Origin of the sequence: Lysinibacillus fusiformis (assembly GCF_003049525.1) — a bacterium.
GTDB classification, from domain to species: domain Bacteria; phylum Bacillota; class Bacilli; order Bacillales_A; family Planococcaceae; genus Lysinibacillus; species Lysinibacillus fusiformis.
Genome location: NZ_PYWL01000012.1, coordinates 1 through 56690, shown reverse-complemented (window position 1 = coordinate 56690; position 56690 = coordinate 1). Strand labels below are relative to the sequence as shown.

The 56690-nt window shown below is 38.0% G+C and carries 62 protein-coding genes, 16 tRNA genes and 2 rRNA genes (1 of these 80 running past the window's edge); 16 read left to right on the top strand and 64 right to left on the bottom strand.

Annotated features, from left to right (window positions below; genetic code table 11):
- Both C9J29_RS19905 and C9J29_RS19900 read right to left on the bottom strand, forming a co-directional pair.
- Positions 1-64 carry the 5' portion of a GntP family permease gene (locus tag C9J29_RS19905; protein ID WP_107922676.1) on the bottom strand. The gene continues 1283 nt to the left of window position 1, outside the view, so the window shows 64 of its 1347 coding nt (coding positions 1-64); its start codon is at positions 62-64; the stop codon falls past the left edge of the window.
- Positions 65-1204 (bottom strand): glycerate kinase, encoded by a 1140-nt coding sequence (locus C9J29_RS19900; protein WP_089987037.1) that lies wholly within the window; start codon positions 1202-1204, stop codon positions 65-67. It lies immediately after the preceding gene.
- Between the two features lie 164 nt (positions 1205-1368).
- On the opposite strand from C9J29_RS19900, the gene C9J29_RS19895 reads away from it, so the two are divergent.
- Positions 1369-2448: a CdaR family transcriptional regulator gene (locus C9J29_RS19895; protein WP_107922675.1), complete on the top strand. Its 1080-nt coding sequence runs from the start codon at positions 1369-1371 to the stop codon at positions 2446-2448.
- 39 nt (positions 2449-2487) lie between these two features.
- Here C9J29_RS19895 and C9J29_RS19890 read toward each other — a convergent pair whose 3' ends face one another.
- Positions 2488-3993 (bottom strand): coproporphyrinogen III oxidase, encoded by a 1506-nt coding sequence (locus C9J29_RS19890; protein WP_008173379.1) that lies wholly within the window; start codon positions 3991-3993, stop codon positions 2488-2490.
- A gap of 176 nt (positions 3994-4169) precedes the next feature.
- Between C9J29_RS19890 and C9J29_RS19885 the strand changes: the two genes are divergently transcribed.
- Complete coding sequence (locus tag C9J29_RS19885; protein WP_090003259.1) at positions 4170-4538, top strand: hypothetical protein; 369 nt, start codon at positions 4170-4172, stop codon at positions 4536-4538.
- A 46-nt stretch (positions 4539-4584) separates the two neighbouring features.
- Here the strand turns inward: C9J29_RS19885 and C9J29_RS19880 are convergent, their stop codons facing one another.
- The 4 genes from C9J29_RS19880 to C9J29_RS19865 all read right to left on the bottom strand — a co-directional run bounded on the left by C9J29_RS19880 (position 4585) and on the right by C9J29_RS19865 (position 7912).
- On the bottom strand, positions 4585-5493 hold the full coding sequence (locus tag C9J29_RS19880; RefSeq protein WP_089987039.1) for a copper amine oxidase N-terminal domain-containing protein: 909 nt from the start codon (positions 5491-5493) through the stop codon (positions 4585-4587).
- Positions 5494-5612: 119 nt separating this feature from the next.
- A complete protein-coding gene (locus C9J29_RS19875) occupies positions 5613-6275 on the bottom strand; it encodes a ribonuclease H family protein (RefSeq protein WP_090003258.1) in 663 nt (220 codons plus the stop codon).
- A 130-nt stretch (positions 6276-6405) separates the two neighbouring features.
- The gene (locus C9J29_RS19870) at positions 6406-6753 is read right to left on the bottom strand and encodes a YlbF family regulator (RefSeq protein ID WP_008173388.1); all 348 of its coding nucleotides are present in this window, start codon (positions 6751-6753) and stop codon (positions 6406-6408) included.
- 16 nt (positions 6754-6769) lie between these two features.
- Positions 6770-7912, bottom strand: a complete 1143-nt coding sequence (locus tag C9J29_RS19865) for a DUF445 domain-containing protein (RefSeq protein ID WP_107922674.1) — start codon at positions 7910-7912, stop codon at positions 6770-6772.
- Between the two features lie 189 nt (positions 7913-8101).
- Here C9J29_RS19865 and C9J29_RS19860 point away from each other — a divergent pair, with 189 nt between their 5' ends.
- The 4 genes from C9J29_RS19860 (at position 8102) to C9J29_RS19845 (ending at position 11713) form a co-directional block, all read left to right on the top strand.
- The gene (locus tag C9J29_RS19860; protein WP_107922673.1) at positions 8102-8305 is read left to right on the top strand and encodes a YheE family protein; all 204 of its coding nucleotides are present in this window, start codon (positions 8102-8104) and stop codon (positions 8303-8305) included.
- A 171-nt stretch (positions 8306-8476) separates the two neighbouring features.
- Positions 8477-8893: a hypothetical protein gene (locus C9J29_RS19855; protein WP_107922672.1), complete on the top strand. Its 417-nt coding sequence runs from the start codon at positions 8477-8479 to the stop codon at positions 8891-8893.
- A 458-nt stretch (positions 8894-9351) separates the two neighbouring features.
- Positions 9352-10671 carry a hemolysin family protein gene (locus C9J29_RS19850; protein ID WP_170844181.1) on the top strand — a complete coding sequence of 440 codons (1320 nt, stop codon included), beginning with the start codon at positions 9352-9354 and terminating at the stop codon, positions 10669-10671.
- A 133-nt stretch (positions 10672-10804) separates the two neighbouring features.
- Positions 10805-11713, top strand: coding sequence for a cation diffusion facilitator family transporter (locus C9J29_RS19845; RefSeq protein ID WP_096364792.1), 909 nt, complete (start codon positions 10805-10807; stop codon positions 11711-11713).
- A gap of 18 nt (positions 11714-11731) precedes the next feature.
- On the opposite strand, the gene C9J29_RS19840 is transcribed toward C9J29_RS19845, so the two are convergent.
- A complete protein-coding gene (locus C9J29_RS19840; RefSeq protein ID WP_237068884.1) occupies positions 11732-12472 on the bottom strand; it encodes a zinc ribbon domain-containing protein in 741 nt (246 codons plus the stop codon).
- A gap of 63 nt (positions 12473-12535) precedes the next feature.
- Positions 12536-13465, bottom strand: a complete 930-nt coding sequence (locus tag C9J29_RS19835; protein ID WP_107922671.1) for a helix-turn-helix transcriptional regulator — start codon at positions 13463-13465, stop codon at positions 12536-12538.
- Between the two features lie 571 nt (positions 13466-14036).
- Here C9J29_RS19835 and C9J29_RS19830 point away from each other — a divergent pair.
- A complete protein-coding gene (locus tag C9J29_RS19830) occupies positions 14037-15158 on the top strand; it encodes a response regulator (RefSeq protein WP_090003252.1) in 1122 nt (373 codons plus the stop codon).
- 53 nt (positions 15159-15211) lie between these two features.
- Here the strand turns inward: C9J29_RS19830 and C9J29_RS19825 are convergent, their stop codons facing one another.
- Together C9J29_RS19825 and C9J29_RS19820 are read right to left on the bottom strand one after the other, a co-directional pair.
- Positions 15212-15859 (bottom strand): response regulator, encoded by a 648-nt coding sequence (locus C9J29_RS19825; protein ID WP_008173403.1) that lies wholly within the window; start codon positions 15857-15859, stop codon positions 15212-15214.
- Positions 15860-15870: 11 nt separating this feature from the next.
- Positions 15871-16986, bottom strand: coding sequence for a GAF domain-containing sensor histidine kinase (locus tag C9J29_RS19820; protein ID WP_008173404.1), 1116 nt, complete (start codon positions 16984-16986; stop codon positions 15871-15873).
- Between the two features lie 183 nt (positions 16987-17169).
- On the opposite strand from C9J29_RS19820, the gene C9J29_RS19815 reads away from it, so the two are divergent.
- Positions 17170-17595 carry a disulfide formation protein C gene (locus C9J29_RS19815; RefSeq protein ID WP_008173406.1) on the top strand — a complete coding sequence of 142 codons (426 nt, stop codon included), beginning with the start codon at positions 17170-17172 and terminating at the stop codon, positions 17593-17595.
- A gap of 54 nt (positions 17596-17649) precedes the next feature.
- Positions 17650-18489: an RluA family pseudouridine synthase gene (locus C9J29_RS19810; RefSeq protein WP_036120414.1), complete on the top strand. Its 840-nt coding sequence runs from the start codon at positions 17650-17652 to the stop codon at positions 18487-18489.
- Positions 18490-18537: 48 nt separating this feature from the next.
- On the opposite strand, the gene C9J29_RS19805 is transcribed toward C9J29_RS19810, so the two are convergent.
- Entirely contained in the window at positions 18538-19368 is an 831-nt protein-coding gene (locus tag C9J29_RS19805; RefSeq protein WP_008173410.1) for an aldo/keto reductase, read from the bottom strand.
- An 84-nt stretch (positions 19369-19452) separates the two neighbouring features.
- Positions 19453-19623, bottom strand: coding sequence for a hypothetical protein (locus C9J29_RS24410; RefSeq protein WP_008173412.1), 171 nt, complete (start codon positions 19621-19623; stop codon positions 19453-19455).
- Positions 19624-20017: 394 nt separating this feature from the next.
- Here C9J29_RS24410 and C9J29_RS19800 point away from each other — a divergent pair, with 394 nt between their 5' ends.
- Positions 20018-20863, top strand: a complete 846-nt coding sequence (locus C9J29_RS19800; protein ID WP_090003249.1) for a VOC family protein — start codon at positions 20018-20020, stop codon at positions 20861-20863.
- Positions 20864-20899: 36 nt separating this feature from the next.
- Here C9J29_RS19800 and trmL read toward each other — a convergent pair whose 3' ends face one another.
- Both trmL and queG read right to left on the bottom strand, forming a co-directional pair.
- Positions 20900-21373 (bottom strand): tRNA (uridine(34)/cytosine(34)/5-carboxymethylaminomethyluridine(34)-2'-O)-methyltransferase TrmL, encoded by a 474-nt coding sequence (gene trmL / locus C9J29_RS19795; protein ID WP_008173417.1) that lies wholly within the window; start codon positions 21371-21373, stop codon positions 20900-20902.
- A 66-nt stretch (positions 21374-21439) separates the two neighbouring features.
- Positions 21440-22576 carry a tRNA epoxyqueuosine(34) reductase QueG gene (gene queG, locus C9J29_RS19790; protein ID WP_089987047.1) on the bottom strand — a complete coding sequence of 379 codons (1137 nt, stop codon included), beginning with the start codon at positions 22574-22576 and terminating at the stop codon, positions 21440-21442.
- 59 nt (positions 22577-22635) lie between these two features.
- Here queG and C9J29_RS19785 point away from each other — a divergent pair, with 59 nt between their 5' ends.
- From C9J29_RS19785 to C9J29_RS19775, 3 genes are all read left to right on the top strand, one after another.
- Complete coding sequence (locus tag C9J29_RS19785) at positions 22636-23325, top strand: B3/B4 domain-containing protein (protein ID WP_089987048.1); 690 nt, start codon at positions 22636-22638, stop codon at positions 23323-23325.
- A 15-nt stretch (positions 23326-23340) separates the two neighbouring features.
- The gene (locus C9J29_RS19780) at positions 23341-23850 is read left to right on the top strand and encodes a hypothetical protein (protein ID WP_008173424.1); all 510 of its coding nucleotides are present in this window, start codon (positions 23341-23343) and stop codon (positions 23848-23850) included.
- Positions 23851-24147: 297 nt separating this feature from the next.
- A complete protein-coding gene (locus C9J29_RS19775) occupies positions 24148-25734 on the top strand; it encodes a catalase (RefSeq protein ID WP_090003247.1) in 1587 nt (528 codons plus the stop codon).
- Positions 25735-25779: 45 nt separating this feature from the next.
- Here C9J29_RS19775 and C9J29_RS19770 read toward each other — a convergent pair whose 3' ends face one another.
- From C9J29_RS19770 to nagB, 3 genes are all read right to left on the bottom strand, one after another.
- On the bottom strand, positions 25780-26181 hold the full coding sequence (locus C9J29_RS19770) for a cytidine deaminase (protein ID WP_036127356.1): 402 nt from the start codon (positions 26179-26181) through the stop codon (positions 25780-25782).
- An 18-nt stretch (positions 26182-26199) separates the two neighbouring features.
- On the bottom strand, positions 26200-27108 hold the full coding sequence (locus tag C9J29_RS19765; RefSeq protein WP_008173429.1) for a S66 peptidase family protein: 909 nt from the start codon (positions 27106-27108) through the stop codon (positions 26200-26202).
- A 281-nt stretch (positions 27109-27389) separates the two neighbouring features.
- Positions 27390-28103, bottom strand: coding sequence for a glucosamine-6-phosphate deaminase (gene nagB, locus C9J29_RS19760; RefSeq protein ID WP_008173430.1), 714 nt, complete (start codon positions 28101-28103; stop codon positions 27390-27392).
- Positions 28104-28289: 186 nt separating this feature from the next.
- Here nagB and C9J29_RS19755 point away from each other — a divergent pair, with 186 nt between their 5' ends.
- Positions 28290-29036 carry an arylamine N-acetyltransferase family protein gene (locus tag C9J29_RS19755; protein WP_089987051.1) on the top strand — a complete coding sequence of 249 codons (747 nt, stop codon included), beginning with the start codon at positions 28290-28292 and terminating at the stop codon, positions 29034-29036.
- Between the two features lie 40 nt (positions 29037-29076).
- On the opposite strand, the gene C9J29_RS19750 is transcribed toward C9J29_RS19755, so the two are convergent.
- The 6 genes from C9J29_RS19750 to C9J29_RS19720 all read right to left on the bottom strand — a co-directional run bounded on the left by C9J29_RS19750 (position 29077) and on the right by C9J29_RS19720 (position 36433).
- On the bottom strand, positions 29077-30162 hold the full coding sequence (locus C9J29_RS19750; RefSeq protein ID WP_107922670.1) for an S-layer homology domain-containing protein: 1086 nt from the start codon (positions 30160-30162) through the stop codon (positions 29077-29079).
- A gap of 578 nt (positions 30163-30740) precedes the next feature.
- Complete coding sequence (locus C9J29_RS19740; RefSeq protein WP_089987053.1) at positions 30741-31415, bottom strand: ABC transporter ATP-binding protein; 675 nt, start codon at positions 31413-31415, stop codon at positions 30741-30743.
- A 2-nt stretch (positions 31416-31417) separates the two neighbouring features.
- Positions 31418-32449 (bottom strand): ABC transporter permease, encoded by a 1032-nt coding sequence (locus C9J29_RS19735; RefSeq protein ID WP_107922669.1) that lies wholly within the window; start codon positions 32447-32449, stop codon positions 31418-31420.
- 146 nt (positions 32450-32595) lie between these two features.
- A complete protein-coding gene (locus C9J29_RS19730; RefSeq protein ID WP_237068883.1) occupies positions 32596-33402 on the bottom strand; it encodes a phosphotransferase family protein in 807 nt (268 codons plus the stop codon).
- A gap of 113 nt (positions 33403-33515) precedes the next feature.
- Positions 33516-33908, bottom strand: coding sequence for a hypothetical protein (locus tag C9J29_RS19725; RefSeq protein ID WP_008173440.1), 393 nt, complete (start codon positions 33906-33908; stop codon positions 33516-33518).
- Between the two features lie 1304 nt (positions 33909-35212).
- Positions 35213-36433 carry a helix-turn-helix domain-containing protein gene (locus C9J29_RS19720; protein WP_237068882.1) on the bottom strand — a complete coding sequence of 407 codons (1221 nt, stop codon included), beginning with the start codon at positions 36431-36433 and terminating at the stop codon, positions 35213-35215.
- A 135-nt stretch (positions 36434-36568) separates the two neighbouring features.
- Between C9J29_RS19720 and C9J29_RS19715 the strand changes: the two genes are divergently transcribed.
- Positions 36569-37864 carry a S8 family peptidase gene (locus tag C9J29_RS19715; RefSeq protein ID WP_089987056.1) on the top strand — a complete coding sequence of 432 codons (1296 nt, stop codon included), beginning with the start codon at positions 36569-36571 and terminating at the stop codon, positions 37862-37864.
- A 401-nt stretch (positions 37865-38265) separates the two neighbouring features.
- Here the strand turns inward: C9J29_RS19715 and C9J29_RS19710 are convergent, their stop codons facing one another.
- The 21 genes from C9J29_RS19710 to C9J29_RS19625 form a co-directional block, all read right to left on the bottom strand.
- Positions 38266-38559 carry a hypothetical protein gene (locus C9J29_RS19710; protein WP_089987057.1) on the bottom strand — a complete coding sequence of 98 codons (294 nt, stop codon included), beginning with the start codon at positions 38557-38559 and terminating at the stop codon, positions 38266-38268.
- Positions 38560-38595: 36 nt separating this feature from the next.
- Entirely contained in the window at positions 38596-38730 is a 135-nt protein-coding gene (locus C9J29_RS25000; RefSeq protein ID WP_255319032.1) for a hypothetical protein, read from the bottom strand.
- A gap of 267 nt (positions 38731-38997) precedes the next feature.
- Positions 38998-39324: a hypothetical protein gene (locus tag C9J29_RS19705; RefSeq protein WP_107922667.1), complete on the bottom strand. Its 327-nt coding sequence runs from the start codon at positions 39322-39324 to the stop codon at positions 38998-39000.
- A 263-nt stretch (positions 39325-39587) separates the two neighbouring features.
- Entirely contained in the window at positions 39588-40163 is a 576-nt protein-coding gene (locus tag C9J29_RS19700; protein WP_107922666.1) for a recombinase family protein, read from the bottom strand.
- A gap of 296 nt (positions 40164-40459) precedes the next feature.
- Positions 40460-40870, bottom strand: coding sequence for a phBC6A51 family helix-turn-helix protein (locus tag C9J29_RS19695; RefSeq protein WP_107922665.1), 411 nt, complete (start codon positions 40868-40870; stop codon positions 40460-40462).
- A complete protein-coding gene (locus C9J29_RS19690; protein WP_107922664.1) occupies positions 40855-41328 on the bottom strand; it encodes a hypothetical protein in 474 nt (157 codons plus the stop codon). The genes C9J29_RS19695 and C9J29_RS19690 overlap by 16 nt, the downstream gene beginning before the upstream one ends.
- Positions 41298-41837 carry a hypothetical protein gene (locus tag C9J29_RS19685; protein WP_107922663.1) on the bottom strand — a complete coding sequence of 180 codons (540 nt, stop codon included), beginning with the start codon at positions 41835-41837 and terminating at the stop codon, positions 41298-41300. The genes C9J29_RS19690 and C9J29_RS19685 overlap by 31 nt, the downstream gene beginning before the upstream one ends.
- Positions 41838-41907: 70 nt before the next feature.
- Positions 41908-42201, bottom strand: coding sequence for a DUF2577 family protein (locus tag C9J29_RS19680; protein ID WP_128472303.1), 294 nt, complete (start codon positions 42199-42201; stop codon positions 41908-41910).
- Positions 42202-42238: 37 nt separating this feature from the next.
- Positions 42239-44338 (bottom strand): phage tail protein, encoded by a 2100-nt coding sequence (locus tag C9J29_RS19675; RefSeq protein ID WP_107922661.1) that lies wholly within the window; start codon positions 44336-44338, stop codon positions 42239-42241.
- Positions 44329-44652, bottom strand: a complete 324-nt coding sequence (locus C9J29_RS19670) for a hypothetical protein (RefSeq protein ID WP_107922660.1) — start codon at positions 44650-44652, stop codon at positions 44329-44331. Before C9J29_RS19670 ends, C9J29_RS19675 begins: the two co-directional genes overlap by 10 nt.
- Before the next feature lie 259 nt (positions 44653-44911).
- Positions 44912-46012, bottom strand: coding sequence for an SU10 major capsid protein (locus tag C9J29_RS19665; RefSeq protein ID WP_237068881.1), 1101 nt, complete (start codon positions 46010-46012; stop codon positions 44912-44914).
- Positions 46013-46014: 2 nt separating this feature from the next.
- Positions 46015-46557, bottom strand: a complete 543-nt coding sequence (locus tag C9J29_RS19660) for a hypothetical protein (RefSeq protein WP_107922659.1) — start codon at positions 46555-46557, stop codon at positions 46015-46017.
- 3 nt (positions 46558-46560) lie between these two features.
- Positions 46561-46725, bottom strand: a complete 165-nt coding sequence (locus tag C9J29_RS24405; RefSeq protein ID WP_164908741.1) for a hypothetical protein — start codon at positions 46723-46725, stop codon at positions 46561-46563.
- 122 nt (positions 46726-46847) lie between these two features.
- Positions 46848-47102, bottom strand: a complete 255-nt coding sequence (locus C9J29_RS19655; protein WP_107922658.1) for a hypothetical protein — start codon at positions 47100-47102, stop codon at positions 46848-46850.
- Positions 47103-47145: 43 nt separating this feature from the next.
- Complete coding sequence (locus tag C9J29_RS19650; RefSeq protein ID WP_164908742.1) at positions 47146-47382, bottom strand: helix-turn-helix domain-containing protein; 237 nt, start codon at positions 47380-47382, stop codon at positions 47146-47148.
- Between the two features lie 79 nt (positions 47383-47461).
- Positions 47462-48418, bottom strand: a complete 957-nt coding sequence (locus tag C9J29_RS19645) for a hypothetical protein (protein ID WP_128472304.1) — start codon at positions 48416-48418, stop codon at positions 47462-47464.
- A complete protein-coding gene (locus tag C9J29_RS19640; protein ID WP_107922655.1) occupies positions 48397-49611 on the bottom strand; it encodes a DEAD/DEAH box helicase family protein in 1215 nt (404 codons plus the stop codon). The genes C9J29_RS19645 and C9J29_RS19640 overlap by 22 nt, the downstream gene beginning before the upstream one ends.
- A 317-nt stretch (positions 49612-49928) precedes the next feature.
- Positions 49929-50108 (bottom strand): hypothetical protein, encoded by a 180-nt coding sequence (locus tag C9J29_RS24135; RefSeq protein WP_128472305.1) that lies wholly within the window; start codon positions 50106-50108, stop codon positions 49929-49931.
- Positions 50074-51030, bottom strand: coding sequence for a DUF3102 domain-containing protein (locus C9J29_RS19635; RefSeq protein WP_107922654.1), 957 nt, complete (start codon positions 51028-51030; stop codon positions 50074-50076). Before C9J29_RS19635 ends, C9J29_RS24135 begins: the two co-directional genes overlap by 35 nt.
- A gap of 841 nt (positions 51031-51871) precedes the next feature.
- Positions 51872-52081, bottom strand: coding sequence for a hypothetical protein (locus C9J29_RS19630; protein WP_107922653.1), 210 nt, complete (start codon positions 52079-52081; stop codon positions 51872-51874).
- Complete coding sequence (locus C9J29_RS19625; protein ID WP_107922652.1) at positions 52078-52551, bottom strand: hypothetical protein; 474 nt, start codon at positions 52549-52551, stop codon at positions 52078-52080. Before C9J29_RS19625 ends, C9J29_RS19630 begins: the two co-directional genes overlap by 4 nt.
- Before the next feature lie 113 nt (positions 52552-52664).
- Between C9J29_RS19625 and C9J29_RS19620 the strand changes: the two genes are divergently transcribed.
- Positions 52665-52907: a helix-turn-helix domain-containing protein gene (locus C9J29_RS19620; RefSeq protein WP_107922651.1), complete on the top strand. Its 243-nt coding sequence runs from the start codon at positions 52665-52667 to the stop codon at positions 52905-52907.
- A gap of 822 nt (positions 52908-53729) precedes the next feature.
- On the opposite strand, the gene C9J29_RS19615 is transcribed toward C9J29_RS19620, so the two are convergent.
- From C9J29_RS19615 to C9J29_RS19525, 19 genes are all read right to left on the bottom strand, one after another.
- Positions 53730-54692: a tyrosine-type recombinase/integrase gene (locus C9J29_RS19615; RefSeq protein ID WP_107922650.1), complete on the bottom strand. Its 963-nt coding sequence runs from the start codon at positions 54690-54692 to the stop codon at positions 53730-53732.
- 148 nt (positions 54693-54840) lie between these two features.
- Positions 54841-54921 (bottom strand) — tRNA-Leu (locus C9J29_RS19610).
- A gap of 47 nt (positions 54922-54968) precedes the next feature.
- Positions 54969-55042 (bottom strand) — tRNA-Cys (locus tag C9J29_RS19605).
- Positions 55043-55050: 8 nt separating this feature from the next.
- A tRNA-Gly gene (locus C9J29_RS19600) sits at positions 55051-55125 on the bottom strand.
- A gap of 6 nt (positions 55126-55131) precedes the next feature.
- Positions 55132-55206 (bottom strand) — tRNA-Gln (locus C9J29_RS19595).
- Positions 55207-55227: 21 nt separating this feature from the next.
- A tRNA-His gene (locus C9J29_RS19590) sits at positions 55228-55303 on the bottom strand.
- A gap of 37 nt (positions 55304-55340) precedes the next feature.
- A tRNA-His gene (locus C9J29_RS19585) sits at positions 55341-55416 on the bottom strand.
- Between the two features lie 13 nt (positions 55417-55429).
- Positions 55430-55503: transfer RNA gene (locus C9J29_RS19580), tRNA-Trp, on the bottom strand.
- 13 nt (positions 55504-55516) lie between these two features.
- A tRNA-Tyr gene (locus tag C9J29_RS19575) sits at positions 55517-55600 on the bottom strand.
- A gap of 9 nt (positions 55601-55609) precedes the next feature.
- Positions 55610-55685: transfer RNA gene (locus C9J29_RS19570), tRNA-Thr, on the bottom strand.
- Positions 55686-55695: 10 nt separating this feature from the next.
- Positions 55696-55768: transfer RNA gene (locus tag C9J29_RS19565), tRNA-Phe, on the bottom strand.
- Between the two features lie 15 nt (positions 55769-55783).
- Positions 55784-55859 (bottom strand) — tRNA-Asp (locus C9J29_RS19560).
- 3 nt (positions 55860-55862) lie between these two features.
- A tRNA-Met gene (locus C9J29_RS19555) sits at positions 55863-55937 on the bottom strand.
- 26 nt (positions 55938-55963) lie between these two features.
- Positions 55964-56039 (bottom strand) — tRNA-Val (locus C9J29_RS19550).
- Positions 56040-56058: 19 nt separating this feature from the next.
- A tRNA-Glu gene (locus tag C9J29_RS19545) sits at positions 56059-56133 on the bottom strand.
- Between the two features lie 24 nt (positions 56134-56157).
- Positions 56158-56249, bottom strand: a tRNA-Ser gene (locus tag C9J29_RS19540).
- A 5-nt stretch (positions 56250-56254) separates the two neighbouring features.
- Positions 56255-56331: transfer RNA gene (locus C9J29_RS19535), tRNA-Asn, on the bottom strand.
- A gap of 16 nt (positions 56332-56347) precedes the next feature.
- Positions 56348-56463, bottom strand: a 5S ribosomal RNA gene (rrf, locus tag C9J29_RS19530).
- Positions 56464-56576: 113 nt separating this feature from the next.
- Positions 56577-56690, bottom strand: a 23S ribosomal RNA gene (locus C9J29_RS19525); the annotation flags it as partial.

Sequence of the window (56690 nt, the reverse complement as noted above, 5' to 3'; positions counted from 1 at the left end):
GCTTTAATTTGGCCGTGCCCAATACAACAAACAATACCCCGATTAAAATAATAATGAACAACATCTAGTCAGCCCCCTTTTGTATGTAAAGCTCAAAGATTCTCTTAGTTTTTAACCGAATAAAACGAGCGGGTTCTTGCATTGCCTGCTGAGTAGTAATCTCCTCATCTACTAATGTTTCTACAACGCTAAAATACTTTTGAAGTGCAGGCTTAGCCGTACTATCAATGTCTCCCGATAATAAAGCTGCATCTATATGTGCTAGCGCTGCGGCTTTCGCAACCCCTAATGGAGCCTTACCATGTAATGTTTGGAGATCCGATTTCCCTTCTCCCGTTATTACTAACTGTGCGGCTGCTAAATGATCCTGTAACTGGACAGCATCTATGACGATATCAATTCCTGCATGAAATGTCCCTTTTAAAAATGCGATTAACGCGCCTCCCAATCCTCCTGCCGCTCCCGCTCCTTGATAATCATGCAATCGAATAGAAAATTGTTGTTCCACGATATCTGCAAAATGCTTTAAACAGTTATCAAAATGCTTGACTTGATCGTCCCGCACACCTTTTTGAGGACCAAATATAGCTGTTGCCCCTCGTTCACCAATGAATGGATTATCCACATCACAGGCAATGGTAAATATCGCTTCTGTTAATCTAGCATCCAGTCCACTTACATCGATTGCAGTTAACTTCAGTAGACTTGAAATTCCATCTTCTAAATCTGAGCCATCTTCCTTTATGAATCGCACACCTAATGCCTTGAGCATGCCAATCCCTGCATCATTTGTGGCACTTCCACCTATACCGATAATAAATTTTCTAAAGCCTCGGTCGAGAGCAGCCTTAATTAATTGGCCAGTACCATACGTTGTAGCAAATTCAGGATTTTTTTCATTGTCTTGTAGCAGCATGATGCCAGATGCCTGAGCCATTTCAATCACACATGTTTCTTTATCACCCAAAACACCATATTGTGCCTGTATATCTCTTCCTATTGGATCTAATACATCCACTGAAAAATATTGACCATTCGTAGAGGCAATAAGCGAATCAAGTGTCCCTTCCCCACCATCTGCAATTGGTAGAATTATAGTTTCTATTGATGGATCTGCATCCAGAATTCCTTTCTGCATGGACCTCGCTACTTCAACTGCTGACAGAGTACCCTTGAAGGAATCTGGACTAATAATGATTTTCATAAAATACCTCCACTTATGTCGTCCATTGATATTTACGTAAATTTTAAATCCCTAAGTTAAGCGCTTACAAATTATTATAATGACAATAAATTCAGAAAACATTATAATAAATGTACAATTTATCTGTGCTATAACAGACTGTTTTTTATCCGAGGTGTATAAACATGTTGACAAAAAAATTAGCAGAAGATATCGTACATCAAACAATGTTGCGCTTACGTCACAATATTAATGTCATTAGCCCTACTGGTGTTATTTTAGCCTCTGGAGACAAGATGAGAGTGGAGGATATTCACGAAGGTGCGGTTTATGTAGCACAAACAAAAAATACGTTGATTATTAATGAAGACAATATAGAGTTGTATCCCAATACAAAGCCTGGCATTAATATGCCTATTATGTATCAGGATGAAGTAGTAGGTGTGATTGGTATTACTGGAGATTCAGAAGACATGCTTGAAATCGCCAATCTTGTTCAATTAACGACAGAGATCATGACACATCAAGCACTCGTTGAGTCTAAAAGCGAGTGGCAACGGAAGAATAATGACTACATATTCGAGGCACTCGTTCATGGAAGTAAGCTGGATGCTACGTTAAATAAACGAATTCAGAAATTACCCTTCTCACTAATAGCACCCTTCCAAGTTATTTTAGTGAGTTTACATGAAACATCTTATTTAGAAAATACGATACCCTTCTTTTTTGAGGATTTATTTTATAGACAGCCCATTCTAGCTGGACATAGCCAATTACAGGAGTATTATATACTGCTAACCCATTGTCAGGAACAAAGCCGTCAATCTATCATAAAAGCTCTCAGAAAGAAAAAACAAAAACTACCTTCCTTACAAATTGGTATTGGTCCAGTTATCCAGCAACTTTCACTACTTCCCTATAGCTATCAGGGAGCTAGGACAGCACTCGAATTCGCTAACGTCCATAACGAGATTACCTTTTTTGAGGATGTAGAGTTATTTTCTCTTTTTAAACATCGTGAATCAGAGGAGGTACAAGCTTTTCATCACCGAATCCTTAAAAATATCAATGCAAAACAGCTGGAAACATTACAATCGTTTTTTGATTGTAATTTACAGTTAAAGCTTTGTGCACAGCAACTAAACATTCATCGCCATACACTTACTTATCGATTAAATAAAATAAGAGAGTTAACTGGCTATGATCCACAATATTTTGAAGATGCAGTGATCTTGCAAATGGCTTGTACATTACGAACTCTATAAATAGTAAAGGCAATCTGAATCACTCAGATCGCCTTTATTTTATAGTTTGTATAGCTCATCTAACAACTCGATTTTTTTCCCAATAGCCTCTTCAAAGGTCATAATATATGCTGCAGGATCTTTTGGGTTGTGGAATTGCGTAATTTTTCCTGTTTCAGGATGAACAAATTTAGAAGATGCGCCACAACCAATCCCTAAAATTGTCTGTACCTCTTCCATGATCACAATATTATAAATACTCTCTTCACCTGCTTTACTATAGCCGACATTTTCGAGATTACCTAAAATATTTTTTTGGCGATATAAATAATATGGAACATAGTCATTTTCCTTTGTCCAATCTTGTGCCATTTGCATCATTTCAGCGACCGTATCACGATCCGCTACTTTATATTTATCTTTATTGCGAGTCATTTCAGATGCACGTTTAAATGATAATGTATGGACAGTTAATGATTCAGGCTGCATCTTAGCCGATTCCACTAACGAATGCTGAAATTCCTCAATACCTTCATTTGGTAAACCAATAATGAGGTCCATATTAATATTGTTCATACCGGATTCACGAGCTAGCCAAAATTTATCAATTGTTTCTTGAACTGTATGATGACGACCAATGGCCTTTAACGTTTCATCTGTATAAGATTGTGGATTTACACTAATACGATCAATTCCCCATTTTTTAAGCACTTCTAATTTTTCAGGTGTAATCGTATCTGGTCTTCCTGCTTCAACGGTAACCTCTCGAATTGTTTCAGGGTTCGGGAAGGATTCATACATCGTTTGATATAAGGCGTCCATTTCATCAGCTTCAATGGAAGTCGGTGTACCGCCCCCCCAATAAATAGAGGTGATTTTCATATTATTGTCCTTGAGCCATTTTCCCATTTCACGTAATTCAATATGCAAGCCATCTAAAAATGTATTTACACGACCTTGCTTACGATTACTTCCGATCGCATAGGCTGGGAATGTACAATAGGCACATTTCGTTGGGCAAAATGGAATGCCAATATATACACTAATCTCTTGCCCAATTTGATCAATATCTGGAATGGTTACTAATTGTCGTTCCACGATATCCTTTAAAAGTGCTACCTTCTCCTTAGACAGGCGAAAATCTCGAATTAATAACTCAGCAATTTCTTGATCCCCTTTTCCTTCTTTTCTAAACTTGTGATAAAGCTTAGTCGGACGGACTCCTGTTAGAATCCCCCATTGCTGATGTACCCCTGTATGCTGCTCAAGAACATCTAAGAATACATGGGATAATGCTCGTTTCATTCGAATATTGAGCTCACGACCTGTTGCAGCTGATTCGTATTGGATGCTGTAATCATTTGTATATTGTTGTCCATCTACAGTCAATATCGCTTTTGTAGCTATTGAAAAATTCTCTCCAACGTCGTACGTAAATGAAACCGACATATCAGCTTCCTCCGGCTCCACTCGCAGCTTGGAATCCTCAAAAAATAAATTCGCTATATGATTTAATACGCGAATCCAATCCTCAGGATATTTTTGATCTATGTGAATCATTTTCATATTGTTTCGCTCTCTTCTTTTCTTATTCCATATATATTGCAGATTTTAGTTTAACAAATTTCTATGACTATAAGCAAAGTAACAATAAGAAACATCGAGAAAACAGAATATTCAGTCTACGTGTAGACAAACTATTTTTTTGTCATTATAATTTCTTACAAAAGGTGGTGTTGATAGTGTTTCTTTTAAAAAATAGTAATCGTCCATCCATCTCGAGCTTTATTCATCAAGTAGAAGTAGCATTTCACCATTTTGACTTAGCGCGATGTGATGAAAAAACATTATATGTCACCGTATTATTTAAATATGAAACATATAATGTGATCTGTGACTTTATCTACATCATTGACCAACAAGAAATGTACGGAGCTATTTCTATCAACAAGCACTACGAGAAAGCTAGGGCATTTGTTAAACAGCACTTCCAGCAATTTTTATTGTATTCAGATGAAATGATATTAGCTAAAAATTTTATGAGTACGGTTTCTTTCAAGCAATGCCTGCAGCAATTTGCCAAAAAATATCCTTCCAGAATAGTTTCTTAAAAAATAAAACTAGTATGCCACAAAAGTTGGCATACTAGTTTCAAATTTATTTCAAAAATTCTTCAATGAATTCAACAGGGACATAAGTTTTCGTGTCTTTCAACGTTGGTGCCACTGACAAAGTGCGTAATGATTTGTTATAACCAAACGTTTTATCTCCACGTGTGATTGTATAAGATCCATTGCCCTTTGTTAGGATAACCGTTTTACCTTTTGATTCTACTTTAAAGCCAAGCTTTTCTGCAATGCTACGTAATGGCACCATTGTTGTTTCTTCTACCATATAAAAATCTGTGGCGATGATTTTATTAATTTCCTCATCTACTGGATTCAAAGAACTTTCCGAATTGTCATCTAGAACAATCACTTTCGATGGTGTTGTTTGTGCTGGAATACTCTTAGTGGATGCTGTATAGAAAACAGCTAAATGCTTCTCTGCTAAATCTTTTGACGTTACTTTTTCACCTTTTGCATTAAGTAGTTCCGTTTCTTTACCAATATTTAATTTTAAAATATCATATGTGTTTGTTAAATCCTCAAAGAAATAATCCACTTCTACAAGCCCAACTTCTTTTGAATCTACAATGACAATCTCTGGATTGAATTGCGGTGGGTAGATATATTTTTGTGGTTGATTGGCAAAAGTGTATGCCTCTACTTTATCCCCTTCTTTAAGCTCTACTTTTTTACCCGTATTATCATACACAGGAGTATCTTTTGTAATTTCTAGTACATTTGTTTGCTCTCCGTCTTTAACAGTGTAATATGTAATGTCTTTAGCAACACGAACATCTTCAACTGTTCCATGTGTTTGATTGAAAATGTGTACTGGATCAATTTGGATTTGCGGAACTTCAACTTCATCCTTCTGCTCATTTGCCGAAGCAACAGGTATGACAACACTTCCCATTAATAATGCAGACAAAGCTGCTGGTGCTAATTTTTTCATATACATAACAATCTCTCCTTATTGTTTGGGTTCATAGTAGTAGTAGTTTCAAAATGGAAAAAGTTTCATTACCTATAAAGAATTTAAAAAAAGAGGTGACAGTAACTACCGACACCTCTTTCGATTTATTCTTTTACAAGTTCGCTCAAGCCTGTAATATCTATACCATTTAATGCTTGTGTAGCAAGCCGGTCTGCTTCTGAATTGTCCTTACGAGCGATTAGCTGATAGTCCGGTTGTATAGTAAGTTGTGCTAATTTGGCATCAATCTTATCTGCCCAACCTACTAGATCCTTTTCTAATGCTGCCCATTCCCCACTTAATTGATTGATAACTACTTGGGAGTCTCCTTTAATTTGGACAGGTAGATGATGGACATTTAGTAATTCTAGCTCCACTAAACCTAAATAAAGCGCAGCATACTCTGCTTCATTATTAGATTTAAGTTCGGATGAAAAAGCATTTTTTCTTAAACGATAGGGCTTGCCATTTTGTTCATAGTAAATAGCACATCCAAGCCCTGCCTGTCTTGTCCCACTATCAAAACCTCCATCGAAATAGACAATAATATTATGCGGCTCTGTATCTATTTCTTTTAAATAGGCTTTTAGCTCTTTTAATGTCCAACTTGTATCTTGACGATCTAAACAATGAATGGACTTGACTCTTCCGGTCTTTTCCATATCCTCAGCTAGTAATAGCGCTTGCGCTGCAGGCATTTCTTCAGAACGTAAAACAGTTGTTGCTCCCTTCGGTGTTTTATAGGTCCATTCAATGAATACATGCATAGTTATAACCTCCAATACAATTGACTGGTGTATATAAAGTAAAAACGTGCTCCGGTTAGCGGATACACGTTTTCCTCTTACTTGTATATGTGCAATTTCTCAAACAATTATTCCTTACGATATGGATGATTTATTGAATATCTTCATATAGGCCTTGAATTGGCTTTATTAAAATACGATTCACTTCTTCAATGACTTTACTTAACTTCATTTCTGCCTCAAGCATAGCTGAAATCTTTTCATTTTGCTGCACAAGCTGAGATGCCTTTTGAGCATAAACAAGCTCATCCTCCAATAAATCTTCTCCAGCTAATTGTTTCTTTTGTAATTCAATTTGAATTTTACGGAAGTTTTTAAAGACATTTAACGCCTCTTCATCACTCTTTACAACTTCAACCGCCGCTTGTAAAGCCTCAAACTCTGGAGTCTTACGGAATGTTGCCTCTAGCGCATTAATGTCATTATAAATATTAACCATTTATACAATCTCCTTTTTAAATAAAGTAAACAATTAAACCTTGCACAATTCCAATCAATCCACCAAGAACTGCACCTAATACGGTAATCATTTTAAATTCACGTTTTGAAATACCTAATACAAGTTCCTCTAATTTCTCTACAGGGAAAGAGTCAACCTGCTCACGAACAACTTCTTGTAAATTTAAACGTGTAAGTACATCCTCTAGTTTTTCCTCTGCCTTGACAAAAGCTTTTTCAATCGCCTGTGGGATGACCGAATTTTTCATCCATTCATTTCCTTCAGGCCAATAATAAGAAATTGATTGATTTAAACGTTCAGCGACAGCTAATTGCTCTTTTACATACATTTGTAATTTCGACAAAATTGGATCAAACTGCATGTCTTGTAAAAAGTCCATCGCTGGTCGATCTTTTAATTTTTCCCATTCTTGTGTAAATATTTTTGTTAATAATGTTGACGTACCTGGAGCTTGTAAAAACTTGACGAGCTCACGTTGAACTTTTCCTACAAGGGACGATGAATCACCTAAAAACATATTGATCATACCACCAAATGATCCTTTTGATGATAAGAAATCATCAATCATTGCTTTAATTGTCATTTCACCTTCTGGTGATAAAAAGTAATCCTCGCCTTTTTCTAGTATATGACTGACTGCTACAGGAATCTTGGTATCAAGAGTATCCTGCATATCTGAAGATAGCAGTGTACGAATTGATTTTGTTGATAGTGTATTCTTCACTGATGCAAATTGTCCCTCAACAATCGCTTCAACTTTCTGCTCAATCGTAGCTGGCATATGAGCAAACCCTGCAATATTTAACCAATCTTGAATCGTTTTATCGTTTGTAAAGATGGTTTCCTCTACTTTCGTTTGCACAAACTGTTCAACCTTTTCCTGAATATCCTTCGAGAAAAATTTCTTTCTAAATGTTTCAGGCGTTAATAAATAATTTACAACGGTAAGACCTAGCTGTTTTGCTAATTCATCGCGTCGTTTTGGAATAAGACCAGGTGTAAATGGAACGCGCCAGTTTTTAATATATATTGCGTTATGTGGACGAAAAAGCATTTTAATGGCTAGGTGATTGGTAACGCCTCCGATTGCTGCGCCAATAATTGCCATAAAAAGTAATATCACTAAAAAATTGTCCATTAGTATCCTCTCATTTCAGTTGAATTCACGATTGGCGTTTTATGTCGCCTTCTGCACTTATTATAGCAGAGCAATGATTTCCAACGAAAGAAATACCCCCTTTAGATTTCAGTATAAAAGTGAATAGTTGCAAAATTACCATTATCCTTGAATAATATGAACTACATACTATAGAAATGAGGTTGGATGATGATTCAACATTTCAGTTTTAAGTCATTATTTGAAAATACTCAACTTCCAGGATGGACTGTTTCATTTTTTTATCCGCGTGAACGCTACTCTGCTGAATATTTAAAAGACGGCACTATTCAATGGACAGGACCAACACCACCAAATGAAGAAGATGTTAAAAAAATGATTCATGAGCTAATGCTATTCCATGTGTATGATTAAAAAACATAGTAATTTTTTCGCTTAATTCCCCGATAAAAATACCTATATTTACTATATATAGCACGTCCTTTATGCTAATTATGTTGATACATGTTGAAATTCCTATATATTTCTTATACATTAGGGTTAGCAATTTAATAGTATATGTTTTTTATGCAGGGGGCCATTTCAATGAGTAAAGTCACGCTTTCAGATGACTTAAACAGTTATCAGTCAAAAGCATTAATACGTGTTAAAGTAAAAGAATTTTTTTCAGAATTTTCCGCGAAAATATTCGAACTAGCTGACGAAGCTGGTAAATTAGATCACAAAAAATTTGAAGCCATCTCTGGCATTAATGGCGATTTCTATTACGAATATTGTAGTCAACTTAAAGGTTTCTTTGACTCGTCTGCTAGCACTTTTGGTAAAAAGTCAATTAAAACAATGTACTTTACTTATAACGGTAAAAATTACATTTTGACTCAGCAAGGTATCACAGAAAAAGCACCAATATCTATAGCACCATTTACGGGTAATTTACCTTTGAAAGAATCCTTTCATGATGTAGAGAAGGCATGTTTAAAATTACGTTTCCAACAGGAATAAACTTAGAAGGAGCAGTCACATCAAAGACTGCTCCTTCTAAGTTTTTTCACAAAAAAAGGAAAGTCTCAATTGATGATCGAGTCTCTCCTTTAGCTATTAAAAATAATTCATTTAAAAAAATCCGCAAGTAAAAGCACTCTTGAGATTTTTGACGTGTCGTATTATATAAGATGCAAAATGCTTCTTTCCCTAAACAAACTATCTTTGCTCAATTTAAGTTAGCATATTGCAATCACGTTTACAATCACTTTGCTTTTGAATCTAGCTACTTTTTACATGGATAGAATATGAACATAAAAAGTTGTTGTCAATATTTGTGTTTTTCTATTAAATAATTTATTATTGAAACATCCAACAATTTTTTAAATCATAGGAGGTGTACACTTTGTTTACTTCCCTCATTTGGGCGGGAACAAAGGAATTATTTGGACGGAGACATATTGGAGATAACCATTAGGTTGGCGGCATTCGCCCTACTAATTATAATGACAGGATTTTTCGTTGCAACAGAATTTGCAATCGTTAAAGTGAGAACTACCCGCATTGATCAATTGCTCGCAGAAGGGCATAAGAAGGCGAAAAATGCAAAACGTGTTGTTTCAGATTTAGATGAGTACTTATCTGCATGTCAGTTAGGTATTACCATCACTGCACTTGGTTTAGGTTGGTTAGGTGAACCTACATTTGAAATTATTTTGCACCCAGTGTTTGAATTTCTAAATTTGAATGGTAGTATAACATCTATCCTTTCATTTATAATTGCATTCTCAATCGTAACGTTTATGCATGTTGTTATTGGGGAATTGGCGCCAAAAACATTAGCCATCCAAAAAGCAGAACTTGTCACATTAAACTTTTCTGGCCCATTAATTTTATTCCACAACATTACGTATCCAGTCATAAAGTTATTAAACGGGTCTGCCCGTGGCTTAACTGGCCTTTTTGGCTTAAAAATGATGTCGGAATCAGAAGTAGCTCATACAGAGGAAGAACTACGTATGATTTTATCGGATAGTTTAAAGGGTGGAGAAATAAATAACTCAGAATATGAATATGTAAATAGTATTTTTGAGTTCTCAGATCGTCTTGCAAAGGAAATCATGGTTCCTCGAACAGAGATTGTCGGCATTGAAAAAGAACTGACAATTAAAGAGGTATTTGATTTAATGGGTGTTGAACAATATACTCGTTATCCGATTATTGACGGCGATAAAGACCATATTATTGGTTTAGTTAATATGAAGCATTTATTAACCGCTTACATTAAAGACCCGAAAAATGGGGATAAACCAGTTATTGACTATATGCAACCAATCATTCGAGTGATGGAAACAACGCAAATTAACGATTTATTACTCAAAATTCAACGTGAACGTATTCATATGGCCATTTTAATGGATGAATATGGCGGAACATCTGGTTTAGTGACGATCGAAGATATTATTGAGGAGATTGTCGGCGATATTCAAGATGAATTCGACGAAGATGAAATCCCAGAGGTACAAGAAATAGCAGATAATCATTTTATTTTAGATGCCAAAATGCTTCTTGAAAATGTAAATGATATGCTAGGTACTGACATAGAAGATGATGATATTGATACTATCGGTGGTTGGTTTATGACAAAACGCTTCGATGCAGTCGAAGGAGACAGCATTCAGGAGCAAGGTTATGAATTTATTGCAAAAGAATTAGATGGTCACCATATTTTATACTTAGAAGTTCTGAAGTTACCTGAAAGTGATTTATCAAATGAATTTGACGCTGTTACTGAGTAAGATTCATAAATATGGACTTTTCCTCACACCTTATATAGGTGGGAGTTAATACCGTGATAATAGATATAAACGACTCCCTTTTAAATAGGGGGTCGTTTTCTAATGTCCGAAAATTTTGCGAGGGGGAAACAAAATGGAGCTCTATACAAATTTACGTGAAGGGGAAAAAGGCGCTTGGTTATCCATTGGTACTTATTTAATCTTAAGCTCCATCAAACTAACGATTGGCTATATCGGTACCTCTGAGGCGTTAAAGGCAGATGGTTTAAATAACACCACGGATATTATCGCTTCTATTGCCGTCTTGATTGGCTTACGCATTGCTCAAAGACCGCCCGACTCCAATCATCAATATGGGCATTTGCGTGCTGAGACCATTGCCTCTTTAGTAGCATCATTCATCATGCTTGTTGTTGGTCTCCAGGTTTTAATTAACTCTTTAAAAAGCTTATGGGCACCACCTGGAACAACTCCTTCCCTCTTAACAGCATTTGTAGCAATAGGTAGTGGAGCTGTCATGTATATCGTTTATCGCTATAATTTGGCACTATCAAAAAAAATAAAAAGCTCCGCTGTCAAAGCAGCCGCCTTTGATAATCGCTCAGATGCATTTGTCAGCATCGGCACAGCAATAGGTATTTTTGGTGCAATTTTTGGTTTTCCCATTATCGATTCTCTAACGGCTCTTATCGTTGCCTTTTTAATTATTAAAACAGCAGTAGAAATTTTTTGGGAGGCTGTTCAAAGTCTTACAGATGCATTTGATATCGATGAAGTGGAAACGTTATCAGTCCTAATTCGTAATGTGGACGGTGTGATCGAGCTCTTAGACTTTAAAGGCCGCGCTCACGGTAATATGTATTTTATCGACATAACCGTAACGGTTGACCCCTATTTAAATGTTTTTGACAGTCACCGCATTACTGAAGAAATCGAACGTACCATCTTGCGAGAAAATCGTTTTTGTCAGGTTCTCGTGCATATCGAACCTCATATTGAAATAGTTCCCCCTCCAAACGATGAAAAGTCTCCTACCAATTGATTGGTAAGAGACTTATTTTTATTTAATAGCGATATAAACTTCCACCTGTGCCTCTTGTGGGTTTGCACAACGTTCATCATACAATTCAAAATCACCAGTATATGTTCGTTCTACCTCAGAATTTGCAAACCATGCCCAAATTTCTTGCCATGTTTGGATAACAATCTCCGGCATTTTTCCTTTCTGTGATGTGAATACTAAATATTTGGCTGCTGGAATAGTCTTGATGACTAAATCAGAATGTGCTGTGTTCAATGAGGCTTCTACACCAAGTGTTATGGAATAATTGCCGTTTACATCGGTTTCATAATCTGAATACAAACCGTATACGCTTTGATTATCCAACTTAGATAGTTGGTCAACAATAGTTTGCTCATAAAAATCATGCCATAATTGCGGGATTTTGGCTTGCGCTGTCATTTCATTGGCATTGCTTGTTTCCGTCGAAATTCCTATTATTTGGAATTCCTCTCTTTTTATAATTTTTGGTTCTGACCATTCTTGTTTTCTCCATCTTTTTAAGTTTGGCAAAAAAGATGTAAGCATATGACGGGCCTCGTTTTCAGGCATACCATCTTCCTTTAGATGTGGCACACAAATGTTAATCATTGCTTCAACGGTTAAATCAGGTTGTTTAAAACTCCCCTCCTCATAACAATATGTACAATAGTCTTGATTTTTGTGACCTTCTTTTTCCGTTCCTAATAAAGCCGCATCTGTTAGAGGCATTCCACAGCTTTGACAATAGTTTTGCATCATGTTTGATTCCACCCTTCGCTTTATTTGTCCTTACTATAGCAAAGGAAACCTGACAACTGTCTGTCAACTATTATCTGGATTTTTATATAATTGAACAATTTCCTGCGCACGTTTTTGAAGTATGTCCCTTATGTGTGGTGGTTCAATAACTTTTATGCGATTGCCAAAACTAAGTAAAAAGCCGTACAGCCACTCATCCTCTGGTATAGATATATTAATTTTGGCCTGCTTATGATCAACAAATTCTACTCCAAAGGATTCTTCCACTAATGTCGTCACAGCCATATCAAAACTAATTACTAAATCCACTACGTTTTCTGGCTGATACCATTCTTTCCCCCATGGAAGTTCACTTAAATTAATTTCCCTCCGCTCATAGTGTAGATCTTCTTGCATTAAGTTTTTAATTCTTGCCAATTTAAAGAGACGAAAGTCCATTCTTAACGTGCAATAGCCATATAAATACCATGTCTTCCCTTTTTGAACCAATGTATGCGGTTCAACTACTCGCCTTGTTAACTCTCCATGTGTCGTCGAATAAGTAAAGCTTACACAGTGCCTATTTTCTATAGCACTTTTTAAAATCGTAATATGTTCCTTAAAAAGTATATTTGGCCCCCATGGACTCAGATCTATAAATAGGTGGTCCATCGATTGTTTGACATGATCATCTGCAATACTTGTTAGCTTTTCAAGAACAGCTTCTGCATGAGAATCTTCATAGGTAGTCAAAGCACTTTTAATGGCAATTGTCAGAGATGTAAGCTCATCCTTTGTTAAAATCTGTTTATCCACACGATATCCATCTATCAAGCTAATTCCTCCGTGCACCCCTTGTTGGCTAATAACCGGTACCCCTGCACAGCTAAGTGTTTCAATATCTCTATAAATAGTACGAACCGACACATTAAATACTTCTGCTAATTCTTGTGCGGTAACCTTTTTTCGATTGATTAATATCATTATCATTGTAAGCAGACGCTCTAATTTCATAGCGAAGCCCCTTTCTTCATAGATCTTATTTTTTTCTCAGCAAAATGCATTTTAATTACTATCATCCTATATTTTTAAGTATTTTTTAAGTACTTTTTTAGTTTTATTTAAGACAAATGTACTATAATTACGCCTGATTAATTATTACAATCATTATACTATTTTTACAATATAAGAAAAAATATTACTTTTTAAAGTCGATCTCTTACAGCTTTATGTTCCTACTAAATATAAACTATTTCAATTTTTTATAAGAATAGTTTGATACATAAACGCCTAAACAATTATTTCAATTCTCTTAACACAAATAAATAACTTCTTTCTTCTATATAATGAACGGCGAATACTTTCTAAGAAGGGATTTGGCGTGATGTGACACCCCCACAGGATTACTAACTCTCGCCTGTGGAAGACCTACTATAAATTGCTTTATTTTAGTATCAAATTTTTAATAGAGAAAATTAAGTGATTTTAACTTTTCATGCCCTTCAGTATATATAGAAAGCCTTTTCAACCAAAATGAACTAGAGTTTAATGGTTTTCAATTTAATTGTAAAAAGGAGAGTTTGATGTGATTCGAGCCGTTTTAATAGACAATGAACCTTTAGCTTTACACTATTTTCAAAATAAACTACAAGTATTTCAGCAAATACAAATTATTCAAACCTTTACAAGTGTAGAAGTATTTCTTAATGAGCTACCCTCGATAGAATTTGAGGTTCTATTTTTAGAGGTAAAACTCAAAGAACTTTCTGGACTTGAAGTAGCGGACATTATTAAAACAGAGCGTCCACATGTCAGTGTTGTTTTTATTACTTCCCATCATGAATTTGCTTTACAAGCTTATGAAATTGGTGGACTTGATTATTTATTAAAACCCATCAGCCATGCTCGTTTAGAAAAAACAGTGACTCGTATTGAGCATGAATTTTCTATACAGCAGATGCTTCAACAGGCAACTCAAACGTTATTAAACGTACAATGCTTTGATCAATTTGCTGTTTATAGCAATAAAAGCTTAGTAGCATTTAAAACTGAGAAGACGAAGGAATTATTTGCTTATTTTATTTTGCATCCAAATATTCCTATTCACCGAGATTATTTAATTGAAATTCTTTGGCCAGATTTAGATTATGTAAGAGCCAAATCAAATCTTCATACAGCTTTGTCGTACTTAAGGAAAACATTAAATACGATTGGCTATGAAAACTGTATTGTTTTTTCAAATAAATACTATATCTTTGAAAAACCAAGCCTCGTGTGTGACTTATATGATTTTCAAAAACTTCATGAGGATTTTTCACGATTAGAATTTCCTTCTATTTCTTTAATTCATCAATGTCTAGCAATTTATAAAAATGGTTTATTTGTATTTGATGATTATGAATGGGCAAAAGCCTATAAGGATAGATTAACGAAATCATACATAGAGTTATTAGAAAAAGGGTTCCAAACTACAGTCTTTTCAGATACTGATAAAGCCATAGAATTTTTGCATGCTTTATTAGAATATGATCCCTATAATGAACAAAAACTTGAGCACTATTTATACACATTAATTCAGGCAGGTCTTCATGAGCAGGCGCACAAAATTTTCCTAACGTATAAACAAAAACTAAAAGAGGATTTAGCATTAGCTCCAAGTTCTACTTTATTAGAGATATCAAAAAAGTTGTTTGTGGAAAGTAAATAACCAAACTAAAAACGACGAGCTCCTACAATATTGTAGAAACTCGTCGTTTTGCTTTAGCTACCACTACCCTCTGTCAAACCATGTTTAACTGCATATAGAGCAGCCTGGGTACGATCTTGTACTTGTAATTTTGTAAATATATTAGAAATATGAGTTTTAACTGTTTTTTCTGTAACAAATAATGAGGATGCAATTTCTCGATTACTTTTCCCTTTTGTAAGCTCTGCCAGCACATCCTGCTCACGAGGTGTCAATGGATTTAACGAATGCGGGGCATTCTGTGCCTCCTGGCGATCCATTTCAAGCGTCGTTGTAGCCTCTGGGTGTAATGTATTTTCGCCACGCATAATACGACGAATAGATAAGACCAATTCATCTGGCTCAATATCTTTCAATTGATAGCCTGCTGCCCCAGCCTCCATTGCAGGGACAACATGGTCCCGATCTGAAAAGCTTGTCAGCATTAAAATCTCTATTTTTGGAAATTTTGCTTTAATGCGCTTTGTCGCCTGTATGCCGTCCAACTCAGGCATCACTAAATCCATTAAAATAATGTCAGGTTGGATACTTTCTGCTAATGATACGGCTTCATGTCCATTTTTCGCCTCTCCAACAACCTCAATATCCTTTTGTGTCTTTAAGAAAAACAATAACCCTCGACGCACTACGTGATGATCGTCTGCAATTAATACACGTATCATGTCCTCTCCCCTTAGTATGGCAAGCGGATCAGCAGCTCCGTACCTTTGCCCATTTCACTTACCCAGTCGGCAGTGCCACCCACTGATTTTGCACGGTCCTTAATGGATTGTAAGCCCATTGACAGTAGCTTCGTATTATTGTCAATGACAAATCCTCGTCCCTCATCGCGTATAACTAATAAAATATCTGTAGACGTGACGGTAATATAAAGTGCTGCCTCTAAAACACCTGCATGGCGTCTCACATTATTTAAAGCCTCTTGAGCTACTCGAAATAATGTCTCTTCAATCCGCGATGGAAATTGTAGGACTCCTGAAACCATAACATGTAATTTTAAGCCAAGCATCTCAGCATATACTTTTATCGCTTCCAGTAGGCCATTTTCCAATCCCTTTGGTCGTAGCTGCCAAATCAATGCCCGCATCTCTGTTAGCGCATCCTGAGTTAAATGCTGTATCTCTTTAAATGTTTCTTTCACATCGCTATCCTGTGTCATTTCAATTCCAGCCCTCGCCGTTAGCGTAACCGAGAATAATAGTTGATTGACTGAATCATGTAAATCTCTTGCTAGACGGTTGCGTTCCTTTACAAGGGCCATTTCTTGCTCTTGTTTCGTCAGTAAAATTCGCTTTATAGCAGAACCCATCTGAAATGCTACCGACTCCAATAGGGCTAGCTCCTCCTCTGAAAAGCGTACCGTATCCTTTGAGGCAACATTTAATACACCAAAACGTTCTTGTCCAGATTGAAGGGGCACTGTGGCATGATGGGTGATTCCTTCATGATCCCCAACATTAGCTGCAATGGCACTTTCAATACGTTGACATTCAATGATATTAGATGCCTTTTTTAGCTCCTCATTACGATAGCGCGATACACACCAACAGCCACCTTTTTTTAAATAATGACAGTTGTTAAATTCCAATGCCTCAGGTAAATTTTCATGAACAACAAGCTCCGAGCGTCCCTTTGCGTCAATAAAAAAGATCCAGCCTGTTTCAAAATTCGTGCCATTTAAAAATTTGATAAGGGCCCCTTTTAGCATCGTAACAATTTCAGTTTCTTCATTTAATAGCTCTGCAATTTCCTTTAATATACTTATATTGGAATGCTCATTTTCCTTCACGAAAACACCTCTTCTATAGCATTACTATTGTTAATGATACCATTAAGGCATTAGGGTCGTCTTCATTAGCCGTTCATACTTTAGACTGAAATTATCGTCCTTATTTTGCGTAAGTTAATTTACATATAAAACTAGAACAACTATAATCGTACAAGTAGTGTTTTTATAAAGGGGAGAATCGATATGTCTAAAAAAGAGGAAAATGGCTTATTATTTATATGGATAGTTTCTGCTGTAGCTACACTGGGTTCATTATACTTTTCTGAAATTCGTCATTATGAACCGTGTAAATTATGTTGGATACAGCGTATTTTTATGTACCCTATCGTCATTATGGCCACTGTAGCCTTCATACAAAAAAATGCTCGTATTGCTGTCACAACAGCGGTTTTCTCTGTTATCGGAGGCTGTATCTCACTCTATCATTACGGCATTCAAAAGCTTAGTTTTTTAGCGGATAATGCCCCTTCTTGTGGCGCCGTATCATGTACAGGACAATATATTAACTGGTTAGGCTTTATTACTATTCCATTTTTAGCATTAACTGCATTTATTTTAATTGCAGGGGCAAGCTTCTATTTAATAAAAGCTACAAAAGCTGCAAAATAATCAAGAGACCGTGTTCTACCTTTGGAATACGGTCTTTTCTACGGAGGAAGATTAATGTTTCTTTATACATTCAATGAAGATCACTTAACGATTGAGGAACTGTTACGTAATCATTGGCGACTAGGCAAAAAGCTCGTCCATGAACTACGTATGGCAAAAGCTATTACTTTAGAAAATGATGAGCTTGTTCAATGGAATACTCCTTTACAAGTCGGCACTATTGTTAAATTTACATTCCCAATCCCAGCATCTAGCTATAAACCAACCCCTGTTTGTGCGATTGATATAGTTTATGAGGATGATCATTGCTTAATCGTATCGAAGCCAAAGGGTATGGCAACGCACCCTAATGATGACCGAGATACCCATACATGTATGAACCACGTTATGGCACATATTCAACAACAAGGTGGTATGTATGCAGAGCATGTCCATCGACTAGATAAAGGGACACAAGGTTTATTACTCGTAGCCAAGCATCCTTTAGCGAAATCAATTTTTGACCGGATGATTGAAGAAAAATCTATTATTCGGACGTATGCGGCAGAAGTACAAGGAAATATACGCTCCTCATCAGGTACCATTTCCGAATCTATTGGTAAAGATCGACACCACGCATCTAGACGTGTCGTGTCCAAAACTGGACAGCATGCAGTGACACATTATGAAGTTGTTTCACGCTATAAAAATTCTTGTGTGGTCCATTTGATTCTTGAAACGGGTCGAACACATCAAATTCGTGTCCATTTAGCCTATATCGGCCATCCTATTATTGGTGATACTATGTACGGTGCAAGAGAAACGGTTAGTGATGACTATGAACTCCATGCTATCCAATTAGAATTTGACCATCCATTTTTAAATAAACGCATTACAGTCAAGGACGAGCAATAATCAAAAATCCCGCTTCTCTATTACGAGAGCGGGATTTTTTTAATAGAACTAAAAATCAAATTTAAAATGATCAGGATCTTGCCCAAATCGTTGATTACTATTTAATGACGCTATCTTATCCATTTGAGTCTGTGTTAATTCAAAGTCAAAAATCTGGGCATTTTCTGCAATTCGACTAGGTGTCACCGATTTAGGAATAATCAATGTGTCATTTTGTAAATGCCAGCGTAACACTACCTGAGCAGCCGACTTGCCAATCTCCTTGCCAATTTCTACGATAGTAGAATCATCAAGTACCCCACCTCGTCCTAACGGTGACCATGCAGTAACTGCAATCTGATGTTCATGGCAAAATGCGCTTAATGCTTGTTGTTGTAAATATGGATGCATCTCCACCTGATTAACCATTGGAGCAATATTGGCCTTTGCCAGTATTTTTTCTAAATGATGCTCATGATGGTTCGACACACCTGTTGCACGAATTAGTTTTTCATCATATAGGCGTTCAATGGCACGATAGGTTTCCTCAAATGTTTCTGGAACAGCCCAATGAGTCAAATATAAATCTACGTAATCCATATTAAGTTTCTTCAGCGATACTTCAAAAGCGCGTAAGGTTTCATCATATCCTTGGTCATTATTCCATACTTTTGTGGTAACAAAAATATGTTCACGTGGTACACCTGAATGACGAATAGCTTCTCCTACCTCTGCTTCATTCCCATACAAAGATGCCGTATCAATAGCTCGATAACCAACCTTCAGCGCTGTATCGATGGATTGTAATGTTTCTTCATGATCTGTCATTTTATAAACACCTAAGCCGAAGCGAGGCATTTCTACTCCATTTGATAATGTTTTCGATGATTGTAAATTCACGAATCACCACCCCTTTCTTTTTCCTAGTACCATTATACAAAAAATTGGATTTAAGAAAAATAAGGAAGCTACTGTTCTTCACCACTATTCATCCTTTTCCTCGATACTTTCCAATTGAATAGGGTCGGCAATACGCTCATCCTCCGCAAGCTCTAGACCATCACGTAAATGTTCCATTTGTTTGCCCAAATCTTTTAATTCCTTCATATCTCTCGCCATCGTACCATTTTCAATGTTTGGCACTTTTTTTTTCATATGAATCACCTCCTTAATAGTTTTCCCGATAACTATACGTTTGAACCATTTCTGACATATTTTATTCAGGTATGTCGTTTCATTTTCATAGTAGATAGGCTATACTAAATAGAGATGTCTTTATTACATGAGGAGGGTTACTTCCATGAAATTATTATTAATCATTGGTGTAACAGTTGCTTTCTTAACAGCTATTTTTACTGCTGGGTACGAAGGCGATTACAAAGCGGATAAATAATACCTCGAGAAAATCACTAAGCATTAGATGTGCTTAGTGATTTTCTTTTTTTGTCGAACAATAACATTCCTTACTTGACTTTAGGCTATTATTAAAATAAACTAACTTACATAAAGTAACTAAATAAATAAAAATAACTTGCTGGAGGTATTCTATATGCATTTCCATGAAAAACCTAACACATATGTAACAAATGTTGAAATAAAAGTAAGCGATCTACAACGTTCTTTAGCATTTTATCAAGACGTCATTGGCTTCAACGTTTTACACCAAGAATCACATAAAGCTACTTTAACAGCGGATGGACATACTGCACTATTAACAATTGTCCAACCAAACACAGTGGAAGAAAAACTGAACAGGACGACTGGACTTTATCATTTTGCACTACTCTTGCCAACTCGTCGTGATTTGGCAAATATTATCACGCATTTTCATGAAAAAGGAGTATATCTTGGGGCTTCTGATCATGCTGTCAGTGAAGCACTCTATTTAAATGATCCTGATGATAATGGTATTGAGGTATACGTAGATCGTCCTGAAAATGAATGGGGATGGCATATGGATCAAGTGCATATGGTGACAGAGCCACTAAATATTCGATCGATTTTAGAAGAAGGTAACGGAAATTGGAATGGCCTTCCTGCTGGTACAGTCATGGGACATATTCACTTATCTGTTTCTGACTTGGCAGAAGCTGAACAATTTTATACAAATGGCTTAGGGTATGATATTGTGGCGCGCTATGGTTCTCAGGCATTATTTATTTCTACAGGGCGCTATCACCATCACATTGGCCTAAACACTTGGCACTCAGAAAATGCCCCAAAGCTTGGCGAAAACCAAGTAGGCTTAAAAACGTACTCACTGCGTTTAGATAATGAAGAACAAGCATCAATAATGAAAGCAAACCTTCGTGCAATGGGTGCACCTGTTATCGATATGGACGGTGGATTCCAAACCGAGGACCCAGCTGGAAATGTCGTATTATTAAAACTTTAGTAAAAAGCAGTTCTCACAATTTGAGAACTGCTTTTATTAATGTAAACCTGGATATCCTTGTTGTCGTAATGCCTCATATATAACAATCGCAGCCGTATTAGATAAGTTGAGTGAACGGACATGATCACTTTGCGGAATACGCAAGCACATATTGCGACGTTCATACGCAAATTCTTTCGGCAGTCCTGTTGTTTCTTTCCCAAACATAAAGTAAATGTCACGCTCCTTATCACTAAAATCATGCGTGGTGAACGGCTCATCACTATAAGTTTCGATTAAATATACGTCACCATCTTTAGAATACGCTATAAAATCATCTAGTGAATCATGATAAACAACATTCACACTATGCCAATAATCTAAGCCTGCCCGTTTTAGCATTTTATCGTCGGTTGAAAAGCCTAGTGGACGAATTAAATGTAATGAAGTATTTGTACCAGCACAAGTGCGAGCAATATTTCCTGTATTCGCTGGAATTTCTGGTTGATATAATACGATATGCAATGGCATAACGATACACTTCCTTATTGTCATAATTTCTTTTAGTATTACTCATTTAGTCGAGTTGTTTTTTCTTCATTCATCATAAAAAAACTGCAAACCTTTGTGAATTTCATGCAATACTTCTTCGTCCTGCTCATTAGCCTCCGCATCATATAAGGCAGACTTAGCCTGTTCTCCGCCTATCTTACCTAAAGCCCATGCTGATGTGCCTCGAATGACTGGACGATCATCGTTTTTCAAAAGGTTGATAAGATCTGGAATAGCCGCTTCCTCTTTAAAATGAGCAAGGGCGAGGATCGCATTTCGTTGAATGGGCTTTTTACCTCGCCATGAACCAGAAACGTGGCCAAATTTTGCCTTAAATTCTCTATTAGAAATCGTTAATAGTGGTGTTAGTAATGGCTTGGCAAGCTCTGGATCTGGCATAAATTCTTCATGAATCCAATTAATTTTCCCTTTATTTTTGGGACACACAGTCTGACATGTATCACAGCCATAGAGACGATTACCAATATGGTTACGAAACTCATCAGGAAGTGTTCCCTTCGTTTGAGTGAGGAAGGCAATACAACGTTGTGCATCCAATTGCCCTCCTTGGATTAATGCACCGGTTGGACAAACATCCAAGCATAGGCGACATTCCCCACATTCATCCTCCATTGGCTTATCTGGCGAGAATGGAATATTGGTAATAAGCTCCCCTAAATACACATAAGACCCGAATTCAGGTGTTATAATCGAACAGTTTTTACCGCTCCAGCCTATGCCTGCACGTTCTGCTACTGCACGGTCTACAAGTGCACCTGTATCAACCATTGACTCAATACGAACACCTTCGACACGCTCCTCAAGCCAAGCAGATAATAACTTCAAACGTTCACGTATTGCTGTATGATAATCGACTCCCCATGAAGCACGGCAAAATATCCCACGTCTTGCTCCCCTTTTGCCAATGGGTGCATTTTGCATACGTGAGGGATAAGCAACCGCGATCGAGACAATACTCTCTGCCTCATTTAATAAATGCAGGGGTTCGGTACGTTTTTCAATATCACTTTCTTCAAAGCCAGACTGATAGCCAAGCTCCTGCTGACGACGCAGTCGGTTTTTTAATTCTGTAAAGGGAGCTGCTGTTGTAAAACCTATTTTATCAACGCCAATGGATATTGCATATGCCACAAAGTCGCGTTGTAGGTCATGTATGTTCATTTTATTTCCAACTCCTTACATGGTACAATAATAGAAATAGATAAAGTAGGTGATGTTCTTTGGAAATTTCCATTAACGAATCTCTATTAACACAACATCCCGAGCTAAAAATCGGCATTATTCATTATACCAAAATTGTTGTAGCAGAATCCCCTCAAATGATTAAAGGTCGGATGCAATTGTATCAAGAAAACCTTTTTCTGGACATGCAGGACCTTCCAGTGAACCAGCGTGAGGGTATTGCGGAATGGCGAGCACTATGGAAACAGCTAGGTGCCGATCCAAATCGTTATCGTCACTCAGCAGAAAGCCTTATGCGTCGAATTAGTAAACAAAACTTTTTAACACCATTTCATTCTGGTGTAGATTTAAATAACTTCTTCTCTCTTCAATATGAAATTCCGATTGGTCTATATGATGTAGCCCTTATGAAAGGGTGCGTAGAAATATCTCTTGGCCACGAAGACATTGGTTATGAGGGTTTAAATGGTCGTTTTAATACGTTTAACAAAATCCTCTATAGCCGTGATGAAAAGGGAGCGTTTGGTTCTCCATTTGTCGATTCTAAACGGACAGCCGTTACAGAGGATACGACTGAGGCGCTCCATATTTTTTATCTTAGACCATCACTAACACATGAAGCAGCGAATGACCTTTTGGCGTCAGCAGGCAAAATGTTTAACCAAATTCATGGTGGTGACTATCAAATTGCCCTCTTGTCAAATAATGCACCATCTACAATACTATAAAAAGGACGTGTTTTCGTGATCAATCTTGCAGAAGCTGTTAAACTAAAAAGTATTTTAGGAAAGAAAACGCAAGAGCTTATTAGTGAATTACATCGTAGTGCTTTTGTGACAGTAGAAAAGGGACAGGCTCCTAAAACAAGTAACCGTGCACTCTCCCTTATTGAAGCCGAATTGGCACAAGTTCGTGTAGATACGCGTACGCTAGATCGTTTAGTGTATGAAGCAAACATCCAAAACACAGTAGACTTTAAAGATCAGAAACTAGCACTAGTGGAAGCTATCGAATTAGCTACACAGCTGCGTGCTGAGGCTGAACTATGTAAAGAATTTAGTATGAGGGAAAAGGAAAGTGTTCGCTTTGGCTATGGTGATGGTGCTATGTTATACGAGATTGCATTATATGAGCCAGATGACTATAGAGAACGCGCAATGAAGCTCGAAAAACAGGCACATAAACTATCCAATCTTATTAATTCAAAAAATTACAGCATACAACTTAACTTTGATGATTCCCGTTATTTCTAATCTCGGGGCGGTGAGACTCCAAACCGAGTTGGATGTGCTGTTTTCAAATTTAGCTATTCGGCTAATTAAATAAAAACCAATAACAAGTTACCTGTTACTGTATGACCGATGACTAATGACCAACTATAGGTAAAGGCCATACTCAAAAAACTTGATTCCATTTGAAAACGCCATCCAAGGCTCTCCTACATCTATGTATGGAGAGCTTTTTTATCAGCAAATATGTAAAAATTCCCTATGTCTAGATTGCCGCTTTCAAGGACAAAATGGAAGTATCTCTTGGAAAGGGGTCATACTATGACGCAGCAAAATGATTCAACACATGAGCAAGATACAACATTGACAAATCGACAGGGGCATCCCGTTACTAACAATCAAAATTTACGAACGGTTAGTAATCGAGGTCCTGCAACACTTGAAAATTATGATTTTCTAGAGAAGATAAGTCACTTTGACAGGGAGCGAGTCCCAGAACGAGTTGTTCATGCTCGCGGTGCTGGTGCACATGGTTATTTTGAAACATACGGTGTAGTAGGCGATGAACCAATTTCTAAATATACCCGTGCAAAAGTCTTTCAGGATAAAGAAAAAAAAACACCTGTATTTGTGCGTTTTTCAACGGTTATACATGGTGGACATTCGCCTGAAACATTACGTGATCCACGAGGCTTTGCGGTAAAATTTTATACAGAGGATGGCAACTGGGATTTAGTAGGCAATAATTTAAAAATCTTCTTTATCCGTGATGCAATGAAATTCCCTGACATGATTCATGCATTTAAACCTGATCCTATTACTAATATTCAAAACGTTGAACGTTTCTTTGATTTTTGTGCTAGCTCACCAGAATCTTTCCACATGGTAACATTTGTATATTCACCTTGGGGTATACCCGCTAACTATCGTATGATGCAGGGCTCTGGCGTCAATACGTATAAGTGGGTTAATCACGAAGGTAAAGGGGTTCTAGTCAAATATCACTGGGAACCACTTCAGGGCATTAAAAATTTAACACAAAAAGAAGCAGAAGAAATTCAGCAGAAAAACTTTAATCATGCCACACAGGATTTATATGATGCGATTGAACGTGAAGAATTTCCTGAATGGGAGTTACATGTTCAAATTATGGAGGATGGTCCACATCCTGAGCTTGATTTTGATCCATTGGATGACACAAAGCTTTGGCCAAACGATCAATTCCCATGGTATTCAGTCGGTAAAATGGTATTAAACAAAAATCCTGAGGACTATTTTGCAGAGGTAGAACAAGCTACTTTCGGTACGGGCGTACTGGTCGATGGTTTAGATTTCTCCGATGATAAAATGCTACAAGGTCGTACATTCTCCTATTCAGATACACAGCGTCACCGTGTGGGAGCCAACTATCTTCAATTGCCAATTAATGCGCCTAAAAAGCGTGTAGCAACCAATCAAAGTGGTGGGCAAATGATGTATAAACGAGATTTAGCACCTGGTCAAAATCCACATATTAATTATGAGCCGTCCATGTTAAATGGCTTAAAGGAAGCAGCTCAGGATGGTAAGGAATATACTCCTTATGTTGAAGGAAACCTTGTTCGAGAATCCATTGATCGTCAAAGTAATACAAAGCAAGCTGGTGAAACTTACCGTAACTTTGAGCAATGGGAGCGCGATGAGCTGCTTGCCAATTTAATTCGTGATTTATCGGTCTGTCATATGGATATACAAAATGCAATGATTGCACTAGCGGAAGAAGCAGATGAAGAATATGGTCGTTTGCTAAAAGAAGGGTTGCATAAGGCTAGAAAGGAATCTTCTCCTTCAAAGCCACTTGGCAATATTGGTGGCGATCATGCCCCTCAAGATGCGATAGATAAAGGACATAATGCCGAGCCTTATTAAATCACACCAAAAAGACATTACATATTTTTGTAATGTCTTTTTGCATTATTGTTCATAGGCCTTATACCAGTGATATGGTTGTATCTCTTTTAACGTTTTAAATATTAGTGAACCGTCTGAATTCGTAACTGCTGCCTTCACATTCTCTCCCCAATAAAAGAGTCTTTCTTGGCAGACCCCACAAGGTGTGAGGACTACGAATTTAGATTTTTCATTTTCTCTAGCAACACAAATCGAATGTGTCACCTTTGTATTCAATTTATGCGCCTCTAAAATAGCACCCGTTTCCATACATAATTCAGTTGCTGCATTGATGACCTCTGGTGCGACACTAGTTAAAATATGCCCGTCCTCAGAATATAAAGCGGCCGCTCCGCCCCATCCTGAGGGATATCTTTTCTCCACTAATTGGACAGCTGCTTCATAGAGCTTTTTCTCAATATCCATATCATCAATCCCCCACAGTTAATATACTCCTGGTAATATCTTCAACACTTTTCCCTCTGCATCTAAATACGCATCTACCCCAAGAGGAATGCCTATATTCGTTAATTCATGTCCTATTTTAAAACCTGCCACAACAGGAATGCCTAAGTCTCCAAAATACTCTTTCATTAAATTATTTAGTGCTGCATCATCCGACTCTGTTTGTGTAAAGGAGCCAATGACAACACCTGCTAGCTGCTCAAATTTCCTAGCTTGCTTTAATTGCTGTAGCATCGAATCAATGTTAGGAATCGATTCAGCTAACTCCTCTATCAATAAAATCTTACCTTCTGTCTGTATCTCAAATTTAGTACCTAATGTGCTGACAAGACGATAAAGATTTCCTCCTATTAATTCACCGCGTGCCACCCCACCAGCAATTGTTATTAAAGGAGAAATTGATTCCGTATATTGTATTTCGATAGGGGAAAATAATTGTACAAACATTTTCTTCGATAGTTCATCCATTGTATTAGCAGCCATTAGCATAGGTCCGTGGAATGTTACTAAATTAGCGTACTCATTGATGGCACAATGCAAATAGGTAATATCTGAAAAGCCCCAGAAAATTTTTGGATTTTCCTCTAATAGCGTATAATCAATTTTTTCAGCTATTCGGGCAGCGCCATAACCTCCCTTTACACAAAAAATCGCTTTCACTTCAGGATTTTTAACCATTTCATGAAAATCAGCTAACCTGATTTCATCACTTCCCGCTAAATAATCATGCTTGGCATGGATGGTATCCCCTACGATATAGCGAAGACCCAACTCATCTAAAAAAGCTAATGCGTCCCCAAGCTTTTCAGATTCTACTAGACTCGATAGGGCAACTACACCTACTACATCTCCCTTTTGTAAACGTGGTACGGTATTTTTCACGTTCATTCCTCCTTTATTTTTCTAATGCTGTCTCTAAGTTAGTGCGAAGACATTTAGCTATTATTGCATCTTCTTCCCATCATTCTATACGGTTATTTTCTACTTAAGAAGAAACGATCGACATTCTGCAATTGCAACCTTCAGAAATTTAGACATACCCTTCAACAAGGGTGATTTAATTGTTATTGTAGCAGTAATTTTTGGGAGCGTATATTCATTGCTCATCCGTTTTCAGGAAAAACAAGAAAGCAAAGTCTTCAGTCATAAGAAGACTTTGCTTTTTATTGTTAATTTGTGCCGCCATAAATAATCGTCACGTTAGGATGTTTCAATAATTGACTTGCAGGGAAATCTTCTGTTATATGGCCACTTTTCAATTTTTGAATGGCCGCCAGCTTCTTTTCACCAAAGGCAATCAGGACAATTTCCTTCGCCTTCATAATGGATTGAATGCCCATCGTAATCGCATGTGTTGGGACTTCGGCTTCGTCATCAAAGTAAATCGCATTTTCTGTTCTTGTTGATGTCGTTAATTCGACAATATTTGTCATAGAATCGAACGGAGTACCTGGCTCATTAAAACCTATATGACCATTTACGCCAATTCCAAGAAGCTGTAAATCAATACCTTCTACCGCATCAATTCTTGCATCATATGCCTTGCATTCAGCAGCTAAATCCTCTGCCTCACCATTTGGCAAATGTATATTTTCTTGTTTAATATTTACATCATTAAATAAATTATTGTGCATAAAAGTCCAGTAACTTGCAGGACTTGTTCGCTTAAGACCTACATATTCGTCCAAATTAAAAGTTTGTACATCCTTAAATGATACTTGACCAGCTTGATGTCGGGCTACTAATTCTTTATACATTCCTACAGGTGAACCACCAGTTGCTAATCCTAGCACACTATTTGGCTTCTTCTGTATTTGCTCTAAAAAAATCTTTGCGGCCACTTCGCTCATTTCGTCATATGTATTGACTTCTATCCATTTCATTTTCCTTATCATACCTACCTTAAATTCTTATTCATTAACTATATTGTAAAAAATTTCACTTTATAGTAGCTAATATATTAATTCTACAAGTTATTTAGCTATTTTTCTATCATTTCCCTCGTAATATTATGCGTGTATTCTGTTGCTGTTTCGGTTATGTTATTAATAAGGAAGTGAGGCGATTTTATGAATGCACAGATTCAGCAATATTTACAGCAGATTCAATTTCAAGGAACTTTAGAGCCTACTGTCCAACTACTAGGACAGCTACAGACAAAGCATCTATTGACTATTCCCTATGAAAATTTAGATGTTGCCTTGAACCTCGGTATCTCATTCTCTATTCCTAATTTATTTCAAAAGATTATTGTTGAGCGACGTGGTGGCAATTGCTTTGAACTAAATATTTTATTTAGCTGGCTTTTACGGGAGCTAGGCTTCTCAGTTACCAATCGCTATGCTCAGTTTTGGCGCAATGTTGAAGAACATATGCCTCCTGAAGATATACCCATGCATCAGTTATTACTAGTAAAGGATGCGAAGCAATCCTATATTTCAGATGTAGGCGTTGGTGCTTTAGCGCCTTGTAAACCAGTACCATTAATAGCCGGATATAAACACCGAGAAGGTCGAGAATTATATAAAGTAGAGTATGATGAAGAAAATGGTTGGATGCTTTTTGAGCAAACCAAACAGCAATGGCGCTTGCTCTATTGCTTTCATGATGATGCAAATGATGCAAAATTTGCCCCACGACTCTCCAAGCAAAAAAATAAAATCGCCATGATTCGAACGGCTCGTGGTCGTCACACGATGATGAACAATGAATTTAGAATTTACGAAGGACCATCCTTAACTACCTATACAACAAACACCGAGAAGGAATGGCAGCAAGCATTACAGCGCTTTTTTCATATTTCTATACAACAATAAAGGAAAGCGAGTCCATCAGTGGCTTGCTTTCCTTTTCTGATTATTTCATTGTTCGATTGAGTAATTCAAACACAACTATATCATTGTGTAGCTCCTTGATTAAACCAATTTCATCTACGAAATAATAAGTTTTTATCACATCACTAAATTTTGACCTTTTCTCTACTATTATTACACCCGTATATTGCACTTTACCAGCTTGTACTGTGCTATTAGTTGATTTTACAGTTACTCTTTCTCCTGCAGTAACCCCTGGATCTTCTTCATGTAAAATAACACCTATTCTAAGTGGTAGTTCCATATATAAATCATAATGTGTGTTAGCTTCACTTGCAATGGCTTGACCATATGCACGATCATGACCATATAAAAGCTCATCAGCAAGTGATTGTCCTGTACTTACATTTTTGACTGTCCATACATCATTTTTACCGTCGTGTTGCTCATATTGATAGCTTAAAGTATAACGCTTATTGTCGCTTAAAGAATAATGGGCATACGTATAAACAAATGCCGGGTCCTTTAGCAAATTGGGCTTAGAAAGAGTCAATGCTCGTGCCAAAAATGCTGAGAAGTGTGCACGTGTAACAGGGTCATTAGGCTTAAATGCACCACCCTCATAGCCCCTTATTAAATGATTATGGGCCAGTGTTAAAATTTCTTTATAACCACGTGTCTGCTCCGTCACATCTGTAAAATAATAAGGATCTGAGCCTTTTAATTGAAAGGCTCTATTTAGCACAATAGCCATTTCTCCTCTAGTAATCGGCGCGTCTGGATTAAATGTATGAGCTGCATCGAATATCCCTTTGTTTTGTACAGCAGCTATTTCTTTGTAATATTGATTAGCAGTTGTTACATCTTGATAGTGGGGGTTTTCTATGTTGATTGTGTTTAGTCCTAAAGCACGTGTGAGCATGACAGCTACTTGTGCTTTCGTAACATAGGCATTCGGCTTGAATAACTGATTCGAATAACCCTTCACAATATCCTGCTCCACTAAATAATGTATTTCTGTCATCAAGGTATTATCCGTTAAATCTTTAAAACTGGCTGCCTGCACTTCCTTCGGTATTAAGCCAATCGTTATCAGGATCAAACATACTAATTTCAATATGTTCCTCACATTATCCCTCCTCCATCGATTCTTTACCCATAAAGACGTTTAATTATGCTTAAAATGAAAAAAGACTCTACTTAAAGAGACTTTATGCGTTATTTTTATGTTGAATTAATCCGATTCCTAGACCAGTAGGATCCACCAAATAAGCAAGATAAAAGTCATCAAACTCCATTTTCTCACGCAAAATAGTAGCCCCGTTCCTTGTTGCCTATTCGATAACTTCATCAGTTGCATTTTGAATTCGTGTACCAAGTGGATAGTCACTTGGACCTTCACTAATGCCACCATTAACCCCAATTTCGCTTTCTTGCCCAGTTGTCACTGGCCATTAATCTCAATTCGGGGCCGCTACCTCCCGGCCAAACAACTTACTATAAAAGCTGCCGTTTTCTTAGGTTACTGACTATTTAATTCCAAGCTAATTACTCTTCCCAAACATATCCCTCCTTTTTATTTTTGCATAACAAATAATTCAACAATTAATTGGATTTTCATTCCTAATAATCCTATAAATTTGCATGTCACACATATTTAACCTAAATGTTACACAAGGCTCCCTATTAGTGGGAGCCTTGCTTATTTTATAACACGACACCATCGCTCATTTTAATAATACGATCTGTATAAGCCAACATTTCTTCGTCATGCGTCACTAATAATGTTGTTATATTTAAAGTTTTTGTTAATGTTCTTAATAACAACATAATTTCTTTAGAGCGCTGTGAATCTAAACTTGCTGTTGGCTCATCTGCAAACAATACTTTTGGTTGATGAATAATGGCACGAGCAATCGCTACACGTTGCTTTTCTCCACCTGACAAGGAAGAAGGATAAGCATGTTGACGATGAGCTAACCCAACTAACTGTAATAAACGATTTACTTCATGCTTTTTCTCATGTTTCTTCAGTGGCGACCCAGCAACGTCCAACATTAATAGCAGCTGCTCCTCAACGGTAAGAAAAGGTACTAGATGTGCAAACTGAAAGACAAAGCCAAATTTACTTGCACGCAGCCCTCGTACCTGTTCCTCGTTCATAGCCGTTAAATTATGTCCCTCAAAAAGGATTTGTCCATCTGTTGCTGGTTGTAGTCCAGCAGCTATAGTTAATAACGTGCTTTTCCCTGAACCAGATGCACCTACCAATGCGGTAATTTCTCCTTCTTTTAAGGATAAATTAATGCCTTTTAAAATTTCCTCTTCGACATCACCATTTTTAAACGTTTTTCTTACTTCATCAATCGTAAATAACGTCATGACTAAGCCTCCCCCTGGTGTATTGCTTGTAACGGTTCGATTTTTTTAATTTGTAGACCTGACAGTGTAGCTCCCACAAAACCAATGACAAGGAACACTAACGATAGTTGTATTGTTGTACCTAGGTTTAACGTAAACGGCATCTCCTTTGGCGCAACTATATTGAATAATTGACTAAGGCTGACTGATAATACTAATGAAAAGGCAGTAATAATCACCATCTGTGTCCAGATCATGTTAAATAACCTACTTGTTTTTAATCCAATCGCCTTGAGAATGCCATATAGTCCAATCTTTTGTACATTCATCATATAGAAGAAAATAGCAAATAACATACCACTAATGACAACTAAAAACCAAATTATCATATTTAAAGACATCTGTTCCGCACTGTAACTCGGAATAGCATTCAGAAATTCTTTATTGCTATAAGACTGCAGTCCCTCAAATTCCTTAGCCGTATTTTTGGGAACGAAAATTAATTGCATATCCTTTACCCGATACATTTCCTGATAAGCCTCTTTACTTATATAAGCAACAGGGGCATGGCTATATTTCTTTTGCTCCACAAAGCCTTTCACTATAAACTCGCCACTATATTGATTGTTCGTTAATATATCTCCAACCTTAATTCCTTTATCCTGTAGCGAGCTGTCTAACAGCACCTCACCATGTCGTACATTTCTAAATAGTGTTGATTCCGTCGACGTGACAAAGGCCACACTTTGCTGTTTATCATCCTGATCACTTAAAAAGCCCATTTGAATAGAAAAGGCAACTGCCTCCTTCTCCTCAGTCATGACTTCCTGTTGTAGATCGCTAGAGATTCTCGAAAGATTAAACGTCCCATCTGCATCCTCCGTCATGTAAAATTGTCCTTGAGGTAAATCTTTTATTAAAGCTGCATTATCCTGTGACAAACCATTCGCCAAACCTGAAATAATAAACGTTAAAAAACTAACTAGGAAGATGATGGAGCCCAAGATTAAAAACCGCACTTTATTTTTCTTCATTTCTTTCCAGGCAAGATTCATCCTTAACCCCTCCATTACTTTGATTATCCTTAGCTTAAAATTGTTACATGAACAGAGCATGAACTAATCGTTAAAAATGTAGGGGAAAACAAATAAACCGCTCTGAAGGAAAGTAATTTATCCTACAGAACGGTTTATATCTTCATCTAAAAAAACTCATATAATCCATTTTTAAAGTAATTGTACTCGTTTTGATTAATTAATTTTCTCCCATACCCTTCATAAAATATCTGCCTGTCTCTTTCAGTTTCAAAGGCTTGTGGTTTAGGTCTTACAGCTAGCGCAAAATCGTATCGTGGGTCACCGAATGCTCCACCACTCCAATCAATAATACCCGATATTTTCTGATTATGAACGAGAACATTATCGATTGTAAAATCACCGTGTATGAATGTTTGCTGAATAGGTTCAGGTTTATTCCCTTTTAAGTCATCTAACAACTCTGACGTACCATCTACCTCAAAATTTTTTAGATTAAACTCTGCCTGACCCAACATATCATCGATCCAAACCCCAACTGCTCCCTCCTTTATTTCCAGTGGGCATGGCATCGAATGAATGGCTGAAAGGACCTTTCCATAATGAAAGATGATTGCATGCCTGTTTTCCTCTTTGGTTTCATTCTCTAACGCCTGTCTAATCGTGCTACCCTCTATATATTCCATCAATGCCCATGCCTGATTGTCTAAAGGTTGTTCAACAAAACAATATAAACGAGGGATAGGTAATGTAGAATTAGATAGACATTTTAGAACAGTCGCTTCTTTCTTTAACCATGAGCCATATTGCTTTCCTTTTGTTCTCTTTAAAAAGAAAGTGCCTCTTTCAGAAAAAAGGATTCCAACATCTGATGTATGCCCCTGTCTTGGAAAAGAAATATGGGTAACTCCACCAACATAATCGACTATTTCTTTAGGTATTTCTGTAAGATGTATCGGCTTCAACCTGATCACCACCTAGTTAAAAAGTTAGAACAAATATTGTAATAAAAAAACAGTTCCAATCGTTTACCTAAATAACTTTAGCATTTCAATAGTTTTCTTTTAATCTTATCCGTTTTATACGTTTATAGTGTTTTTATATACTTTATGATGTTGCTGATATTTTCAGAATTATATTCCGCCTCTGATAAAAGATAGTATCCACTTTTCGAAAAATCAATATGACCCAGTAAACTTTTTAAGTATGGAGAAATTAAAACCAAAATGCCATCGTTTTCTAATAATTCCTCTGGAGATTCAAATCCATGAGTAACTTCTACGTTAAAAGAACTCAAATGATTCTCTTTCAATGAATTTTCTATGCTTTTTTTTAATCTCGTTGACCTTTTCTTCAAGAAGAATCCTTCTCTATCTAAACCAGTGGCAAATCCCCTAAAACCCATTGCTAATTTCGGATAAATATAAATCGTTTTAATTATGAGCAACCCCTTCAAAAAAAGATTTATAACTCTCTCCATACCAATCCTATTATTTCCATTTTAACATATAAAAGAAAGGAATATATATTGTCACTACTATATCAATTGCTCCCCTTAAACGTTTGTGCAGCACATAATTTCACATAATTATGTTTGAAGTACTGTGCTACATGGTGGAAGTGATATTGTAGTAGCAAGGAAAACAAAAAAGACTCCACACAATTAAGTGTGAAGCCTTAACTATGTAGCATTCTCTGTTGCTAGTATAGGATACAGGTGGTCGAGACAGAGAATGCATTAAAAAGCCTTATATTTCAAGGTATTCTATCTGACGTGTGTAAAATTGGTGTAAAGTAATTTGGCAATGTAAATCTCAAAAGTACATACTTTTCTTTAAAAGTGATATGCCTCAAGATAAGTTTTTTCACTAATTACATCTTGCCGCCGTGAGGTGAAAGGTATTATCTTCTCTTTAACAGTATATGAAGATAGTTCGGTATATCAAAGTTTTTTTCAAATTCTGTTTGTAACATCTTTAACGAGAATTTATCCTTTTTCATTGAATTGCGGTAACAAAGTGTTAGCTCTTTGCAGGCGCACTTTTAGCAGAAATTAATTACCCAGTAACGGAAAAGTAACAATTAAATACATTACCCACACTCTACATACGTAGAGTGTGGTGGTGCTAGTGGGTTCAATACCGCATTCATTTCTGCCAATTTACTGCTTGATAAGCTCTAAACTTTTTGAGGCTACATCATTCTATACCATCGTCAATCAACATTATTTGATTGAAAGTTATTGAGCAATGCATGTACTTCATCTGTTGATTTCATGTTCATCAATTGATATCTTACATTGTCCTTCATGTTACTTCTCCGCTCTTTTCAACAACTCATGGTTTTTCATTTACAGAACGCTTCCCTGAAAGTGCGAGTGTCAGGTCAAAATCAGCTATCAGGTTTCTTAACACCTACTTGACTCCTTCTTCATCAACCAAAGGCAATCCATACATATAGGAGACCTACCAGTACTGTCCTTGCCCTAAGGCAATTGGCGTTTAATCTCTTTAATGCGAGAATTATGCCCGCTGAGGCTCAATATAAAGCCTACCAAAGTACATGCTGCTACGTGTATCTTATGGGCAATTTTTCAGTTGCGAAGTGCCTCACATTTCGAGTTTTGAAAAACACTGTTCCTCAATCATAAGATAGAGCCACTACCTTCTACCACTCTGGCCTTTTATAAAACCGGTGGATGAATTGGAACAGATATAATTATTACTGCAGCACTCAGTATTAAAATTGATAATCCAACATTTTTCTTCATATTCACACTCTCCTTTAAATTTCAATAAATTGCATAGCTTTCTCGAACTGCTTTTCTTGTCGATAATACTCTCCCAATAAATTAGAAAATTGTTGGTGCATTTCTTTTAATTCTTCATTATCTGCTGTAAATGGAATTAACCTCCCTTCTAAAAAATCCATTGCTTTCTTTTTTTCTTCTCCTAGCAAATATAAATAAAAAGTAGCAAATAAATTAAAACTTATTTTTTTCTTATTTTTTGCTTCTTCCTTTAGAATAGTAAAGGTTTTTATACTTTTTTCCGTTTGTCCTAAGCGAAATTGTGTAACACCTAAATTATATAAGCAAAGCAGATAATGATCACAGTTCTTTGACATTAAAGAAGCGCTTTTTTCAAAGTAAATTAATGCATTTTCATATTCCCATCTCATTTGGTACAAATCCCCCAAATTGTGATATATAGCAGGTAATAGCTGCTGTTGCTGTAATAGCTCCACATTTCTCACTAAATGTTCATAGATTTCGATTGCTTCGTGAAACACTTTTCCTCGAGAGTAATTGAGTGCCAGAGACATTAATGTATAAATAATTCTTTTAAAATTAAATTGGTCCTTATAGAATTGAAGAGCTTTTTTCCCATAAATAATTGCTTGGCTTGGTTCTTCTAACCGCCCTTTTATTAAAGCGAAATGATAGTAAAACTCTCCTTCTAGTGACCCTAGTTCTGGATGTATTTGAAGTATTTGAGTTAGTTCTTTAGCTGCTTCCTCATATTTACCTTTTGTAATTAAAACTAATGCATAATAATATGAATGTAAATACCTTTCATGTTGGGAAAAATTTTGTCGGTGGGCATTTAGCCATCTTAATTGATTGTCTGCTAATTTATGCTCTTTAACAAACACATAATAACGTAACTTATAAAGTTCATATAAATAAATAGATTCTGTAAAACCTATTATTTCTTCATATTCTTTTAATCTGCTCATTGTCTCTTTTACTTTCTCATTCTCTAGGTAATTTATATGTTTTTGTAAATCATTTAATAGGCAAATAATATTTTGTTCGTTATTCTCTACATCATGAATACTAATATTTAATCGTTCTAGCAGTAGACGTATTGTCTCGCTATTTGCTTCTTTATTATTATTCTCAATTTTACTTAAATGAGGAATCGAGCAAATCCCCATTGCCACTGAATTCTGTGTCATTCCTAGCTTTGTACGATAGTACTTAATTAATGAACCTATCTTCATTTTCATAACCTCCCGTATCGAATGACTATATTTTACATTTATTATAATCATAATTTTCCCAATAATCAAAAAACCTAAATTATGGTAGATTCAAATTGTAGTACTATAACTTAATTTGAAAAGGGGTTGGGATGAATGAAAAAAATGAAAAGTACGTTGCTAAGTCTTTTGATTGCAGGATCAGTAATAAATCCGGTGTACGCAACAGCGATGAATAGCGAAGATAGCTCAGGAAACGACGGTGGTCAGGAGAAATTCCGTGTTTATGTTGAGGCAAACAAAAAATCAGAAAAATCAACATTAAAAACTCAATATTCTGCTCGTTGGGAATTAACAGAGAACGGATTTTCAACTGATATGAATGAAAAACAATTCGAAGCATTACAGAAGAATAAAAATTTCACAGTTACAAAAGTTCCTATCGTTACATTAGATACGATAGGTTTGGAAGACGATAGTATGGTAGAAAATGAAACCCTGGATTTGGTAACTTCTTTAAGAGCTTCTCAACAAATACCTTGGGGAATTAAAGCAATTTATAACAATGATACTTTAACATCTACAACTGGAGGAAGTGGCATTAATATTGCCGTACTCGATACGGGTGTAAATACTTCTCATCCTGACCTTGTCAATAACGTAGAGCAATGTAAAGACTTTACAGGTGCGACAACACCCATTAATAACAGCTGTACAGATAGAAACGGACATGGTACACATGTTGCTGGTACGGCCTTAGCTGATGGTGGAAGCGATCAAGCAGGCATTTACGGTGTAGCTCCAGATGCTGATCTTTGGGCTTACAAAGTGTTATTAGATAGCGGCTCTGGATACTCAGATGATATTGCTGCTGCTATTCGACATGCAGCAGATCAAGCAACAGCTACTGGTAGCAAAACAATTATTAGTATGTCTCTAGGTTCTTCAGCGAATAATAGCCTCATTTCAAGTGCTGTCAATTACGCATACAGTAAAGGAGTTCTAATAGTAGCTGCAGCTGGTAATTCAGGCTATGCGCAAGGAACAATTGGTTATCCGGGGGCATTACCAAATGCAATCGCCGTTGCAGCTTTAGAAAATGTACAACAAAATGGGACTTATCGTGTAGCTGACTACTCTTCACGTGGTTATATATCTACAGCTGGAGATTATGTAATCCAGGAAGGTGATATTGAAATCTCAGCTCCTGGCTCATCAGTTTATTCTACATGGTATAATGGCGGTTATAATACAATTAGCGGCACATCAATGGCTACCCCTCATGTCTCTGGTTTAGCAGCAAAAATTTGGGCTGAAAATCCGTCATTGTCTAACACGCAACTACGTTCTAACTTACAAGCGAGAGCAAAATCAGTAGATATAAAAGGTGGTTATGGAGCTGCTATAGGTGATGACTACGCTTCAGGATTTGGATTTGCTCGCGTTCAATAATTTCAAAAGGTGAAGCATACTAACATTAGTAATACAAACCAAAGCTATGGTTTGTATTACTATTTTTTTGGTTCTAAACGTATTCACCAGTACCCCTAATACCTCCAAGTAGTATTATAGCTTCGCTTGTTATACGAGATCTAAGTCCCAACCAGCCTCAAACAAATTTCTACAGGTAGGGGTGAACAGGTAGAATTATTGAAAGGCACTTAATGTGCCTTTCAAACTTCACTAATTAAAATCATGAATAAATTCTTTTAACAATATTTTAAAGTAATCCAGATATCCCTCATTTAAAATGCTACTAGGAATATGTGTAGAATAGTCAATATGATTTACAAACTTAAATTCTTCTTTATCATACTTTCCTATTTCTTCGGTTTTTAGAGTAGTAGTAAATATTATTTGATTACGGAGTATGTTTCTGTTTTTTTAGTAAACAGACTATCAAAAAATAAAGTTCCATTTGGATCAATACTTTTATATTTTTCATTCATGGAGAATAAAACATTAGAGATAACTTCTTTTTTAGTTGAAATACCTTTGTCCTTTGCAATTTCAAACATAGTAATAATTGATTCTAATTCTCGTATTTGTTCATCTAGTTCTTGTACTTTACTCTCAGCATCTTCTGCATTAAATAATTGCTCTTTATAAAATAACAGTGATTCTAAAGAAATCTCGTCAACGAACATTATCCCATAGTTTACTTACCTGATTACACGAACCAGTCAAATCATTGAAGTTATATAGTAACTAATATCATTACTATCTGTTCTAAAATTCATCAAGTATAATAAAGCTTTAGTTTCATACTCGCTTCCAATACCTCTATTCTTTTCTGTAGCTTGAATAACATAGCTCATTCGTTAGCCCCCCTTTTCATGGAAGAATATTCAATCTTAATGTATACAGTTTTTCTACAAATTTTCAACATAAAAAAAGAACCCTTGAGTTATCAAGGATTCTTTCACTTTTTAGATACCGGTGGTCGGGGTCGAACCGACACTCCAAAGGAACACGATTTTGAGTCGTGAAAAGAGTGCGTTAGATACTCCGACATGCTAAACGTTAATTTGAACGGACATTCAATCGACTAATGCGTAAACGACCGTTTTCCTATTACCGCTAGTCTACTTTAACCCTAACGGAATGTCAAAATATTTCTGCTCGTTCTTCGCTAAATCAGCCAAGTCCTCACTAGCACTTTTGATTATTTTAAGTAAGTCTGGCGTATTAGTTCGCGATAAAACTAGATTTTCTAATGCCATTTCCATGCTTTTTAAACGCCTAACATCAAGCGCAAATACAGCATATTGTCCAAATTCATCACTAGTCAACATTATATCAACACCATTATATATTCCAAATTTACGCTTCTTTCTTATGTACTTAATATGTGTGATTATTTTCGGTATCTTGTTGTGAGTTGCTTCTGAAACTACAGTTAAATTATACATCGCTATACCTCTTCTTTATATTTCCTCAATATAATAACATTAACTATAGGTAAACGACCATTTATCAGACTTCACTCAGACGATTCCAAACGTACAACTACCCTACTTTGCGAATGTCGATGCGTTAGAATTGCGTCTGACAGCGTAAAAAGTCGGCTTGTTTTAAAAATGATGTATGTAATTCTCGAGTACCAGATGACGCCGTTCCGAATTGGTGGCCTTGGGGGTCACGCACTTTCAACGCATAAAAAGAACGACCAACATTAATCGTTGATCGCTTCGTTAGCTTTACGTTTTGCGCTTTCTCTTTTCAGTGTAGCAATTGAAATGCCCGTCAATTCCGCAACTTGCGTAAAGCTATGTATTTCTTTCAACTTCATAGCGTGGTCTAGCTGTTGCTTAGTATACGTCGGTTTACGTCCCTCGCGATAACCTTCACGCTGCTTTGCTACCGCTTTACCTTCGTTTAATCGTTCTACAATCATATCGCGTTCAAACTGTGCGAAGGCAAAGAAGATGTTACGTACTAGTGTAGATGCCGATGTATTATCGAGTAGCCCAATATTGAGTATGTGTACCTTAATACCGCGGTCTAGTAAAGTTTGTACTAGGTCACTACCCTTAGTAGCAGAACGCGCAAAACGATCCATTTTAGTTACTACCAACGTATCGCCTTCGTTAAGGCTCGCCAGTAGCTTATCGAACTCCGGTCTTTCCGTCGTCGTACCTGTAAACTTTTCACTGTAAATAACTTCGCAGCCTTCCGTCTTTAATTGGTCGATTTGCGCCTGTAAATCCTGTCCTTGCGTTGATACCCTAGCGTATCCGTATTTAGTCATTTCATCCGCCCCTTAAATGATACCGAGTTACGATACCGTTCTATACGTTGATAATACTACATCGTCTAAACGGTGTCAATTCTTTTAAGTTGCGATACCAAAGACAGCTATGTAAATTGTCAGATAACGATTTGTTTTCGGAGTATCGACGCGCGCCGGCTCCTTCTGCCCGATGTTTTCGCTGTATTTCGGAATCAGTCGGAAGCATCAACGCTACTTTAACGCAAAAAAAACGGCAGTCAGCCGAAGCCAACCACCGCCAATATAATACTTTACCGCTCTAAAACGTTGATACGTCAACGATTCAGTCCTTGTTTGATACGGGCTAACTGTGCAGCAACCGCAGCTTCATCTACCGCTTGCGTTTTAACGTCTAGTTCCGCACGGTCAATAAGCATACCTTCCGTTTGCATATACAGCTTCATCATCGAAGCATTCCCCGCCTCACATTCGCGTACTAGCGCTTGCATAATACGAGTACGATTATCAGTTAAATACGTAGCTGTGACTGCTGATTTATACTCGAGCATCGCCGGTAACTGGCGCCATTTACGTAGTGAGCGGTCAGACACCCCCACTTCTTTCGCAATGTCTGTGAATGATTTACGTTTGCCAGGCGGTAGTAAGTCGTTTTCATACAACAACTCCGCAGCCTTCGCTTGATCCATCGTTAATTCCTTAAGAATTTCGTCTAATTTTCTTGCCATTCCGCCATCTCCATTCGTTTTCGTTCGTAGTATTCAGTGTAGTTTCCGTCGTATTCATCGAGGAATAAATCGGCAGGCCTATATTCGTATTGAGAAAGTTCATGGGCAATACTGTCCGCCAGTTCTGCATATGTTTGCGTTGAATTGCCGTCAATACACGGCTTAAGTAAGAACTCGGTTAAATAAAAGCATGTATAGCGCAAGGTGTCCTCGTAGCATTCACCCGCAATCGTTAGTTCGTCAATCCATCGCTGTATCTCCAGGGACTCATCAATCGCTACGACCTCTTTAGCCGTTAAAAGTAAAGTTGCGTAATCTACCAAGAACGCTTTAATATCGGGAAAATGCTTGTCGTAGCACTCGTAAGACCACTTGTCGCTAACTGGCGGAAACGGCTCTCTCTGCTCACAATCAGCTAGGATAGCGTCTAATTCTCGATGCAATACGTCTGTTTCCATTCCAATACCTCCTCGCGTTTTGTCGCATAATATCCGTCAAAATCCCCGTCATAGTCACCTTTGTAGCCATCGTAAACGCTCGGAGGATAATGACTGCATGTTCTTGCGATTAATTGCGCTAGATTGGCGTAATTAAAGCCTCGGTGAGGTTTACCATCGATGGCTATCGCTAAATAAACACCAGCGACAAGATGGAGTTGTAGACGTAAATATCGGTCCTGGCACAATTCCGCGACAGACAGTACCTCGGCCCATTCTCTGATCTTGTCAGAATCGCCAACAGCTATGAGTGCTTTTGCATCTAAAATTAACGAAGCGTAATCTAATAAGAATGGCTTAATCTCTGGCCAGTATTTACGATGGACCTCCAATGCCCATGTATCGCTAACCTTTGGTGCGTAAGTGTTTCTCGGTAATATACAATAGCCACGATCCTTATCTTCACGTTCTTTAGCTTCACGTAATCTCTTCGATTTTTCTTTTAACTTTTCAATATCAAGAGTCGTCATTTCATCGCTCCTCAGTTCGTTTTATTAGAAAAGGCAAGCACCGCTGTAATCTCGATGCCTGCCTTCTTCGTCATTCATCTGATAACGATAATACATATAGTTGTTGCTGATGTTCCGACTCGAATACTAACACCCGAACGCCTACTTTCAGCTTATTGTCGTACTCAATAGTCGTGACCTGACCGTTAATCCTCACTGTTTCTGTATAAGGTAATAAATGCGGATTACATACGATAATATCATCGTCAATTTCCAAAGTGTCAGCATCGAGAAGAACTTTTAAATTCGGATGCTCACTTGTTACAGTTGCCGCCTTTAAAGTACCACCAGAGTTATATCCCACGGCCTGCATTATCCCAACCAACCGCGTACCCCCACTGCCTTCTGTCGGAACCTTTGGTTTAATAAGCAACGAACTTCGCCTCCTTCTCGATTAATTTCGCTAGTTGATACGCAATTTTTTCAATATCAACTTCTTCTCGAACGGTAAAGTTGTTGCCTGTTATAACGACTCCAGTACCTGTACCACCGCCATTGCTGTCTTGATCGTACGATCTATTCTCTTGCGCAGTAAGAACGCGTTCCCCTTTATGCAATCTCGCATAATAAGAATCGTAAGGAACGTCGCTGATTCCGTGATAGTGCGACTTCGGTTTATCTCCTGATCCTAACAATTTGCCTGCGAAGTTTACCGTTGAATTTATCCCTTTACTAATCCAGCTTGGCAGCTTAGCGCTAGAGATGAAGCCGATAAAGTCCTTAACGTGACCGTATGCTGTTGATACCCAACCGCTAAGTGTTTCGAACCAACCCTGTACGATTTTTAAAGCGCCAGAAAAGTTATCAAACGCATTTTTTACGCCTGTTAAGATGAAATTTACAAATGGAGCTAAAACGTTATCCCAAGCCCACTTTATTACCGCTGACAAAGCCTCAAACCCTAGCGAAAGTATCTTAAGTATCGGTTTTGCTATCGACCATAAAGTAGAAAACAGTTGAACTAGGAATGAGATAGCTGGAGATATAACATTGTTAAAAACAATTGCCCCAATGTCACCGACAGTCTGTATGTTACTCCACAATCCACTTAGAATCGGTTCAATGATTGACCAGGCATTCGATAGGATATCCGATACAGTAGACCACGCCTGAGAAAATGTGGATTTTAAATTCTCGAAAATCGGCTTAAATTGCGTTACTTTTTCGGCGATGTACGCTTTAATTTCATCAAACTTGGCTTTAAGAGTATTTGAAGTTCCTTTGCCGAAGATTGCATCAACTAATCCGCCTGTGCCGCCCGTCTTAAATGCGGACCATAGCGTTTTAACATTACCGACTATGCCATCAATAATTCCTCTAAATGTCTCGCTATTGTCGTAAAGAGCCTTAAAACCAACTGCTGCAGCTGATATCCCCATCGCTATTAACGCGATTGGATTCGCTAATGCTGAGATTGTACCCACGACCGCGAGAGCACCAAGAAACGATGCCACTGCGCCAACAGCATAAGCTATTGGTTTGCGCCATTTCATGAATGCGTCATACAAGGCAATTGCCTTATCCGTGACATTCCCTAGAAAATTCCCAAGTTTATCGCTAATGCTTTTTACGTCCAATTTATCGATTGAATCATTAATACGTTTTAAAAAGTCGCCTAATTTTGTATTTGATTTATCACCAGCATCACGGAAGAGCGTACCTAGGCGCTCCTTTAAGGAATTAAATCTGCCCATGGTTGTCGAACCCATCGCTTCTACAGTTTTTTGAGTGATATTCATCTTATTTAAAGCCTTATCTATTCCTGCGAGTTGTTCCTCGAATGAACCACCCTTAACATCATTTAAGATGTTCTTATCGAGGTTAAATACCTCACGTAAAGAAATGGTATCTCCGGACGATAGCTCGCGAAGGCCACGAACGGCATCATCGATTGATTTCGTTGGATCACTGGCAACAAGACGCTCAACAAGTTTCCACGCTGTTCCAAGTTGTCCCATATCTTTAGTTAAAGTAAGAAGGCCTTTGGATCCTGCGAACATGTCTCCAGAATTTAGCAATGGTGAATCGATAGCCATTTTATCAACCATCTTCATGTATTGCTTCGTTGCATTATCGTCCTGGAATGCGGCTTGAATAATTGCTTTACTTTGCTCAAATTGAGCAGCTTGTCCAATAGTTGCATTCAGCAACTTTGCAGCCCCATTTACTCCTATATAAGCACTAGCCAAACCAAGCAACGTGCTCTGTAAACCACCGAAAGAGGCGCTTAATCCGTTAGAGCCAACGTGGAGTCTGCTAATACTTGTGGAGAAGCCGTTCATACGATTGGATGTCGAAGATACTGCGCTACCAAACCTACTCACTGCTGATTGTGATCGACTTAGCGATTCACCTGTTGCTCGACTTGTACGATTCATGCGGTCCATCATTGATGTAATCTGACGAAGCCTCGAAGTTCCTTGATCTCTTACGCGAAACACCGCGGTTAAATTTACGGCCATCTATTTTCCTCCTTGCGATGTGCAAGTCTTTTTAAACGACCTAACTCTTTGGCAACTTCATTCCCGTGCCTACGCGTTAGTTTTGCGTCTGATGGCTTTCCACTAGAACAGTATCTAATCGCAGAATTCACAGTCATAATTACTAATCGTTTTAAATTTTTGTGAACCTCTAGTTGAGTTGCTTTAACTTCTGTTTCAAGCGCTTTTAACTTTGGTAACATCGCCTCACGTTTACTTTCATCTGCGGTTAATAAAGTGCCCGCTAATACAGTGGCATTTGTTAAAACTTCTATTTCTTTATCTGCTTTATTCATTTCTCTCGCATCCCCCTTGCGTTTTTATACAAAAAAAGAGGCGACGCAGCCGGTAGAAGCCACGACGCCCAAATGCGCGGCGCTACAATACCGCTTTTTCGGAGATTGGACACCAGGTTTTCCACGCCTAGTGCCCTATGACAATTTACAGCCTCGTAGGTAAGATACGACTCGCGCCGTATCAAAGGCTTGGTGGCGGAATAACCCGCCGTAATAAAAAAGAGGCAAACGAAATTAATCGTAAGCCCCTTGGAATCTATTAACCTAAGTTTTTAATGCGAGCGTGCGCTTTTTCTTGTAAGAACTCTAGCGTATATTCGCCGACAACGAAACCGTCTTTCGTATCGCCAGTTATTGCGGTCTCAACATGTCCAAACTCTCGACCTTTTAACGGTCTAACAGCAATTCGTGCTGGATCCACTAATAAAATTTCGTTATCTTTTACATTATCGTTCATTACAATTGAGAACGTTCCGAAGTCTGTAGCTAGTTTATCTACGACTTGACCACGTACTGTTTCTGCTTGTACAATTCGAATCTTATCGCCTTGTAAGTCGCTGATTGCTACTTTCTGATTGGAAGATACGATAAACACATATTGACCTCCGCTAGCAAGTCCGCCACTTTTATATACCGTTTGTGCCATATCTCGTAACATTTGAATGCTTACTTTTTGTCCGCCTGCATCAGTTAAGTTTGTCTTAATGAATTGTCGGATACCGCTCATTTGACGTACTCGTCCATCGTCGTATTTAATGCCGTTTATTAGAGCCTTCTCAAGCTGTAACGCTACTTCTAATTGCTTTTTCACTCGCTCATGGTCGTACAAATCACGAATACCATATTGATCTACCGCTTGAGCTGTCCCTGTCACAGATACGGATTCCATGAAAATTTGAGTATAATTATCGCCACGTGTACGAGGTTTAGAGCGTGCTTCTCGCGCAGCCATACCTTCCGCGCCTCTTGTGAATAGGAACTCAATAACAGTGTCTTTCGCAATAGCCACCGCTGTTGTATTAGAATAACCTCGTTCCACTGTCAGGGTTTTTGTCGAATGATTAATTGAAGAAATTAGTATTAACTCTTCATCAATTTGAGCAATGGAATCTACTGTAAAAGGTTCAACGTCATCTACTTTTAGTTCGGATGCTGTATCTGTTGCTGCTGCAGTAACCTTCGCTTTTGTTCGGAAAACTTCATCCTCATACCAGGCGTGAATAGTATTAGTTGTTGGTTTACTAAAACCTAGTAAATTAATTAGCGGCGTTTGGTTTGGATTTAATAATAAAATCTCATCTACTACCGATTCTTTTTTCCCGATTAATTCTGCTGAATACATTGTCTGCGTGTTTGTCATAATTATTTACCTCCGAATTTTTTAAGTGTTTGTTTTAATGCTGAATAACGTACGATGTCCTCTGAGCGACCGCTTTGCTTAGCGACTGCAGCTGCGTCTTGTAATTGCGCTTCATAGACTTTACTCTCGTTTGCTGGACTACCGTTTGTTGGGTATCCTATCTTCACCGGCTTCGGCTTTAACTCCGATAAAACTGCGACTAGTTCATCTAATGAATCGCCATCAAATTTTTCCGGATTTAAAAACGGACGCAACTTATCAAAGTTAGTCACACCCGCTTGTTTAAATTTCGACTGTAATTCTTGCTCAGCCATTCTAGCCTTAAGTTCATCAAGTTCCTTGGCTTTCGCTTGTAAAATATCTATACTTTGTTCTGATTGTGTATCAGATTCACCGACTCTTTGCGCGAACTCCTCGGCTTCTGCCCTAATATCATCCATCGTTAAATCTGCCTTTCTCTCTCGCGCTAATCGCTGTTCGAAAAGCTCACCGACTTCTTCTTGCGTAAATAACTTCGGTTCTACTTTTTCCTCATGATGTTCCATAATCTACTCACCCCCTTCGGAAATCACTTGAATGTAATCAGATAATTGCCGAATTAATTCTGCGCTCTTTTTACGTTCGCGAGCTAAACGTTTTTTAATTAGCGAATTAACTTCGTCTTGAGTAAATAACTTTGGTTCTACGGCTACTTCGTGTTTTTCGATTGTCATATTTCTTCCTCCTTTGTTTTGGACACCCTTGTTTTCGGGCTACGTATATTGACATGAATCTGTCGTTTCGCTTGATTTAAGCGACGATAGACAGGTAGGTAAGGTGTTTGTTCATCCGAATGCTATCCCGTGTTTAATGACGGTGTTTCAACGATTTCATGTACACTTTTGTTAATGTATTTTTCAATACGCTTCGCTGCTCGATAGTCCGACTCTGGAACTCGCCATTGCAAGCCAACAACTCGTCCATTCTTTTGGTATGTTGCTATGACGCTCCAATCACGCGACCTTTTAATGTTGCGAATTTCACGATCATGCGAGGTATCGACGTAGAGTGCGAAACTTGCGTTATCTAAACGCCACAAATCAGCGGACAAAATAATAACCCCCCCTTTACAAAGACATTATTTTGTGTTAATGTTAAATTGGATATTTATATGAATTTTCCTTTAAAATATCTAAAAAAGAATAGAATTCATCCGTTTTTTCAGAATGAAATATTTGATTAAATGAAACTAAAAAGCTTTCGCTTGGATTTCTTCGCATATTTTCAATATCATTCACAGCACTACGAGAAAAACCAAGCATTTCTGCAAACTCTTTTTGCGTTAATTTCTTATGTTTACGCATTCCATAAATTTCCCACAGCAAATCCATTGTCTCCCTCCTCATTTTGATTTATCGTGTTTCATTTAGACGCTACTACCCCAAAAATAAATGTGGGCTTAATCCGCCCTTAATACTTATATAGGGGATTTTCCGACCTATATTCCACTTTTCCGGTGGCAATATTTACAGTTAAAAACGGCTTAAATTCAGGCTTTCCAGCACTTTTTCGTTGTTTACCTTTCATCGGTGACGTGGCGATTCCTTTAGCATTCCTACGCTCGATTGCTTCTATAGGTTTGGCTATCTCACGCATCCTAACTGTGTCTCCGATATGTTCAGCGGTCTGCTCTAAGTAGAAATAGACAGGTAAATATGAGCCATGCTTTTTATATCGCTCCACGGCGTCATAAGCTGCTTTTTTACAAGTATCGCAGCAATAACGACTATCCGTTCGTTTAGAATCTCCCTGGCGGATATTATCGCCTTCAATCGGAAACATATTTAAGCAGTATTTGTAACGGCAACTCCGGAATTTCTTACGCTCACTTCTGTAATAATCCCAATCTAGACGGTCAGTATACGTAGATAATGCATCACTTCCGAAAATCAGCAGACGCATCAAGTATGTAGCGACACTATACCACTCCATGACAGATCGAATATCGTTATATAAGTCTTGCAATGTAAAGTCCGAGCGTTCGACGTATGAGCGATCCGTAACAGGCGGACATATGCGGGCCTTTTCTTGCTCGGCACTCTCCGATTTCTTTACTAACTGCAACGCATCATATTCTAGCGAACCTTTAGGCGCACGTTTTAAATACACCTCATCAACATTCGCAAATCGTTCTAGGATCGACGGCTTTTTCGGCTTCGGAAAATCTTTACTATACAACGGTTTATGTCGGGCTTTTAGAATCTTTTCTACGAAAATGGAACCTGGATATACATTTTCATACGTTATTGGGACACCTTCTGCTTCTGCGATTTCTATTAATGCACGACCCGCTTTTCTTAGTTTAGCTGCGACTGTTTTAGTCATTGGCTGATTCCCCCTAGTTTTTAAATTTCGTACTTTGCCCATCTTTCGAATAATTGGCGCATTCGTTGAGAAGGTACATAGGCATGAATAGGTTCACCTTCACGTATTCGTGAGCGCCAAAGCCACTGGACGAACTCACTTAGCGCATATAAGTCCTCATTGACACTAATTCCATGATCTTGGAAAAATGCAGCTTTATCACGATTCATAAAGCGATTAAGTAAATAAGCAACTGCTCGTCTGTTTGCATATTCATTAGTAGCGCGTGCATTATGAGGAATGAAACACTTGGCAACGCTATATCCTCTCGGTGCTAACTCTCGCTCTACTTCTTGTAGAGTCGAAATATAGACCTCAGATGCTTTAGCGTTCTCAGCATACCTTCGGAAGTAGTTTGAAACATTATCACGAATACGCTTCATTTTCTCGTCGTCGTATTTTTTGAGTTTACTCTGACTTAACTCGTTTCTGCCTACCCCGACGTCATTTAATTTACCTTCGTAAAGTGTCACTAGACCGCGAAGTTTTCCCCGATTCTCTTTATATACATCATGTTCGATTAACTCATAGCGCTCACCTTGCTTTTCCACAGCCTTATAATCAAACTCAAAACGATATAGATTGAAATAATATTTCTGCATTTGACATTTGAACAAATAAGTTAAAACTAACGCATTTGGGAACGCTCTGAATACTGCTGGCGGAAATGCCCAAACCATAAATGAGGTGCGGAATAAATAAAGATTACCCGCCTGTGCTAGTTCGCGTATGTCTCGATAACGGCTATCATCATTAGGATCACCCGTCCAGGTAACTTGAAAAGTTTTTTCATCAACAACAATATCGCCATTTAGTTTTAATCGTCTAATATCTGCGGGTCGGATTGCGACAGTTTCTACGATATCCATAACCTCGTCAAGAATTAACGTATACCCTGAATGTTCCAATAGTTCGATGATCTCGTCGTCTGCCTTAGAAAAAAGTTTATGTGTTGTAGCAATATCACGATTGCTCGCAATAAGCCGTTTTAAGTCCTCTAGCTTGTTTGTGCCATTAAAAACAGTTGGCTCGACGAATTGACGTTCAGTTACACTCTCTTTGATACGTTGAATTTCATCTAGGAATGGTGTCACAAATATAAAACTTTCTAGCTGATTAGATTCGTTCATATGTTGGATAGCATATTCAGTCTTTCCACTACCCATAATCGAATCAATAACAGTAATATTAGTCATACGATATCCTCCAATTATTCGCGTAGTCTGCGACAATTCCGTCGCAAAATTTCCTACAAACGTTGATATAACGCGGTTTATAGCGTGCGTCCCTTAAAGATAAATAACGTTGTATTCATTGCTGACTGTCGGAGGTTCTTTTCACCGACGACAAAGGTCTTGCTCTTAATCTCTTAATAACGTAATAGAACGACATAAAAGATAAAACCTCTACGTCCCTTAATGCTAAAAGCGTGCATTAAGAACCGCAGCTATCTGGATTAACAATTCATTTATTACGCCAATACATAACATCTAATATATGACGATACTATTCGTTATTTATTATGACGCCGACTCTCAGTTAAAACTCGCTGTAATGCCGGTGTATCTTCGAAGATGAATACGCTAAAATGTCGATTGTCAGCGCAAGGTTCTGTTCGTAATATGCGATGTCCATTTTGCGTAAGTAGATTCGCGACTCTAAGCGACCGAATCGCCTTTAGTTTGCGTGTCATACGGCTGCACCTCCTCACATTCTGTAAAATCACCGTCAATAATAGTAATCTTTCTACGAATACTGATGGCTGCTCTAATCTCATTAACTTGTGCTTGTAAACGTAGAATCTGTTTCTCTAAATAATCTACAGAGTCATCTGATGCGTGCTCAATGTTTGTTTGAAAGAATGCTCGTTGCGTTGTGTATGTTTCAATCGATAGAATCACACTAGCAATTGACCGAGTCATGCCTGATAACGCAGATTCATCGAAAGTTCGCAGTTTAGCATCAGATTTCTCTAACGTACGGATACGAGCATTTGCCTCATGAAGTTGGCCTAATAATTCATCACGTTCAGTAGCTAAATGAGAATAAGCACCGTCAATTTCACCTGAATAATCTTCATTTTGCATCTCCTCCAATTGGCTAATTGCAATTCGCTCACTCTTTTGAGCAGCTTCGACCTGTTCTTCAAGGATATAATTCTGTTGTAGTAAATCGGTAACATCGGACTCTCTTTCCGCCAGACGTCTCTTTAGCTCAGCTAATTCTCGAGAAGTCATTTCATCTATTGTCTTTTCTTGTCCGTTTGGCAATATGTGAGGTTTCTCAATTACTTCTGATATGTCACCGACTGTGCTTGAAATCTGCGCTAGTGTTAGCAATTTGGTAAGCGACTGACCCGACAGCGCTGACGCATGATCGTTTAATTCCGTGTACACTTGAATGAAGCGTTGTGACTGGCGTGGCTCAATATCCATCGACTGTAACCATTCCGTCCATTTGCCCGACTCAATGACGTTTTCTTTAACGTGTTTTAGGTACTTACCAATTTCGAATATTGCTTCGCCTGCTTTACGCATGTTCTTGCGAATCGCTGCCTCATTTGTATGTAAGTCTAATGGTAAAATTTCGATTTTTTCAATTGATGTAAGTTGCATGTAAACCTCTCCCTCTGCTGATTATTTGCTGAATATCACACGCCGATTGACCGACGAAATTGCCTCCTACTTTATATTCCCCGGTAAAATTGAATTTTTGGTATCATTTTTTATAAAATTTTTGTTCTACTATATATTTGCGAGTGAAATCTAATTTCGTTAACACTTTTCATAAAAATATTTCCCTACTTTCTATAGCACATTAAAACTCACAATTCGATATCACTTTTTATAAAAAAGTTGAAATTAAATCACCTACTATATATTCCCGAGTAAAATAGATTTTCGTTAACACTTTTCGATAAAACACTTACTACTACATACTGCACGGTAAAATTTTATTTCGTTAACACTTCCAGTAAAAAATTTTCCTCCTACTATATCTACCCGAATGAAAACTCAGTTTCGGACATGTATCTGATAATTTTCTTCCTACTTTTTATTCCCATGTAAAAATCACATTTGATATCACTTTTCATAAAATTTCCGTCCTACTATATAATGCACACTAAAACGTCCTTTTTTGGTACAAACCTCACCAAAAACTTTCCCTTACTTTATAAAGCACACCTGGATTGTCCATTTTGCAACAATTTTTCGGAAAAATTATTCCTACTGACTTATATACAGAAAATTTCCGTTTGGCACACTTTCTGAAAGTCTTTTTGTGTCGATTTTGTGACAATTTAACATCTATCCTTTCTACTTATCTACTATAGAAAGATTTACTGATCCGCACACTTTTTCGTTAAAATGAAAAAAATACCTACTAACTATGTTGGACTATAAAAAAACTAGAGGCGGTTGCAGACGTCTCTAGTCAAATTCGGAATATTGTTTATTACATCATTACGTACACAGACAAAGCCATTGCAATAGAAAACGCTGTTGTACCGTAATACCACGCTCTAAGTTCACCATCTTCGCCTTCTTCACCGAAAAAATATGCATCTACCTGCTTTGCTGTATTAGCGGCTGCTTTCGTTAGTAGCTTAATGTATGCCTTCTTATATTCTCGTTCAAGCGACTGCGCTGACGCTTTATGCTTCATGCTGGAATCCCCCCAATTACTAACTCCTGACCGTCAACTATCAAGGCGCGATAGAAGTCTGAACAAACTACATAAATATGCTCTAGTATCGGTATTGTTTTAAGTGCTTTATTTGATAAACGCATTACAATAGTTCGCCATGCGCCTTTCTCTGTGGATACAGCCTCGTAGTTATCTAAGTAGTCACTACTATCTGCGATAACAACTTCCGTTGCTTGATCGGCTACTCTTTTCGTATACTCTGCTACTAAACGCTTGCACTTACGAATAGTATCATCAATCATTTCCTGTACGTATATCGGAACTGGTGTCGTAGGAACTGTATAATCCCACCTACAGTTGCGTCGCTTCACAAACACTTGATAAGACGTTGAGAATACGCCTTCTTTTTCAAACGACACAATTTGATACTCCACTGACCAAACTTCGTTGTCTGTTAACCACTTGCCCTCGTCTAACGTCGTAAACATTTCACATTCCGCCTCTCACAGTGTTATTTTGGTACGCTTTTAAGTACCACTTCTGTTATCATTATATGGTACGCTATTGCGTAACGTCAAGTATATTTTAGGAGGAATTTTAAATGTCTAAACAAGTAGTGGTTAAGATTGATTACTTAATTAAAGAGTACAAGGTAGGTTCATTAAGAAAGTTAGCGGAGAAGTGCGATATAAGACACGCAGCACTAAGCGAATTGAAAAGTGGTAAGAGAAAAAACATTAACTTTGGGCATATCGAGAGAATTGCTGAAACATTTGGAATTGATGATATAACTGAGATAATAGATTTTGTAGAAATAGATGAAGAAAAAGACGACGCCGAATAGTGGCAATCGTCTTTCTTTTTTTTATTTATCGTTCTTTTTCGGTTTCTTTCTTTTAGGCGTAGTCGGCCCCCCATACTTCTCCGTTTGCTCACGGACTTTCTCTGCAAACTCCCTTAACTTTTCTTGGTTATACCTCATACATATGCACCATCCTTTATCAATCTACTCTAATTAAAAGATATGTAAAGAGTGCTACACTCTATGCTCCAATAACCAAAAACATCAATATTTATTGTAGATTAACGCTTGACAACTAAACCGACCTTTTCAACAGAATGGCTGTCTGCTTTAGGAAATGGACGCAAAGTTGTTACCTACTATCTAAAACTCAAATTAGAGTAATAGACAATAAGTAACTACCGATTTTCAACGTCATGGAGTTGCATGAGGTTTCTGTATCGTCTTGTTTCGTAGGAAATTTTCATTTCTCATAATCTCATAACATTACAGTCCGGTATGTGCTATTTGCAATTGATTCTAGCGTGATTATGATTACCGTTACCGTAGTAACCCTGTAATCCTCCTAGCCCTTAATGGTGGCTCTCACCAATTCAGATACACTCTAAACAAGAAAAGAGTTGTGCAGTATCCTAGCCATTTTTTATGCTATGGTATGGCAACCTTTCCAGTTTTGTTTAACGTCCTGTTATTGGGCCACCAAGACGGACTACCGAAAAATAGGCGCACTTAAATAAGCCTAATCGTTGAATTTCTTCTGAAAAGGCTGTAAAATAGCAGTACATTGGTGTGTATGCTATCGTTCTAACGGTAGTCATATTCAGTTAAGGTCGAGTGTTAGCGCACTCGGCTTTTTCTTTTTGTCTAAAGATTATTTAACGGACTAAACTCACGATGTTTGTCATGGACTTCCGTTGAAAATAGATTTACATAAGTTTTTACCATCTCCATCGTTGAATGGCCGAGTATCTTTTGTAATTCGAAGATTCCGGCGCCATTCATAACGGATAGCTTTGCGAATGTATGACGCATTGTATGAGGCGAGCATCTGACGCCCTTTATGCCTGCCTTATTACCGTATTGAGCGACTATCTTCTGCAGAGAATTACGTTTCATTCCTGTACCTTCTAAGGTGACAAATAACGCATCTGTTTCGCATGTCCCTCTTAATTGAAGATACCGCCGAAGCTGCTCCTTCATTTTCGCTTGTATTGGTACATAGCGATGATAATGATTTTTCGTATTACGAATAAATACGAGACCTTCTGATAGCTTCACATCTTCTACTAAAATACCGCAAGCTTCATTTAAACGAATGCCAGTTTCGAGCAGTAGCATCATAAACGTATAGTCTCGCTGGCCAGTGAATGTACGCTTGTCCGTCGCATTGAATAGCGCATGTAATTGTTTGACTGTAAACGTTTCAACGTTGTTCTTACGATCACGGACTAACGGAAACTTCGCCAGGTCATTTACGGCCAAATATTTATTTTCGAGTAACCAATGAAAGAACGCTCGAATTGCACGTAGTTTTGAGTTTATCGTTGTTGTCCGGAGACCGCGTACTTGCATATCCTCGACTAACTCCTCTAGGTGCTTCCGCTGTACGTCGTGAATAAATAGCGAATGACCTACGCTGACTAAGAACGTACGGAAGTGATTTAGTTCACGTTGATAGTAAGTAATCGTAAATTCTCGCAAGCCACGTCGCTTCGCATCCTTTATAAATACCGCTAACGCTTCATCAAACGTAGTCACCTGCATTGATACCGAACGACTCACGAGATCGAGTTCCCGTCCTACTAATTCGTTATTACGCTTAGACATAGAAAAAGACCGCCTTCCTTAGTATTTAAGGAAAACGGTCTGATAGCGTACATGCTAACGACTAATTTGGCGCACATTATACGTATAGAACGTAAAAAAGCGCCTCATGCTTACGCATGAAACGCCCGTCAAATCAACGATTTTATGATACCGGTGGTCGGGGTCGAACCGACACTCCAAAGGAACACGATTTTGAGTCGTGCGCGTCTGCCAATTCCGCCACACCGGCATAATGGAGATAAAAAAAATCGGATAAACCGATTAGCAGTAAAAATATGGAGGCGGCAACCGGATTTGAACCGGTGATAAAGGTGTTGCAGACCTGTGCCTTACCACTTGGCTATGCCGCCATCATACTTGGAGCGGAAGACGAGGTTCGAACTCGCGACCCCCACCTTGGCAAGGTGGTGTTCTACCACTGAACTACTTCCGCAATAAATGGCTGGGGTACCTGGATTCGAACCAGGGCATGACGGAATCAAAATCCGTTGCCTTACCGCTTGGCTATACCCCAAAAGATAATTATATATAAAAATGGGGCGACTGATGGGAATCGAACCCACGAATGCCTGAACCACAATCAGGTGCGTTAACCACTTCGCCACAACCGCCATTATTAATATTATTTTGTTTTATTTTAAAGTTAAATGGGGCGACTGATGGGAATCGAACCCACGAATGCCTGAACCACAATCAGGTGCGTTAACCACTTCGCCACAACCGCCATAAAATTTAATTGGCAGGGGCAGTAGGAATCGAACCCACATCAAAGGTTTTGGAGACCTCTATTCTACCGTTAAACTATGCCCCTATTTGATAAAAACTGGTGGAGGGGGACGGATTCGAACCGCCGAACCCTAAGGAGCGGATTTACAGTCCGCCGCGTTTAGCCACTTCGCTACCCCTCCGGGAATAAATGGTGCCGGCGATAGGAGTCGAACCCACGACCTACTGATTACAAGTCAGTTGCTCTACCAACTGAGCTACACCGGCAAAAAAATGATGGGTCAGGACGGAATCGAACCGCCGACACTTAGAGCTTCAATCTAATGCTCTACCAACTGAGCTACTGACCCATATACTATAAAAAATGGCGGTCCCGACCGGGATCGAACCGGCGATCTCCTGCGTGACAGGCAGGCATGTTAACCGCTACACCACGGGACCATTTGGTTGCGGGGGCTGGATTTGAACCAACGACCTTCGGGTTATGAGCCCGACGAGCTACCACTGCTCCACCCCGCGATAATGATATATGTTGTTTTTAAAAATGGTGGAGGATGACGGGCTCGAACCGCCGACCCTCTGCTTGTAAGGCAGATGCTCTCCCAGCTGAGCTAATCCTCCATCTGGGTATAAAAATGAATGGTGACCCCTACGGGATTCGAACCCGTGTTACCGCCGTGAAAGGGCGGTGTCTTAACCACTTGACCAAGGGGCCTTCGTTTGGAATAATTAAAAGTGCTGGCGGAGAGTAAGGGATTTGAACCCTTGAGACAGTGTTAACCGCCTACACGATTTCCAATCGTGCTCCTTCGGCCACTCGGACAACTCTCCAAGAATGGCTCCGAAGGCAGGACTCGAACCTGCGACAACCTGATTAACAGTCAGGTGCTACTACCAACTGAGCTACTTCGGAATAATTTTAGTATACAGCCTAGCGACGTCCTACTCTCACAGGGGGAAGCCCCCAACTACCATCGGCGCTAAAGAGCTTAACTTCCGTGTTCGGTATGGGAACGGGTGTGACCTCTTTGCCATCATCACTAGACTATTTGAAAGACAATACTTATTATAACATATTTTATCGAAATTACAAGTATAATATAATAATTTTATTCTTTCAAAACTGGATAAACGGTTCATTGAATGTTTCAAACTTTTTTGGTTAAGTCCTCGATCGATTAGTATTCGTCAGCTCCATGTGTCACCACACTTCCACCTCGAACCTATCTACCTCATCGTCTTTGAGGGATCTTACTTACTTGCGTAATGGGA

Excerpts from the sequence above, each read along its gene's own strand:
- C9J29_RS19900 (WP_089987037.1), bottom strand. The coding sequence starts at position 1,204 with ATGAAAATCATTATTAGTCCAGATTCCTTCAAGGGTACTCTGTCAGCA.
- C9J29_RS19895 (WP_107922675.1), top strand. The coding sequence starts at position 1,369 with ATGTTGACAAAAAAATTAGCAGAAGATATCGTACATCAAACAATGTTG.
- C9J29_RS19890 (WP_008173379.1), bottom strand. The coding sequence starts at position 3,993 with ATGAAAATGATTCACATAGATCAAAAATATCCTGAGGATTGGATTCGC.
- C9J29_RS19880 (WP_089987039.1), bottom strand. The coding sequence starts at position 5,493 with ATGTATATGAAAAAATTAGCACCAGCAGCTTTGTCTGCATTATTAATG.
- C9J29_RS19875 (WP_090003258.1), bottom strand. The coding sequence starts at position 6,275 with ATGCATGTATTCATTGAATGGACCTATAAAACACCGAAGGGAGCAACA.
- C9J29_RS19870 (WP_008173388.1), bottom strand. The coding sequence starts at position 6,753 with ATGGTTAATATTTATAATGACATTAATGCGCTAGAGGCAACATTCCGT.
- C9J29_RS19865 (WP_107922674.1), bottom strand. The coding sequence starts at position 7,912 with ATGGACAATTTTTTAGTGATATTACTTTTTATGGCAATTATTGGCGCA.
- C9J29_RS19860 (WP_107922673.1), top strand. The coding sequence starts at position 8,102 with ATGATTCAACATTTCAGTTTTAAGTCATTATTTGAAAATACTCAACTT.
- C9J29_RS19855 (WP_107922672.1), top strand. The coding sequence starts at position 8,477 with ATGAGTAAAGTCACGCTTTCAGATGACTTAAACAGTTATCAGTCAAAA.
- C9J29_RS19845 (WP_096364792.1), top strand. The coding sequence starts at position 10,805 with ATGGAGCTCTATACAAATTTACGTGAAGGGGAAAAAGGCGCTTGGTTA.
- C9J29_RS19840 (WP_237068884.1), bottom strand. The coding sequence starts at position 12,472 with ATGATGCAAAACTATTGTCAAAGCTGTGGAATGCCTCTAACAGATGCG.
- C9J29_RS19835 (WP_107922671.1), bottom strand. The coding sequence starts at position 13,465 with ATGAAATTAGAGCGTCTGCTTACAATGATAATGATATTAATCAATCGA.
- C9J29_RS19825 (WP_008173403.1), bottom strand. The coding sequence starts at position 15,859 with ATGATACGTGTATTAATTGCAGACGATCATCACGTAGTGCGTCGAGGG.
- C9J29_RS19815 (WP_008173406.1), top strand. The coding sequence starts at position 17,170 with ATGTCTAAAAAAGAGGAAAATGGCTTATTATTTATATGGATAGTTTCT.
- C9J29_RS19810 (WP_036120414.1), top strand. The coding sequence starts at position 17,650 with ATGTTTCTTTATACATTCAATGAAGATCACTTAACGATTGAGGAACTG.
- C9J29_RS24410 (WP_008173412.1), bottom strand. The coding sequence starts at position 19,623 with ATGAAAAAAAAAGTGCCAAACATTGAAAATGGTACGATGGCGAGAGAT.
- C9J29_RS19800 (WP_090003249.1), top strand. The coding sequence starts at position 20,018 with ATGCATTTCCATGAAAAACCTAACACATATGTAACAAATGTTGAAATA.
- trmL (WP_008173417.1), bottom strand. The coding sequence starts at position 21,373 with ATGCCATTGCATATCGTATTATATCAACCAGAAATTCCAGCGAATACA.
- queG (WP_089987047.1), bottom strand. The coding sequence starts at position 22,576 with ATGAACATACATGACCTACAACGCGACTTTGTGGCATATGCAATATCC.
- C9J29_RS19775 (WP_090003247.1), top strand. The coding sequence starts at position 24,148 with ATGACGCAGCAAAATGATTCAACACATGAGCAAGATACAACATTGACA.
- C9J29_RS19770 (WP_036127356.1), bottom strand. The coding sequence starts at position 26,181 with ATGGATATTGAGAAAAAGCTCTATGAAGCAGCTGTCCAATTAGTGGAG.
- C9J29_RS19765 (WP_008173429.1), bottom strand. The coding sequence starts at position 27,108 with ATGAACGTGAAAAATACCGTACCACGTTTACAAAAGGGAGATGTAGTA.
- nagB (WP_008173430.1), bottom strand. The coding sequence starts at position 28,103 with ATGAAATGGATAGAAGTCAATACATATGACGAAATGAGCGAAGTGGCC.
- C9J29_RS19755 (WP_089987051.1), top strand. The coding sequence starts at position 28,290 with ATGAATGCACAGATTCAGCAATATTTACAGCAGATTCAATTTCAAGGA.
- C9J29_RS19740 (WP_089987053.1), bottom strand. The coding sequence starts at position 31,415 with ATGACGTTATTTACGATTGATGAAGTAAGAAAAACGTTTAAAAATGGT.
- C9J29_RS19735 (WP_107922669.1), bottom strand. The coding sequence starts at position 32,449 with ATGAATCTTGCCTGGAAAGAAATGAAGAAAAATAAAGTGCGGTTTTTA.
- C9J29_RS19725 (WP_008173440.1), bottom strand. The coding sequence starts at position 33,908 with ATGGAGAGAGTTATAAATCTTTTTTTGAAGGGGTTGCTCATAATTAAA.
- C9J29_RS19720 (WP_237068882.1), bottom strand. The coding sequence starts at position 36,433 with ATGAAGATAGGTTCATTAATTAAGTACTATCGTACAAAGCTAGGAATG.
- C9J29_RS19715 (WP_089987056.1), top strand. The coding sequence starts at position 36,569 with ATGAAAAAAATGAAAAGTACGTTGCTAAGTCTTTTGATTGCAGGATCA.
- C9J29_RS19710 (WP_089987057.1), bottom strand. The coding sequence starts at position 38,559 with ATGTTCGTTGACGAGATTTCTTTAGAATCACTGTTATTTTATAAAGAG.
- C9J29_RS25000 (WP_255319032.1), bottom strand. The coding sequence starts at position 38,730 with ATGAGCTATGTTATTCAAGCTACAGAAAAGAATAGAGGTATTGGAAGC.
- C9J29_RS19705 (WP_107922667.1), bottom strand. The coding sequence starts at position 39,324 with ATGTATAATTTAACTGTAGTTTCAGAAGCAACTCACAACAAGATACCG.
- C9J29_RS19700 (WP_107922666.1), bottom strand. The coding sequence starts at position 40,163 with ATGACTAAATACGGATACGCTAGGGTATCAACGCAAGGACAGGATTTA.
- C9J29_RS19695 (WP_107922665.1), bottom strand. The coding sequence starts at position 40,870 with ATGGCAAGAAAATTAGACGAAATTCTTAAGGAATTAACGATGGATCAA.
- C9J29_RS19690 (WP_107922664.1), bottom strand. The coding sequence starts at position 41,328 with ATGGAAACAGACGTATTGCATCGAGAATTAGACGCTATCCTAGCTGAT.
- C9J29_RS19685 (WP_107922663.1), bottom strand. The coding sequence starts at position 41,837 with ATGACGACTCTTGATATTGAAAAGTTAAAAGAAAAATCGAAGAGATTA.
- C9J29_RS19675 (WP_107922661.1), bottom strand. The coding sequence starts at position 44,338 with ATGGCCGTAAATTTAACCGCGGTGTTTCGCGTAAGAGATCAAGGAACT.
- C9J29_RS19670 (WP_107922660.1), bottom strand. The coding sequence starts at position 44,652 with ATGAATAAAGCAGATAAAGAAATAGAAGTTTTAACAAATGCCACTGTA.
- C9J29_RS19665 (WP_237068881.1), bottom strand. The coding sequence starts at position 46,012 with ATGACAAACACGCAGACAATGTATTCAGCAGAATTAATCGGGAAAAAA.
- C9J29_RS19660 (WP_107922659.1), bottom strand. The coding sequence starts at position 46,557 with ATGGAACATCATGAGGAAAAAGTAGAACCGAAGTTATTTACGCAAGAA.
- C9J29_RS24405 (WP_164908741.1), bottom strand. The coding sequence starts at position 46,725 with ATGACAATCGAAAAACACGAAGTAGCCGTAGAACCAAAGTTATTTACT.
- C9J29_RS19650 (WP_164908742.1), bottom strand. The coding sequence starts at position 47,382 with ATGGATTTGCTGTGGGAAATTTATGGAATGCGTAAACATAAGAAATTA.
- C9J29_RS19645 (WP_128472304.1), bottom strand. The coding sequence starts at position 48,418 with ATGGGCAAAGTACGAAATTTAAAAACTAGGGGGAATCAGCCAATGACT.
- C9J29_RS19640 (WP_107922655.1), bottom strand. The coding sequence starts at position 49,611 with ATGACTAATATTACTGTTATTGATTCGATTATGGGTAGTGGAAAGACT.
- C9J29_RS24135 (WP_128472305.1), bottom strand. The coding sequence starts at position 50,108 with ATGACACGCAAACTAAAGGCGATTCGGTCGCTTAGAGTCGCGAATCTA.
- C9J29_RS19635 (WP_107922654.1), bottom strand. The coding sequence starts at position 51,030 with ATGCAACTTACATCAATTGAAAAAATCGAAATTTTACCATTAGACTTA.
- C9J29_RS19630 (WP_107922653.1), bottom strand. The coding sequence starts at position 52,081 with ATGAAGCATAAAGCGTCAGCGCAGTCGCTTGAACGAGAATATAAGAAG.
- C9J29_RS19625 (WP_107922652.1), bottom strand. The coding sequence starts at position 52,551 with ATGTTTACGACGTTAGACGAGGGCAAGTGGTTAACAGACAACGAAGTT.
- C9J29_RS19620 (WP_107922651.1), top strand. The coding sequence starts at position 52,665 with ATGTCTAAACAAGTAGTGGTTAAGATTGATTACTTAATTAAAGAGTAC.
- C9J29_RS19615 (WP_107922650.1), bottom strand. The coding sequence starts at position 54,692 with ATGTCTAAGCGTAATAACGAATTAGTAGGACGGGAACTCGATCTCGTG.